General features: G+C 56.8%; 55 protein-coding genes and 2 pseudogenes (1 of these 57 running past the window's edge). 21 read left to right on the forward strand and 36 right to left on the reverse strand.

Annotation, left to right across the window (positions count from 1 at the left end):
• Positions 1-48 precede the first annotated feature (48 nt).
• Positions 49-750 (forward strand): PAS domain S-box protein, encoded by a 702-nt coding sequence (locus GXX95_03600; GenBank protein NLT37230.1) that lies wholly within the window; start codon positions 49-51, stop codon positions 748-750.
• A 315-nt stretch (positions 751-1065) separates the two neighbouring features.
• Here GXX95_03600 and GXX95_03605 read toward each other — a convergent pair whose 3' ends face one another.
• Entirely contained in the window at positions 1066-1353 is a 288-nt protein-coding gene (locus GXX95_03605; protein ID NLT37231.1) for a hypothetical protein, read from the reverse strand.
• 516 nt (positions 1354-1869) lie between these two features.
• Here GXX95_03605 and GXX95_03610 point away from each other — a divergent pair.
• Positions 1870-3873: a hydantoinase/oxoprolinase family protein gene (locus GXX95_03610; protein ID NLT37232.1), complete on the forward strand. Its 2004-nt coding sequence runs from the start codon at positions 1870-1872 to the stop codon at positions 3871-3873.
• A 129-nt stretch (positions 3874-4002) separates the two neighbouring features.
• Here the strand turns inward: GXX95_03610 and GXX95_03615 are convergent, their stop codons facing one another.
• From GXX95_03615 to GXX95_03630, 4 genes are all read right to left on the reverse strand, one after another.
• Positions 4003-5124, reverse strand: a complete 1122-nt coding sequence (locus GXX95_03615) for a hypothetical protein (protein NLT37233.1) — start codon at positions 5122-5124, stop codon at positions 4003-4005.
• A 251-nt stretch (positions 5125-5375) separates the two neighbouring features.
• Complete coding sequence (locus GXX95_03620) at positions 5376-6335, reverse strand: hypothetical protein (GenBank protein NLT37234.1); 960 nt, start codon at positions 6333-6335, stop codon at positions 5376-5378.
• Between the two features lie 69 nt (positions 6336-6404).
• Positions 6405-7364, reverse strand: coding sequence for a diphosphomevalonate decarboxylase (gene mvaD / locus GXX95_03625; protein NLT37235.1), 960 nt, complete (start codon positions 7362-7364; stop codon positions 6405-6407).
• Positions 7364-7768, reverse strand: a complete 405-nt coding sequence (locus tag GXX95_03630; protein ID NLT37236.1) for an archease — start codon at positions 7766-7768, stop codon at positions 7364-7366. The genes mvaD and GXX95_03630 overlap by 1 nt, the downstream gene beginning before the upstream one ends.
• A gap of 83 nt (positions 7769-7851) precedes the next feature.
• Here GXX95_03630 and GXX95_03635 point away from each other — a divergent pair, with 83 nt between their 5' ends.
• Positions 7852-8670: an aspartate dehydrogenase gene (locus GXX95_03635; GenBank protein ID NLT37237.1), complete on the forward strand. Its 819-nt coding sequence runs from the start codon at positions 7852-7854 to the stop codon at positions 8668-8670.
• Positions 8671-8700: 30 nt separating this feature from the next.
• Here the strand turns inward: GXX95_03635 and GXX95_03640 are convergent.
• Positions 8701-8793: pseudogene (locus GXX95_03640) on the reverse strand (50S ribosomal protein L21).
• Positions 8794-9186: 393 nt separating this feature from the next.
• On the opposite strand from GXX95_03640, the gene GXX95_03645 reads away from it, so the two are divergent.
• Genes GXX95_03645 through GXX95_03655 form a run of 3 tightly spaced genes read left to right on the forward strand, consistent with a single transcriptional unit; the run spans position 9187 to position 13025 of the window.
• Complete coding sequence (locus GXX95_03645) at positions 9187-10275, forward strand: aminopeptidase P family protein (protein NLT37238.1); 1089 nt, start codon at positions 9187-9189, stop codon at positions 10273-10275.
• Positions 10275-11651 carry a TldD/PmbA family protein gene (locus GXX95_03650; GenBank protein ID NLT37239.1) on the forward strand — a complete coding sequence of 459 codons (1377 nt, stop codon included), beginning with the start codon at positions 10275-10277 and terminating at the stop codon, positions 11649-11651. Before GXX95_03645 ends, GXX95_03650 begins: the two co-directional genes overlap by 1 nt.
• Positions 11652-13025, forward strand: coding sequence for a TldD/PmbA family protein (locus GXX95_03655; protein ID NLT37240.1), 1374 nt, complete (start codon positions 11652-11654; stop codon positions 13023-13025).
• A gap of 200 nt (positions 13026-13225) precedes the next feature.
• Here GXX95_03655 and GXX95_03660 read toward each other — a convergent pair whose 3' ends face one another.
• The 5 genes from GXX95_03660 to ilvB form a co-directional block, all read right to left on the reverse strand.
• The gene (locus GXX95_03660; protein NLT37241.1) at positions 13226-13735 is read right to left on the reverse strand and encodes a hypothetical protein; all 510 of its coding nucleotides are present in this window, start codon (positions 13733-13735) and stop codon (positions 13226-13228) included.
• A gap of 7 nt (positions 13736-13742) precedes the next feature.
• Entirely contained in the window at positions 13743-14114 is a 372-nt protein-coding gene (locus GXX95_03665; protein ID NLT37242.1) for a hypothetical protein, read from the reverse strand.
• A 143-nt stretch (positions 14115-14257) separates the two neighbouring features.
• Complete coding sequence (gene ilvC / locus GXX95_03670) at positions 14258-15250, reverse strand: ketol-acid reductoisomerase (protein NLT37243.1); 993 nt, start codon at positions 15248-15250, stop codon at positions 14258-14260.
• 18 nt (positions 15251-15268) lie between these two features.
• Positions 15269-15634, reverse strand: a complete 366-nt coding sequence (locus GXX95_03675) for a hypothetical protein (GenBank protein NLT37244.1) — start codon at positions 15632-15634, stop codon at positions 15269-15271.
• Entirely contained in the window at positions 15625-17295 is a 1671-nt protein-coding gene (ilvB, locus tag GXX95_03680; GenBank protein NLT37245.1) for a biosynthetic-type acetolactate synthase large subunit, read from the reverse strand. The genes GXX95_03675 and ilvB overlap by 10 nt, the downstream gene beginning before the upstream one ends.
• Positions 17296-17601: 306 nt before the next feature.
• Between ilvB and GXX95_03685 the strand changes: the two genes are divergently transcribed.
• Positions 17602-18618, forward strand: a complete 1017-nt coding sequence (locus GXX95_03685; protein ID NLT37246.1) for a type II glyceraldehyde-3-phosphate dehydrogenase — start codon at positions 17602-17604, stop codon at positions 18616-18618.
• A gap of 60 nt (positions 18619-18678) precedes the next feature.
• On the opposite strand, the gene GXX95_03690 is transcribed toward GXX95_03685, so the two are convergent.
• On the reverse strand, positions 18679-19764 hold the full coding sequence (locus tag GXX95_03690) for a sodium:calcium antiporter (GenBank protein NLT37247.1): 1086 nt from the start codon (positions 19762-19764) through the stop codon (positions 18679-18681).
• 60 nt (positions 19765-19824) lie between these two features.
• Positions 19825-20565: an HNH endonuclease gene (locus GXX95_03695; GenBank protein ID NLT37248.1), complete on the reverse strand. Its 741-nt coding sequence runs from the start codon at positions 20563-20565 to the stop codon at positions 19825-19827.
• Between the two features lie 121 nt (positions 20566-20686).
• On the opposite strand from GXX95_03695, the gene pgk reads away from it, so the two are divergent.
• Positions 20687-21913 (forward strand): phosphoglycerate kinase, encoded by a 1227-nt coding sequence (gene pgk, locus GXX95_03700; protein ID NLT37249.1) that lies wholly within the window; start codon positions 20687-20689, stop codon positions 21911-21913.
• Here the strand turns inward: pgk and GXX95_03705 are convergent.
• The 13 genes from GXX95_03705 to GXX95_03765 all read right to left on the reverse strand — a co-directional run bounded on the left by GXX95_03705 (position 21910) and on the right by GXX95_03765 (position 34069).
• On the reverse strand, positions 21910-23061 hold the full coding sequence (locus GXX95_03705) for an aminotransferase class I/II-fold pyridoxal phosphate-dependent enzyme (protein NLT37250.1): 1152 nt from the start codon (positions 23059-23061) through the stop codon (positions 21910-21912). The two genes, pgk and GXX95_03705, sit on opposite strands and share 4 nt — an antisense overlap.
• Before the next feature lie 12 nt (positions 23062-23073).
• Entirely contained in the window at positions 23074-23904 is an 831-nt protein-coding gene (locus tag GXX95_03710) for a diaminopimelate epimerase (protein ID NLT37251.1), read from the reverse strand.
• A 159-nt stretch (positions 23905-24063) separates the two neighbouring features.
• The gene (lysA, locus tag GXX95_03715; protein ID NLT37252.1) at positions 24064-25323 is read right to left on the reverse strand and encodes a diaminopimelate decarboxylase; all 1260 of its coding nucleotides are present in this window, start codon (positions 25321-25323) and stop codon (positions 24064-24066) included.
• A gap of 1 nt (position 25324) precedes the next feature.
• Positions 25325-26680, reverse strand: coding sequence for an aspartate kinase (locus tag GXX95_03720; GenBank protein NLT37253.1), 1356 nt, complete (start codon positions 26678-26680; stop codon positions 25325-25327).
• Complete coding sequence (locus GXX95_03725; protein NLT37254.1) at positions 26677-27456, reverse strand: 4-hydroxy-tetrahydrodipicolinate reductase; 780 nt, start codon at positions 27454-27456, stop codon at positions 26677-26679. The genes GXX95_03720 and GXX95_03725 overlap by 4 nt, the downstream gene beginning before the upstream one ends.
• An 11-nt stretch (positions 27457-27467) precedes the next feature.
• Positions 27468-28340: a 4-hydroxy-tetrahydrodipicolinate synthase gene (locus GXX95_03730; GenBank protein NLT37255.1), complete on the reverse strand. Its 873-nt coding sequence runs from the start codon at positions 28338-28340 to the stop codon at positions 27468-27470.
• 1 nt (position 28341) lies between these two features.
• Positions 28342-28764 carry an Lrp/AsnC family transcriptional regulator gene (locus GXX95_03735; protein NLT37256.1) on the reverse strand — a complete coding sequence of 141 codons (423 nt, stop codon included), beginning with the start codon at positions 28762-28764 and terminating at the stop codon, positions 28342-28344.
• A 125-nt stretch (positions 28765-28889) separates the two neighbouring features.
• Entirely contained in the window at positions 28890-29339 is a 450-nt protein-coding gene (locus GXX95_03740) for a hypothetical protein (GenBank protein ID NLT37257.1), read from the reverse strand.
• 1 nt (position 29340) lies between these two features.
• Complete coding sequence (locus tag GXX95_03745) at positions 29341-29982, reverse strand: orotate phosphoribosyltransferase-like protein (protein NLT37258.1); 642 nt, start codon at positions 29980-29982, stop codon at positions 29341-29343.
• 46 nt (positions 29983-30028) lie between these two features.
• Positions 30029-30916, reverse strand: a complete 888-nt coding sequence (locus tag GXX95_03750) for a 2-dehydropantoate 2-reductase (protein NLT37259.1) — start codon at positions 30914-30916, stop codon at positions 30029-30031.
• Positions 30913-31884, reverse strand: coding sequence for a methylated-DNA--[protein]-cysteine S-methyltransferase (locus GXX95_03755; GenBank protein ID NLT37260.1), 972 nt, complete (start codon positions 31882-31884; stop codon positions 30913-30915). Before GXX95_03755 ends, GXX95_03750 begins: the two co-directional genes overlap by 4 nt.
• Before the next feature lie 69 nt (positions 31885-31953).
• Complete coding sequence (locus GXX95_03760; GenBank protein NLT37261.1) at positions 31954-32451, reverse strand: nitroreductase; 498 nt, start codon at positions 32449-32451, stop codon at positions 31954-31956.
• An 82-nt stretch (positions 32452-32533) separates the two neighbouring features.
• Positions 32534-34069: a mechanosensitive ion channel family protein gene (locus GXX95_03765; GenBank protein ID NLT37262.1), complete on the reverse strand. Its 1536-nt coding sequence runs from the start codon at positions 34067-34069 to the stop codon at positions 32534-32536.
• An 87-nt stretch (positions 34070-34156) separates the two neighbouring features.
• On the opposite strand from GXX95_03765, the gene GXX95_03770 reads away from it, so the two are divergent.
• Complete coding sequence (locus tag GXX95_03770) at positions 34157-35041, forward strand: hypothetical protein (protein NLT37263.1); 885 nt, start codon at positions 34157-34159, stop codon at positions 35039-35041.
• A 153-nt stretch (positions 35042-35194) separates the two neighbouring features.
• On the opposite strand, the gene amrS is transcribed toward GXX95_03770, so the two are convergent.
• Both amrS and thiL read right to left on the reverse strand, forming a co-directional pair.
• Positions 35195-36208 (reverse strand): AmmeMemoRadiSam system radical SAM enzyme, encoded by a 1014-nt coding sequence (amrS, locus tag GXX95_03775; GenBank protein NLT37264.1) that lies wholly within the window; start codon positions 36206-36208, stop codon positions 35195-35197.
• Positions 36209-36210: 2 nt separating this feature from the next.
• Positions 36211-37170, reverse strand: a complete 960-nt coding sequence (thiL, locus tag GXX95_03780) for a thiamine-phosphate kinase (protein ID NLT37265.1) — start codon at positions 37168-37170, stop codon at positions 36211-36213.
• A 163-nt stretch (positions 37171-37333) separates the two neighbouring features.
• On the opposite strand from thiL, the gene larA reads away from it, so the two are divergent.
• From larA to folP, 3 genes are all read left to right on the forward strand, one after another.
• Entirely contained in the window at positions 37334-38575 is a 1242-nt protein-coding gene (gene larA / locus GXX95_03785) for a nickel-dependent lactate racemase (protein NLT37266.1), read from the forward strand.
• Between the two features lies 1 nt (position 38576).
• Complete coding sequence (locus tag GXX95_03790) at positions 38577-39680, forward strand: (Fe-S)-binding protein (GenBank protein NLT37267.1); 1104 nt, start codon at positions 38577-38579, stop codon at positions 39678-39680.
• Positions 39681-39834: 154 nt separating this feature from the next.
• Positions 39835-40836 (forward strand): dihydropteroate synthase, encoded by a 1002-nt coding sequence (gene folP / locus GXX95_03795; protein ID NLT37268.1) that lies wholly within the window; start codon positions 39835-39837, stop codon positions 40834-40836.
• Here the strand turns inward: folP and GXX95_03800 are convergent.
• The gene (locus GXX95_03800) at positions 40826-41026 is read right to left on the reverse strand and encodes a DUF2116 family Zn-ribbon domain-containing protein (protein NLT37269.1); all 201 of its coding nucleotides are present in this window, start codon (positions 41024-41026) and stop codon (positions 40826-40828) included. The genes folP and GXX95_03800 overlap by 11 nt on opposite strands.
• A gap of 87 nt (positions 41027-41113) precedes the next feature.
• Positions 41114-42031: a cysteine synthase A gene (gene cysK / locus GXX95_03805; protein NLT37270.1), complete on the reverse strand. Its 918-nt coding sequence runs from the start codon at positions 42029-42031 to the stop codon at positions 41114-41116.
• Between the two features lie 173 nt (positions 42032-42204).
• Between cysK and GXX95_03810 the strand changes: the two genes are divergently transcribed.
• Positions 42205-42603 (forward strand): hypothetical protein, encoded by a 399-nt coding sequence (locus GXX95_03810; protein ID NLT37271.1) that lies wholly within the window; start codon positions 42205-42207, stop codon positions 42601-42603.
• Positions 42604-42606: 3 nt separating this feature from the next.
• Here the strand turns inward: GXX95_03810 and trpD are convergent, their stop codons facing one another.
• The 3 genes from trpD to GXX95_03825 form a co-directional block, all read right to left on the reverse strand.
• Positions 42607-43725, reverse strand: coding sequence for an anthranilate phosphoribosyltransferase (gene trpD / locus GXX95_03815; GenBank protein ID NLT37272.1), 1119 nt, complete (start codon positions 43723-43725; stop codon positions 42607-42609).
• A 4-nt stretch (positions 43726-43729) separates the two neighbouring features.
• Entirely contained in the window at positions 43730-44737 is a 1008-nt protein-coding gene (locus GXX95_03820; protein NLT37273.1) for an alcohol dehydrogenase catalytic domain-containing protein, read from the reverse strand.
• Between the two features lie 164 nt (positions 44738-44901).
• Positions 44902-45600 (reverse strand): 4Fe-4S binding protein, encoded by a 699-nt coding sequence (locus GXX95_03825; protein NLT37274.1) that lies wholly within the window; start codon positions 45598-45600, stop codon positions 44902-44904.
• Between the two features lie 165 nt (positions 45601-45765).
• On the opposite strand from GXX95_03825, the gene GXX95_03830 reads away from it, so the two are divergent.
• The 5 genes and pseudogenes from GXX95_03830 to GXX95_03850 all read left to right on the forward strand — a co-directional run bounded on the left by GXX95_03830 (position 45766) and on the right by GXX95_03850 (position 50483).
• Positions 45766-46011, forward strand: coding sequence for a SemiSWEET transporter (locus GXX95_03830; GenBank protein NLT37275.1), 246 nt, complete (start codon positions 45766-45768; stop codon positions 46009-46011).
• 183 nt (positions 46012-46194) lie between these two features.
• On the forward strand, positions 46195-47046 hold the full coding sequence (locus tag GXX95_03835; protein NLT37276.1) for an SDR family NAD(P)-dependent oxidoreductase: 852 nt from the start codon (positions 46195-46197) through the stop codon (positions 47044-47046).
• Positions 47047-47107: 61 nt separating this feature from the next.
• A complete protein-coding gene (locus GXX95_03840; GenBank protein ID NLT37277.1) occupies positions 47108-47476 on the forward strand; it encodes a hypothetical protein in 369 nt (122 codons plus the stop codon).
• Between the two features lie 1586 nt (positions 47477-49062).
• A pseudogene (locus tag GXX95_03845) lies at positions 49063-49137 on the forward strand (streptolysin S family bacteriocin).
• Entirely contained in the window at positions 49137-50483 is a 1347-nt protein-coding gene (locus GXX95_03850) for a radical SAM protein (protein ID NLT37278.1), read from the forward strand. The pseudogene GXX95_03845 and the gene GXX95_03850 overlap by 1 nt, the downstream one beginning before the upstream one ends.
• 3 nt (positions 50484-50486) lie before the next feature.
• Here the strand turns inward: GXX95_03850 and GXX95_03855 are convergent, their stop codons facing one another.
• Positions 50487-51152: a class I SAM-dependent methyltransferase gene (locus tag GXX95_03855; GenBank protein ID NLT37279.1), complete on the reverse strand. Its 666-nt coding sequence runs from the start codon at positions 51150-51152 to the stop codon at positions 50487-50489.
• A gap of 266 nt (positions 51153-51418) precedes the next feature.
• Here GXX95_03855 and GXX95_03860 point away from each other — a divergent pair, with 266 nt between their 5' ends.
• Both GXX95_03860 and GXX95_03865 read left to right on the forward strand, forming a co-directional pair.
• Positions 51419-52672: a hypothetical protein gene (locus GXX95_03860; protein NLT37280.1), complete on the forward strand. Its 1254-nt coding sequence runs from the start codon at positions 51419-51421 to the stop codon at positions 52670-52672.
• A gap of 75 nt (positions 52673-52747) precedes the next feature.
• Positions 52748-54175 (forward strand): flippase, encoded by a 1428-nt coding sequence (locus GXX95_03865; protein NLT37281.1) that lies wholly within the window; start codon positions 52748-52750, stop codon positions 54173-54175.
• Between the two features lie 184 nt (positions 54176-54359).
• Here the strand turns inward: GXX95_03865 and GXX95_03870 are convergent, their stop codons facing one another.
• Both GXX95_03870 and trkA read right to left on the reverse strand, forming a co-directional pair.
• The gene (locus tag GXX95_03870; GenBank protein NLT37282.1) at positions 54360-55913 is read right to left on the reverse strand and encodes a TrkH family potassium uptake protein; all 1554 of its coding nucleotides are present in this window, start codon (positions 55911-55913) and stop codon (positions 54360-54362) included.
• A gap of 12 nt (positions 55914-55925) precedes the next feature.
• A complete protein-coding gene (trkA, locus tag GXX95_03875; protein ID NLT37283.1) occupies positions 55926-57272 on the reverse strand; it encodes a Trk system potassium transporter TrkA in 1347 nt (448 codons plus the stop codon).
• 167 nt (positions 57273-57439) lie between these two features.
• Between trkA and GXX95_03880 the strand changes: the two genes are divergently transcribed.
• On the forward strand, positions 57440-57671 hold the 5' portion of the coding sequence (locus tag GXX95_03880) for a cupin domain-containing protein (protein ID NLT37284.1). The gene runs 179 nt beyond the window's last position; the window shows 232 of its 411 coding nt (coding positions 1-232); its start codon is at positions 57440-57442; the stop codon falls past the right edge of the window.

A 57671-nucleotide genomic window follows, 5' to 3' on the forward strand; every position in this document is an offset into this window, starting at 1 on the left:
ACCGGCGAACTATACAAGTCGACAGACTGGGGACTAGCTCGAGCTGTATTGCATGGTGAGGTAACTATTGATGAGGAGGTAGATATCTTAAAGGCAGATGGGTCAATTGGAACGTTCTTGATATCTGCATCTCCTATTAAAAATAATAAAGGAGAAATAATAGGGTCGATGGAGATCGATAATGACATCACCTCATTAAAGAAAATGGAGAGGGAGTTGACTACTACTAAAGCATCATTGGAGGCAATAATAAATCAGATGCCAGTATGTGTTGCGATAGCGGAGGCTACCACTGGAAATATCGTTATGTCGAACCAAGCCCATAATGATCTATTCACTGATCCGGATCCGGCAAGAACTATCTTCAGTAACGACGGTGATGTAAAATTCCTCAATCCAGATATGACTCCAATGGTCTGGGAGGAATATCCCCTGACGAAAGCAGTAATGTCCGGAAGTACTAGCATAGGTAGTGAAGCATTCCTAAAATACAGGGATGGAAAAGTAAAACCGATTCTAACTTGTGCCGCTCCAGTGAAAGATAATAATGGGCATATACGGGCAGGAGTATCGATCATTGTCGATATTACGGAGATAAAAAATCACGAGAGAAAGATGCAAGAAAAAATTCAAGAACTCACGCATCTTAACTCTGAACTGCATAAATATGCTTATGTCACCTCTCAGGATCTGAGGGAGTCCATGAAAATGATATCCACATACCTCCAGTTCATTGAGAAGAGTAGCTAACAATACGAAAAAGGTCATCATCGGAACAAAAAATATTGACATTAAAAAATTTATCTAACTTAACGAGTTGGCTCATCTAAACACTTTACTTTCATTTCTTCTCTGAATAATATTGTTAGTACTTCTTGCTTCTCAATGAGATGTCATATCAATCACTTACACCTTTTTTGATAGCAACCGGTCTCCTAAATGTGGGCAGTAAAATATTCCCTGGTTTGTTTATCTTCGAAGGTCAATGTGTTTCAAACCAATTTCAACTAGCGCTGAATAATTTGTTCGATAGTAATGATGGTTATTGCATCTAGGGTAAACTGATTATTTCAACCTTCTCAGGTTTTGAATGTGCTTTTCTACCGACATGTCTCCATGAGCAACGTGAGGAAAACGACCTTCCTTTATATCATTACAAAATCGAGGGAGCTCCGTTTCAACAAATAACTGACATCTTTTGTAGATAAGATCAGCATCTATGTCGTTGACACTACGAGGGATTTTTACAATAAATTCTATATCTGTCCCTCGCCTCAATATATCAAGTTCGTCCAAGCCTTCGACTATGCTAGTGTTCTCTCCACCTTTTTTCCTCATGATGTCATCAACCAAGAAAACTCAACTCGATAATCACATTTATTGTATTTAATCCTCTTTCAAGTTAGGTAAAAATAATATACTCATGTATCTTTATTGTAATCATATTATTGCATAAGGAGTACCAACTGAATATGTGCCTTTGTCAAGACATCGTATTGTGTATGGGCAGTCAGGGCGAAATTGGTATTTTTTCCTCTGCATCATTCTACATAAAAACAAATGTGGTTTCATCCTTCCGTGAAAGGCCTCAAACCACCCTAAGCCTAAATGAGAATGTCATGGGTTTTGGAATATAGGCTGTATGTTTCAGTTTCTGGACAACACTGACAACTATCGAACCTAGTGTCTTCATGGAGCAAGTTAATCCATGCTTTGAAGGTAACTTAGAATCGTTTAGGCACCAAGTTTTAGATATTGCCACTTCGTACTTTCAATTCAAGAATTCAGCAGAAAAAATGGATGATTTTGGTATGTTTCCCATGAACCCCTTCACACAGGAGCGTTTATAGTATGAATTTCGAAAATAGAATTGATCTAGGCCTGGGAATTGACACCGGGGGCACATACACGGATGCGGTCATAGTCGATATGAAGGATGGAAGGGTGCTATGTAAAGCAAAGGCCCTAACAACGCATCACGATCTTGCTCAAGGAATCGAAATGGCAATTGAAAAGCTAGATCATATGCATTTTTTACATGTAGGCCTCATGGCCATTTCATCCACCTTAGCCACTAATGCCGTAGTAGAGGGAAAGGGTTGCAGAGTCGGCCTAATTGTCATCGGACATGAGATTGGAAGTAACATCCCCGTGGACGAGATTGTGGAGATACAAGGGGGTCATAATCTCCATGGCGTTCCGCAATCTTGGCTGGGTATTGACCAAGCAAAGGAATTCGTAACAAGAGTAAAGAATAGGGTGGACGCCTTTGCTGTTTCAAGCTACCTGAGTATCAGAAATCCAGAACATGAGAATATAATAAAAAATATGATTCATTCGATTTCATCCAGCCCAGTAGTATGCGGCCATGAGCTTTCATCTGCCCTGGGTTTTCATGAGAGAACAATAACCGCTGTGCTAAATGCTCGCCTTATCCCAATTGTCTCAGACCTGATTCAGTCCATCAAAAAAGTGCAGGAACGGATGAACTTAAATGTCCCGCTTATGATCGTGAGAGGGGATGGAGCCCTTATGAGTGAGACGATGGCTAGAGAGAGGCCTGTGGAAACGATATTATCTGGTCCAGCCGCCTCTGTCATCGGAGCTAAAACGACAACTGGCCATCAAGATGCGGTAATTGTTGATGTAGGTGGGACCACCACTGATATTGGTATTCTGAGAAGTGGACAGCCGCGTTTGGATGCTGAAGGAGCAATGATCGGAGGAAGGAGAACAAGGGTTCGAGCCATCGACGTTTTCACATCAGGCATTGGTGGTGATTCTAGGATTGTAGTCGCGGGCGGCAAGATCTCTCTGTGTGCTAATCGGGCGGTGCCATTGTGTATAGGGGCAAGCTCCAATAAAATAATCTTGGAGAAATTAAGAGTCCTACTAACTGCTCATATAAGGCCAGTGTCATTGCTTTCCGACCTAGATAATGTTCCTCAAGCGACCGAATTCTTTGTTTTTTCAAAAGATCTGCCTGATGTGGACCTGGCACCAGAACATCGTAAGCTCTTGGATATGATGAGAATAGAACCACGCTCGTTCTACGAGCTAGCAGGCATGGCAAATGTGCATCTGACAACAATAAACCTAAAAAAGTTGGAGGCTCTTGGCATGATTTATCGTGTTGGCCTAACGCCAACAGATATCCTTCATGCAGATGGATCCTACATCGAGTATGATGCGGTAGCATCTAAAATCGCTGTGGGGGTGCAAGCTTGTCAAGCCGATATGAAGATAGATGATTTCATTCGAGCGGTGATGACCTTAGTAGAAGAGAAAATCGCCATCGATGTGGTGAAAAAACTCATTTATGAAGAAATAGGGGAAGTACCTTATGACGGCGTCGGAGCTTTTCTGATTGAAAACATGATTCGTGGCACTGGCCGACAAGACTTGACTTGCAGGCCATTGTTGAACAAACCGATTATTGGAATAGGGGCTCCAGTAAAAGCATACCTTCCTGGTGTGGCAGATCGTCTGAACACAAAACTGGTCCTGCCGGAACACTCCGAGGTTGGTAATGCCATAGGGGCGATATCAGGCAATGTAGTTGAATCAATTGAGATGCTGATACGTCCGTTAAAAGGTTTGAGCATGGTAGATAATCCCCCATGTACATTGTTCTGGTTGCAAGAGAGGAAGGACTTCGAGAGCACGGATGCAGCTATCAACTATGCCAAGGAGGTCGGCTCCAATCTGGTTCAGAAAAGGGCGATCGAATCTGGTGTTGATTCAATAGAAATTATAATTGAGAACAAACGAAATGAAGCTCGTATAAACAAGAGTCAAAGGTCCAGTCTCCTACTCGACATAACTCTTGTTATTACGGCCATTGGTAAGCCGCAACTCTTCTTCGAGAGCTAAGAGCGCTTCAGTTGAAGTGAGCATAGAACATCTTCCGCGGCATTTCCTATTGGAGGTCGAGAACCGAAAGATAGGAATCCGTTCGATCCATCTTAATGTGAATGAAGGCCGACGTGGAGGCTGACCGGATTATCCCAGTCCGCCAATGATCTCGCCCCTCACCAAACGGCGTTCGGCGAGGCTCTGGCGGGTGAGCGCCTTGATGTTCTTAGGGGTGACCCGCGCCAAGGTGGGCAGTTGATCGGGGAACACCTTCACCAGCTCCCGCAACAAGTACTCGTTGATAAGTCCCGTGGACCTGATCCCCTCGACGGTCCAATCATCCACCAGGGCGTTGGTGCCCTCGACCCCGGCCTTATGGAACGCCTCCGCCAGGATGGAGGTGACAATGGTATTGTCGGCTATGACCGCTATCTCCGCCTCCCTCAGGGCATACTCGTTCCCGTTGAAGGAAATGGAAAGCCCCCCTCCTTCCCTCACCAGCTGGAAGGCCTGTACGTCGGTAATGGAATCACCGATGTACATGGTGTCCTCCAGACCGATCCCCGTCCTCCTCCTTATGTCCATCACCGCCGACGCCTTCTCCTCGCCACCGACCGGATTGATGTCCATGAGCAGCTGGTTGACCGACATCTCCATCAGGTCCTCCATGAAGATCTCATCGAGCCTGTGGATGGTCGCTCGGTCCTGGAACCGCAGGTCCTCGATGCTCCGGGCGTTCTCAGGCAACCGCATCTCTTCCATCCTGGCGATCTCCTGAGCGATGGCCTTGATCCGGTCACCCTCACAGGGGTCGGTCTTGATGACATCCATGTCGAGAGCGGTGCTGTAGGTGTTCTCGAGAGGGAACCCGATGGCGTCGCACAAGGCACTGATGAAGTGCTCGTAGGACGTGGCCACGATGAAGGGGGTCATGAACTCCTGCACGAAGCGCATGGTCTTCTTCGCGCCGGGTATCGTCATGATGTTCTTGCGGGAGTACTCTAGAATTGAGGAGTCGGTGGCACCGTAGGCCTTCAGGAAGGGAAGGATCAGCTTGAGGGTGTCGCCCGCCTTGTAGTTGGGACGCTGGATTAGATTGGATAATATGTCATCGTACTGGCTGACGGTACGGAATAGTTCTGCACCGTTCTCTATCATATCGCGGCATAGTTCGAAAGCGTTGTCGTTCTTGGTGATGGGGCCCTCGCTGTCACTGATGAACTGCCTCCATCCCCCAGTCATGGTCTCCTCAAGTCCGTCAAAGTCCATGCTATTACCCCTCGGCCTCCTCTTACGCCGACGATGGCCCTACGCCAACTCCGTGGCAGATCCGTTCAGGTACGATTTCGAACCTGATGAGATTCTTATCTTTTATGTGTATTTTTCCATAGGCCGCATAGGCGGCCTGGGGATCGGCATTATCTCTAACATCGTAGCCATCCATCAATGCGGCTTTAGCTGCAGATATCATGGCATCTCGATTGATCATATCATCGGGCCTCGGAGAAGCGGCCGGCATCCTAGTCCAGCTCCTTGGCGAACCTTCGCAGGAACCTCTCATCAGGATAGGCCTCTCGGCCGTATGAGGATACGCTTAAGGCCGAGGCCGAGGCCCCGATGCGCCCGCATACCTCCAATGTCGCCCCGTCCAGGTAGCCGGCCAGAAAACCTGCGGCATATACATCGCCCGCTCCCGTGGTGTCCACAACGACGGCCTTTCTTGCCGGGACCTTTATCGACGAGTTGTAAGTGGTTATCAACGACCCCTCGCGTCCCAGCGTGCAGACCACGACCTTAGCGCCCATGTCAAGGAGGGTCCTGCTGCCTTCCTGTGGGCCCGAGCCAGTGAGCATCCTCATCTCCCTATCATTGAGGAACACTATTCGGCTCCTCCCCACAATATCCCCTATCTGCCTCAATCCTCTTCGGGCATATTTCTCTCCGGGTGCGAAGGAGATGTAGACGTTATCGTCCAACAGATCCAGCAGCTGCTTCTGGAGAAGGAGCGCGGAATCGCTCGAGAATGAGCTGAGGTGCACGAACTTGGAGGCGTTGAGGTAGCTGATATCGTCGGCCATGAAGGAGAAGAAATCGTTGGAGTTGGGCATGGCCAGGAGGGACCGTTCACCATCTTTCAAAAGGGAGATGCACACACCCGCCCTCTTGTACATCTTCACATGGTCGACATCGACACCTTCCATGGAGCGAAGGAGGAACTTGGAACTGTCGTCCTTACCTGTCACTCCCAGGAATCCGGTGGAATAGCCCATGCGGGAGAGGGCGAACACTGTGTTGGCCGCCGATCCTCCCCCGCTGCGGGCGATGGGCTCCTGCGTCGCTAGCTCCTGAGAGACCTTCACGAACAGATCCTCATCCCCCACTATCTCCTCACCCGGCTCGAAGGTATGACCAGCCAGGGTGAGAGACGGAACCTTGTAGAAGAGGTCCACGTTCAGCGCTCCGACCCCGATAACATCCATTGGGACGGCCTAGATATGTTCAGGATATAATACCTTATCACCACGGCCTGTGGTTATCATCACAATTCTTCAGAACAGGTGATCGTCCACGACTCGGGACTCCCTCCCCACGGTGCAGAGCATGGTCTGCAGGCCCAGGGCAGCGATCCGTTCCCTTACCTTGGTCGCGCTCCTGCCAACGGTATTGATGTACACCGTGGCCCCGGTATCCATAGAGAAGTAGCAGGGAATGCCCTCCCGCCTCATGGACCGCACCTCGAGGATGACCCTCAAGGTATCCGGCCTCCACAATATCAGCCCCTGCTCCCCGGTCATGGTGACGGCGTGAAGCTGCAGCGTGTCCACCTCGGCGAGCCGTCCGACCTCTTCGGCGTCTCCCGCACGAACAGCCCTCTCCATATTGTCCAATGCTGTGGACACATGCTCCAGCCGTGACCTGAAAAAGGGAGAGGTGATCACGTCCCGGTGGGCCTCATCGGTCAGCTTGTACGCGGGCACGACGGCCACCACCATCGCCAGGTCGATGTCCGCAGGGTATGGTAAGGGCCGGGATACGGAGGTGAGATCGTCGCCGCCGTGCCACCGCGAGAACCCCCCGGTCACCGCACGGGAGGCAGAACCAGCCCCTCGTCGGGCAAAGCGTGACAGCTCCACCAGACCCATCTCCAGGCCCAGCGAGCGGGCGGCCGCGAGGGCGAGCGCGGCGAACCCTGAGGCCGAGGCGCCCAATCCCACGTTGGAGGGAAAATCGTTCCTCGACTCCATGCGAAATCCGGAGGTGACGCCCGCTTCTGCGCGCAGGAGGTCGATGACAGCGAGCACCCTTGTCAGCTCCCTCCCCGACAATGTCCTCCCGTCTATCACCGCTGCATCATGGGGCATGCCGAACTGCACGGTGGTGTGCGTGCGCAGGGGGGCGGTGCACACGGAGATCGAATCATGAAATGGTAGGCGGAGGGACTCATCCCTCAGACCATGGTATTTCACAAGTCCCTGGATGGGATGAGCGATGGCCGACGCTTTTGTCATCATACATCGAAAAGCACGGTTATGGACGGCTCCTCCTCGTTCACCTGCAGCAAGTGATAGGTAACCGCCTTGATCTCCTGCCGAGGAGAGTGCTTCGTGGCATCGAACCTCTCTCCTTTAGCTCTGCACTTCAGCATCCCCTCGCCGAATGTCACGTCAAACTCGTTGAGGAGCAACCCCTTGGCGTCGAAGATGAACAGCACCTCGGATAGGAAGTTGTAAAGAAGATCGTCCAGCGTGGAGCCCTCCGCCGTTATATGCTCCTCCACCAGGGCCTCGGCGCTGCTGGCGTCGACGATCTGGTCCATCATCCCGAAGGCGGCGTTCTGGAAGCACTCCTCCAGGGTCTCACCGTGCGCCTTGATCATAACGTCGGCAGTGTGCTCGAGGACCTCGTACCTCATCGCTCAGGGATGGGCCCAACGTGGATAAAAGGATTGTTCGGCGTTGGGACAGATTCTTATGCAGGTCCGTCATTGGACCTTTCGTGCGAATACTGATCATAGGTTGTGGCTCTATCGGATCTGTGCTGGCTAAGGCCGTGCACGATATGCCAGAGGTCGATCGCATCTATGTGACGGATCAGAGCAAGGACTACGCCCTCCACCTCATCGAGAGCCTGGAGAAGGCCCGTTACATCGACAACGTCAACGACAATATCGTGAAGGTGCTGGGAGAGGTCGACCTGGCAGTGGAGGCGGCTAGCCAGGAGGCTGCCCGCAAGTTCATCCCCTTCGTGCTGGAGAACGGGGCGGACGTGATGGTGATGAGCGTGGGCGTTTTCGCCGATGATGCCTTTCGTGAGAAGTGCTTCACCCTGGCAAAGAAACACCGTTCCCGCCTGTACGTGCCCTCCGGGGCCATATGTGGTACGGACGGTCTGCACTCCGCCTCCGCCGCTCACATCCAGGAGGTGCACCTGATCACAAGGAAGGGTCCGCGGGGCCTCAGAGGGGCGCCCGGACTGACGATGAAAGGCATTGATGTCGACACCCTTACCGAGCCTACGGTGGTCTTCGAGGGCAATGCCAGGGATGCGTCCAAACAGTATCCGAAGAACCTTAACGTGGCGGCAACGGTCTCGCTCCTCGGAATGGGCTTTGAGAACACCCATGTGACCATCATCTGCGATCCCACGACGGAGCGGAACGCGCACACCCTGGTGGTCAAGGGGGATTTCGGCGAGCTGCGATGCGAGACCCAGAACGTCCCATCTCCCATGACGCCCTCCACCAGCTATCTGGCCGCTCTGTCAGCGGTAGCAGCGATAAAACGGATACTTGGCAACGTATGGATAGGGGTTTGAAAAAGGGAAGTGTGGCCGTTAGGCCCTTGATCACTTCTTCTTGGGAGCAGCCTTCTTCGTGGCCGCGGGCTTCTTGGGAGCAGCCTTCTTGGGGGCAGGCTTCTTAGGCGCCTTTGCCTTGGGCTCCTCCTCGACCTCTTCGACCACCTCGACCTCATCCTCTACTTCCTCATAGTCGAGGAAGTCGAGCATCGCATCCTCCAGGTCAGCCAGCACTTGCATGGCCTCCTCCTTCTTGTCCTTGTCCATAAGGTCAAGGGCCTCAGCGACCATATCCAGCATGCTCTCCAACTCGTTGTCGAGATCCTCAAAAGCGGTACCAAGAGTGACCATGTGATTCACCTTGGTTCAGTTACATATTATCTACATATTTCAACCTATGGCATTATGCCCATGGTGAGAGCAACCGATCGTGCGCTCATCTGGATGGCCGGTGTCGACCACATGCGGAGGCATTGATGCGAGACCAATCAGCAGGTTTATTGGGCAGGGCACCTTTGTTGTACTGGTCAGTCAATGAAAGATCGAGCTATCCGCATTTTCTCAAAGCTGCTCGAGCCCGTGGACGCGATCCTCCTGGTAAATGAGGAGGACCCCATGAGCGATGCATCGTTCTTCTATGCCACCGGGGCCGTGTCCGGCCTCTTCGAGCACTGCCCTGCCATCCTATTTCCTGACGGCAACGTCCGCATCATAACCTCCGCCCTGGAGGAAACGTCGGCGCGTACCACTTCCGCAGAGGTCGTACCGTACTCCAATCCCCATGAGCGAAGAGAGCTGCTGCGCTCATCTCTCAAGGGGGCGAAGCGCGTGGGGATCAACGGACCAGGGATCACCTACCACTGGTGCAAGGAGGTCCAGGCCGCCCTTCCCGGGGTGGAGCTGGTCGACGTGTCCGATGCGGTCTCATCCGCTCGAAGGGTCAAGGACGGCAAGGAGATCGACGCCATCCGGGATGCCTGCAGGATAGCCTCCAATGTGGCGGACGCCATACCTGATCTCATCTCTGTGGGGATGAAGGAGAGCGAGGCGGGAGCGGAGATATCGTATCGCATGCAGAGGGCAGGGGCAAGCTCAGTGTCCTTCGAGACCATCGCCGCCTTCGGCCCGGCCTCGGCGGAGCCGCACTACTCGCCCCAGAGCAGAAAGCTGATGGACGGAATGCCAGCGCTCTTCGACTTCGGATGCAAGGTCCGCCGCTACTGCTCGGATATTTCGCGCACTTTCATCGCCGGTCGCGTTGATGAGCGTTTCCGCCGCATGTACGAGGTCGTGGCCGAGGCCCAGCGAAGGGCTATCGCCGTCATTCGGCCTGGCGTCAACGGGATGACGGTGGACGCGGCTGCCCGCTCATACATCGACTCTACAGAGTTCCAGGGAAGGTTCATCCACTCCACCGGACACGGCCTGGGACTGAATGTGCACGACGGAGGTCGCTTCGCCCCCAACGTCGACCTGATTCTGGAGGAGAACATGGTCATGACCGTGGAGCCAGGAGTATATCTGCCCGGCATGGGAGGGGTCAGGATCGAGGATGATGTCGTCATCACCAGGAACGGTTGCGAACTGCTTACGACCGCTAAGAAGGAACTGAAGGTGATCTAATGGAGGACGCTCTCAACAAGGCCATCCGCACGATGCAGGAGGAAGGGGCGGAGTTCTGCGATGCCCGCTACGAGGACCGATGGGGTCTGATAATCTCCGTATCCAACAGGGAGCTGAGGAACCTCTCCACGAACCGCATCGCCGGGGTCGGCCTCAGGGCACGCATCGGAGGCTCCTGGGGCTCCTCCTCCGGAGGCCGTTTCGATCCCGAGAGCCTGAGGGAGATGGCCCGAAAGGCCGTACGGGCCGCCAAGTTGGGAGATAGCCCGGGGGCGCCGATACCGGAGCAGCCCGCCTACACAGGTAAATTCCAGATGAAGATGAGGGTGCCTCCCGCCAATGTGCCCGTGGAGGAGAAGCTGGCCATGGTGAAGGACCTGGACGAGGCACAGCACATCTCCGACAGGATCGTTAACACCAACGCCATATATTCCGAGGGCAAGAGGACCACGGTGCTGGTGAACTCCTTCGGTTCAAGGCTTCGATGGGAGGACGGGCGACTTCGTATGAACGCCATCGCCGTGGCCAGGGAGAACGGGAGAATGGAGTCGTATCGCGAGGGTATCGCCGGCTCCAAGGGCATGGAGCTTATCCAGCAACGGGACCTCAGTGAGATGGGGGTGTCCGCGGCCCGGGAGGCCATCGTCCAGCTGGGGGCCGTAAAGCCCCCTTCGGGGCGGATAACCTGCATCACCGATCCCGAGATAAGTGGCCTGCTGGCGCACGAGGTCATGGGCCATGCATCGGAAGCGGACGAGGTCGTCAAGAGGCGGTCGTTCCTCACCGACAAGATAGGCCAGGTGGTAGCGGATGAGCAGATCACCATGGTGGACGACGGGACCCTGGAGGGCGGTTATGGCACTTTACTGTTCGACGATGAGGGCACTCCCGCGTCCCGGACGGTGGTCATCAAGAACGGAGTGTACAACAGCTACCTCCATGATCTGGAGACAGGAGCGTCCATGGGCGTTCCGTCCACTGGCAATGGCCGACACGAGGATTTCGGGCGCCGGGTGTGGGTGCGCATGACCAACACCTTCTTCGAGGCCGGCGACTGGAAGTTGGAGGAGATGCTGGAGGATGTCAAGTTCGGCGTGCTTACGGACAAGTTCGTAAATGGAATGGAGGACCCCGTGGGGGGGAGCTTCGAGGCCAAGGCCCACCGCGGATTCCTCATCGAGAACGGGAAGATAACAAAACCGCTGCGCGCCATGACACTGACCGGCAAGGCACTGGACATTCTGCATACGACCGACGCCGTGGGCGATAAGGTATCCATGGACCCTGGTACCTGCGGTAAGGGGACGGAGGACCATGTACCCGTCTCCTCAGGAGGGCCTTACTGCCGCTCCCAGATAATCATAGGGGGCGATTGAATGGAAGAAGTGAAGCTGGACGTGGTAACCCTCGCTCGAATGGCCCTGGATGCGGCCGGAAAGGCCGGAGCGACCCAGGCCGAGGCCTTCGCCGTGAGATCCGTCACCAAGAGCGTGTACGTTGACGATACCCGGATAAAGATATGCGAGGAGAAGGAGGACCAGGGCATCGCCATGCGGGCGATGAAGGGTAAGCGGTTGGCGCAGGTGTCATCGACCGCGGTCTTCGAGAACGATGCAGTGGCCTGTGCCAAGGTGGCGACCTTGCTGGCCGAGCGATCGCCTTCATCGAGGACTTATGATCACTTCCCCATGCCGTCCCCGGCCACGCTACCGCCGGGTCCCTGGGACGCTCGCATCGAGTCTGCGGAGGCCTTGGACCTCATAGATCTGGTAAAGGCCACGATCGGTGCCGCGGCGGACCGCGGGGTCAAGGTACCTCGAGGCGTCCTGCGTGTCGCTACCATCGAGTCCAACATCTTCAACACCAACGGTGTGGACGTGTCCCAAAGGAGCACCCTCATGTATGCCAACTATGATGCCATGGCCGAGGGAGCCTCTCCGGGGGAGGGCGTGATATCATCCAACTCCCCTTGGCTCAAGGACTACGCTCCCGAGACCTTAGGGGAAAGGTTAGCGGAACAGGCTCTATCTGCCAGGGATGCCAAGTCGCTCGACGCCCCCATGAGAGGCACGGTCATGATCTCCCCCTGGGAGATGGGCCAGATGCTGGCAACCTCCATCATGCCTGCGGTGAGCGCTGAGAGCGTCCATAAGAAGCGCAGTCCGTGGGCAGGGATGGAAGGGGGGCAGGTGGCATCCGAGAAGCTCACCATCGTGGACGATCCCTCTGACAGCCGGGGTCTCCTCTCAGCCGCCTACGACGATGAGGGCGTTCCCACCACTGTCAAGAGCGTGATCGATAAAGGGGTCCTGAGCTCATACCTTTACGACAGCTACAACTCCAGCGTCGAGAGGAAGGCACCTTCCGGCAATGGCATGAGGCGCCGCCCACAGGACGCCCAGTATCTCTTTAAAAGCTCCTTGGCATGCGCCCCCGTGAACATGGTGGTAAGCCCGGGAAGGCGCTCTCCCGAGGACATCATTTCCTCCATGGAAGAGGGCGTGGTGGTGGAGAGGTTCGCCTTCCCCACGGTCAGCCCTTACACTGGAGCTTTTTCGCTGGAGGTGCGCTCGGCCTACATCGTAAGGAACGGCTCACCCGCCGGGCAGATAAAGCACGCCCTGATAACGGGGAACTTGTTCGATGGGCTGAAGAGCATCGTGGAGGTGGGGAACGATGCCACCATCACCGGGGACGTGATCCTTCCTAGCATCGCCTTTGACGGTTTCGAGGTGGTAGGGAGCAGGTAAAAAGATGGTTCGGCCGGGCGTGGCTTAAGACCTCAGCGGTCGTCCGTCAACCTTCGGTGGCACTCGCCGGCAGAGATTGTTAAAAAAATATGGTGTCGTGATCATGCACCATAAAGTGTCTCAAGAGGCGTTTTTCGTCTAACTAACGAGCTTGAGCGAACGCTTGAAAAGGCTATCTACAGTGCCATTTGGCACCGACATCATTCGTTGCCCTTTACCCAATCCAAGCTCGTGTCGATCATGGCAAAGATCACGTCCCCGCTCTTGCCCGACAAACGCGCCCCGAACGGCAGGTGGTGGACGGGATCGACGAACTGCTCGCTATATAGCGTGCCTTTATCCAGGTCTTCCTCGCACATGTAATGCTCCACCTCCTTGTCCCCGAAGGGAGTGGTCATGACGGTCTTGCCGACCATCTCCCCGTCATGCAGCACGGACCAGCCGGCCACCACCCCTCCCAGGTCTGAGAGGTCCTTTCCATCCCAGGGGAAGGTGAGGCGGGCCCTCTTCATGGAGGGGACCTTCTTTGGCAGGACGTCCACCAGGAACTTGTCCTCCTTGACCATCACCACCTTTATTCCCAGCGCTCCCTCCACCTTATCGTCCCCTACGTTGCCGGTGACAGAGTACACGATATGGTCGTTCTTGGCCAGTAGACCCTCTTTCCGGGACGGCAGGAGGGCGAGCACGCTGAACGCGTGATCCATCATGACACGATCACCCCCGACGGACCATGACCTTCATCCTGTCGCCCACCGCCTCGAACTGCCGAGGATCTCCCGTAAGTCTCCCCACGGGGGAAACCTCGGATATGGACTCGGGGTCCAGCCCCTTGCTCACGGGCGTGGGGCCATAGAAGATGCACAGCGCTCTACCCTCCGGCCAGAATGCCACTTCCCCCGCTTTCAGGACCTTACGCCCGTTCTCCAGCCCGCATTTCACGGGCACCTCGAAGTAGATCTCGTCCCCCCAGGCGTTGGTGTAGGCTTCAAATGGTGCGGCCAGCCACAGGGCGTTAGCGGTATCGCTCTCGTTTAGCTCGATATCAAAATCATTGTTACCGATGAGGAGCATCAGATGATTTGCCATATTGTCACCTCAATTAATGTCCCGCCCGTAGTTATGGTTTTCCTACGTCAAGGGGACGACGGTCCGAAATGAAGTGTGCAAACGCAGTTCCAAAAAGGTTGAGAAAAAATGGGAAGATGGTCAGGCAATGATCTGCCTGATGATCAGTTCTTGCGCTCGAACAGGCGGCGGATCTCCTTGCCCACCAGCTCGATGTCCTTCTCCGATTCCTCGGCCTCGAGCCTCTTCATGTTCTCCAGGTCGACCGTCCACTCCTTAGTCCACTCCTCGGCGAAGCGCCCGGAGTTGATATCGTCCAGGATCTTACTCATGGCCTTCTTGGACTCATCGTTGATGACCTTGTCCCTTCGGGTGAGGCCACCGTACTCAGCGGTGTTGGAGACGGAGTCCCACATGTGCATCATGCCGCCTGCCTGGATCAGGTCAACGATGAGCTTCAGCTCATGGAGGACCTCAAAGTAGGCGATCTCAGGCTTGTAACCCGCTTTTATTAAGGTCTCGAAGCCGGCCTCTATCAGGGCGGTGACGCCGCCGCACAGCACGGCCTGCTCGCCGAAGAGGTCGGATGTGGCTTCCTCGCGGAAGTCGGTCTCCAGCACCCCAGCCTTTGTGGACCCGAGGCACTTGGCGAGAGCCAAAGCGGTCATCTTGGCCTTGCCAGAGGCATCCTGTTCCACCGCTATCAGTGACGGTACCCCGAACCCTTCCAGGAAGGTCTGCCTGACCATCCTTCCGGGGGACTTGGGAGCCACCATGATGACGTCACAGTTCTTGGGAGGGGCGATGAGCTTGAAAGTGATGGCGAACCCATGGGCGAACTCCAGGGATGCGCCGTCCTTGAGGTTGGGTGCGATCTGCTCCTTGTATACTCGGGGCTGTACCTCGTCCGGCAGCAATATCATCACGATGTCCGCGCCCTTTACCGCGGAAGGTATGTCCGCGACCTTCAGACCATCGGCCTGGGCCAGGTCCCAGGACTCTCCGCCCTTACGAGCTCCCACGGTGACGTTCATCCCCGAATCATGGATGCACAATGCCTGAGCTCGGCCCTGGTTCCCGTAGCCGATTACGGCGATCTTCTTTCCGCTCAATACCTCTAGGTCAGCATCGGAATCGTGGTAGATCTTGGTAGCCATCAGAGCACCATGTCCTTACTAATTTTTCCCGCAGTTATCTATGCCCCTGTATAAGCAATGTTCGGCAGTCCGTCTCATCTCACCAGCATCCTTGTCCTCGCTGCAGGCGATGATGTAATCGGAGCCCTTGCTGGGTGATGATTCCCAGAAGCAGAAGTAGTCCTCGTTGAGATACTCCGCGGAATTGACGTCATGAAGAGCCATGAGCGCATGGAGCAGCCGACCGTTCATTCCGCCGGTCTCCGCTTCCACTATCATGGTTATCTGTCCCTTGCTGCGGGCCATGAACGCCTTTTCCACGTTTATCTTTCTTCTACCAAGCTCCACCAGGACCCTTTGGAACAGCCCTTGGGAGTCGACGCCAACTATCTTGATCACTTCCATCTGCACCTACCTCTTATCACTGAATCTGCCTTACCGCCCGGGGGGATCATCGGGAGGACGTCCTCCTCGGGGTCCATATGAATGTCGATGAGGTACGGGACCCCGGCCTGCAGCCCTGTCCTCAGCGCTTCTTTGAGCTCGGACGGACGCTCCACATGGGCACCATCGGCACCATATGCCTGGGCCAGCTTCACGAAGTCAGGATTGTTCTTCAGTTCCGTTCCGCTGTACCTCCTCTCGGCGAACAGCTTCTGCCATTGCTTGACCATTCCCAGCCACCCGTTGTTGAACACGCAGACCACCACCGGCAGGTTCTCGGACACCGCTGTGGCGAACTCGTGAGAGACCATCTGGATGCTCCCATCGCCCGCGATGTCGATGACCGCTCGGTCAGGGAACGCGACCTTGGCCCCCAGGGATGCAGGGAACCCGAAGCCCATGGTCCCGAAGCCACCGGAGGTGATGAACTGCCGAGGGTAGCGGGCCTTGAAGAAATGGGCCGCCCACATCTGGTTCTGTCCCACCTCCGTGCACACGATGGCGTCATGAGGAAGGGAGCGGTTGAGCTCATGAATGGCGAACTGGGGGAGGATGGGGGTCGATTCGATGTTGATGTTGCAGTTGCAGTTGTCCAGCAGCTCCTTGATGCGGAGGGTCCATGCTGTCTCTCCCTTCGACGTGTTAAGGCCTTTAATTATCAGCTGGAGCGCCTTCTTGGCATCGCCGACCATGCGCACCTGGGTGCGAGCGGACTTGCCAGCTTCGCCGGGATCGATGTCAACATGAATGATCTTCGTGGATATGGGCAGCTCTGACTGGGCGCCGGAGCTGCGGTCCGAGAACCTGGTTCCGACCGCAAGGATGACGTCCGCTTCCAGGAACGCTTTGCGGGCCACCTCTCTGCCGTGCATGCCGATGATACCTAGTGAAAGGGGATGCTCTTCGGGTATGACGCCCTTGGCCATGATGGTGGTGGCGACCGGCGCCATGAGCATCTCCGCCAGTCGAACGACCTCCCCGCTGGCGTTGGACCAGATGATGCCTCCGCCCACGAGTAGCAGGGGCCTCTCCGCGCTCTTCAGGATCTTGAGGGCCTCAGGGAGGTCAGCGAAGTCCTCGAGGGGGGGCGAGTCCGGGAACTCCTTAGTCATCTCCTGGTCAGGGACCTCTCCCTTCTGAACGTCCGAGGGCAGGTCGATGTGCACTGGCCCCTTCCGTCCCTCGTTGGCTATGGCCACACCCCTCTTGATGGCCTCGGGAATCTCCGAGGGAGTGAGGATGCGGAAGTTATGCTTGGTTATGGGCATCATCAGGGAGAAGGAGTCAGCTTCCTGGAAGGCCTGGTTCCCTATGGCGGAGGTGGTGACCTGACCGGTGAGAACGAGCATGGGTGATGAGTCCACATAGGCGGTGGCCACTCCGGTGACCAGGTTGGTCGAGCCCGGGCCGGAGGTCGAGGTGCAAACCCCGATCTTGCCGGTTGCCCTTGCGTACCCATCAGCCATATGGGCCGCGCATTGTTCATGTCGGACCAGCACGTGTCGTATGTTCGAGGTCAGGATGTCATCGTAAAGGGTGAGGGTGGAACCCCCAGGGTACCCGAACATGACTTCGACCCCTTCTTTTTCTAGCAGTGTGAGAACGGCCTTAGATCCTCTCAAAAGATCACCTTTTCATGAAATGTGCGAGGACACCCATCAATCTGGATGCCTCTACCTAATCAAAACTACCACTACGCCCAGCAAAGAAGAAACTATTGAAGTGGGTGTGGTAATGCCTTGCATTGATTCCCAAATATGAGCAATCGTATTTAACCCCTTGCCAACCATTGGCCTGAACGATCATTGATGCTGGAGCGGGCCCGCACCCGCCATTAAAAACAACCAGGATTGTTGCCAAGGCATCGATATGATACCAAAACTCAAATAAAGACCACTGTATTTGACTCGTCTGACGGAGACCAAATCATGAAGGTAAGGGTCGGCATCAACGGTTACGGTACCATCGGTAAGCGAGTGGCCAGTGCGGTCAAGGCCCAGGACGACATGGAGATCGTGGGGGTCAGCAAGACCAGGCCGTCGTACGAGGCGAGGCTGGCAGGAATGGAAGGTTTCCCCCTGTATACGGCCACCAATGAACAGGTAGCGGCCTTCGAGAAGGACGGGATAAAGGTCGAGGGGACCATCGATGACCTTCTGAAGAAGGTGGACATAATCGTGGATGCCACGCCTGGAGGTGTGGCTGAGAACTACAAGGCCATGTACGAGAAGGCGGGGGTCAAGGCTATCTTCCAGGGAGGGGAGGACCACGGCCTCACCGGGATATCGTTCAACGCCTTCGCCAACTACAATGAGGCCTGGGGGGCGCAGTTCGCGCGCGTGGTGTCATGCAACACCACCGGCCTGGTGCGGACACTATACCCCCTGGACAAGGTCTTCGGTATCGAGAAGATATCGGCCACCATGGTCAGGAGGGGCGCCGACCCCGCTGATATCAAGGGCTCCGCCCTCAACTCCCTGGAGCCCACCCTCAAGCTTCCGACCCACCATGGTCCCGACGTGCAGACGATCATGCCGTGGCTGAACATCACCACCATGGTGGTAAAGGCCCCCACGACCTTGATGCACGTCCACTGCATAGTGGCCGATCTCCGCAAGAAGGCCAAGGACCAGGACATCCTGGCAGTGTGGGACAATGTCCCCCGCGTCAAGTTCGTGAGCGGCAAGGACGGGATCAAGAGCACCGCCCAGATCATGGAGCTGGGGAAGGACCTGATGCGGGAGCGCGGCGACTTCATGGAGATCGTGGTATGGCAGGATGGCGTCAAAGTCATCGGGAACACGCTGTACTACTATCAGGCGGTCCACCAGGAAAGCGATGTGGTCCCGGAGAACATCGATTGCATACGCTCGATAATGAAGCTAGAGCCCGATGGCATGCGGTCCATAAAGAAGACCGACAAGAGCCTGGGCATCGGGAAGTAAACCCTTACAATCCCTTATTTCTATTTTTATAAATAGTTGATGTGCGAGAGAAAAGGAAGCTCACACCGAGAAAAGGACCAGGGCTACGAACAGGACATACAGCACACCGCCCAGGAACAGACCGCTCTTCTTGATCTCCCTATGGCTGGATTCCAGGTAAAGGACCACGCCGGAGAACAGGGCGATGACGATGCTAATCGCCTGCAGCATCTCCGTAGTGTTGGCCAGGTTCAGATGCCAGTTGGTGAATAGTATGCCGATGGTGACCGGGATGCAGGACTGGAATACCATGGCCCCAGTGATGTTCCCAATGGCGAAAGTGTCCTTGCTGTTACGAATCCACATGAAGGAGTTGAACTTCTCCGGCAGCTCCGTGGCGATGGGGGTTATGATTAGTGCCAGGATGACCGTGCTTATCCCCAGCTCGACCGCGATAGCCTCGATCTGTTCAACGAACATGTTAGCCCCGATTATGATAAGGCCTAGAGCGGCAGCGACCTGCAGGAAGATCAGGGGTGTGGAAGGCTCGTTCTCCCGAATGAGGTCCAACGATCCCGCTATGGGGTCCTCGAAGCCGGTCTCCGGCCGCTTCTTAACCCTGTCCACCATCTTCTTGGTGTACAGCTGCTTCACATCGTCCTCGGCGCATGCCCCCATCCCATGGGTGTACGTGTACCAGATATACACTCCGTACAGGGGGATGAGGCCAAAGCCGAGGATCCACTTGAACCAGTCGAACTCAGGAGGGGCCAGAGCCGCGACGATGGCCAGGGTGTATGCTATGAGGAAGAACTTCAGGTCCCTTCGAATGCACTGACCGTTCACATGGAGGGTGGTGGTCTGCCTCCTCTTGGCGAACAGGAAGACGGAGACACCACATACGAACAGCGCCAGGGTGGCGAGCATAAAGGGCGCACCCAATATAGCCCCGGTGCCGATCTCATGACCGGACTCCCCGCCCACGAAAAGGATGGCGATTATCGGTATCAGAGTCTCCGGAAGGGCCGTCCCCACCGCTGCCAGGAGGCTCCCCACGCAGCCCTCGGAGAGCTTGAACCTCTTGCCGATCCACTCCACGCCGTTCGTGAAAAGCTCGCACCCTAGTAGGATGACAACAAAGCTCAAAAAGAACATCAGGATGTCCATATCGTTCCTTTCACCTAACAAAGAACCTTTAGATATAAATTTTGAGCCATGGGGAAGTGGTTATAACGCATCCCAGGGGTCCTCCACGAAATCCTCGTCCTGATCTTGAAGCTCCCACATGAGATCACGTCGCTCCCTGCGCCTCACCACCAGGTCGACAGTAAGATCGTGGGTGTACACTTGATGACATGCAGGGCAGAGGGTCTTGAGGTTGCCGGGGTGGTCCGAACCTCCGAGCACCCTGGGCACGATGTGGTGGACCTCCAGCGATTCCCAGCGATACCCTCCGCGGCCACCCCTCTCATGGGGATCGTACACCTTACGGCGCCGTCCGTTGAAGCTTGCACCGCAGTCCTGGCACCTGTAGCGGTCCCTCCTTAGCACTGCGGCCTTAAGGCGCTGCCACACCAGCCTTCTTATCAGGGCGGTGGTGTGCTCGTCGTACGGTGGCCGGGAAGTGCCCTCATCATAGTAGCGGTGCCCTTCAGGGGTCTCTCTGCGGATACGAGCCAGTTCCACTTTGAAGGAGCTCCAAGCCTCACAGAGCATCTGGGAATTGGAGCCCTCGCGGTGACGGCGGTGGCAATAGGGACAGTCAACCATCCTCGCCTTTTCCGCCCTATCGCTCCACTCACGAAAGGGGCAGGCGGCCGCCAGGGATCGGTCACAGCGCACCGGGCCTCTGCCATCCCTCGCCTGGAACATTAGCGCCATGCCGTCTTCGGCCAACCGGGTCGTTTCCCGCCAACAGTAGCTCTCCCTTTCGGGCAACAGCCGGTGGCGACAAGGCAGGATGCTCATATCTTCATAATGCCTCCTCTGACCCATAAACATGGCGAGCCTAGGTGAACTGGAGCAGAAAGGTTAATTCGGGAATGCCGCATGGAGGTAGCATGGCCCTACCCGGAGGCCGGCGATCTTCATGAAAGAGTTCAATACCCTCGATGATTTTCAGTTCGAGAACAGGACCGTCATACTGCGAGTAGACATCAACTGCCCTCTGATCAAGGAGACCCTGGAGGTCGAGGATGACAACCGTATCCGGCAGATCATACCCACGGTCCGCGAGCTGTTGGACAAGGGTTCTAAAGTGGTGTTGTTAGCTCATCAGGGCCGTCCCGGGGACTGGGACTTTGTCCGCCTGGACAGGCACGCCGTTATTCTATCGAGATACCTTGGCAAGCAGGTGAAGTACGTGGACGACATCGTGGGTCCCACCGCCCAGGCGGAGATAAAGGGCCTAACTCCGGGGAACGCCATCCTGCTCAAGAACGTGAGAGACCTTCCGTATGAGCAGGAAAAGAAGAGTCCCGAGGACCACGCCAGGTGCGAGCTGGTGACCGCCCTCGCCCCCCTGGCGGACTACTTTGTCAATGATGCCTTCGCCACCGCCCATCGCTCCCAGTGCTCCCTGGTGGGCTTCCCAGAGGTCCTCCCTTCGGCGGTAGGCCGGCTTATGGAGAAGGAGCTGACCGCCCTGCAGTCGGTGTTCGATGACCCTCAGCATCCCTGCGTCTTCATCCTCGGAGGGGCTAAGTTCGGGGACTCCATCAAGGTCATCGAAAGGGTCCTCAGCAACGGTACCGCCGATTGGGTCATCCTCGTGGGACTGAGCGCCAACGCCTTCCTCACCGCGCGCGGTGTGGAGCTGGGAGAACCCTCGAAGAAGATATTGAAAAGCGAGCTGACCCCGGAAACCTTGGAGGCGGCGAAGGAGCTCTTCAAGGCGCATGGCCCTAGGATACTTCTCCCCTTTGACGTGGCGGTGGAGATCAGTGGCCAAAGAAGGGACATGATGGTGGGGGACCTACCCATAGACGTCCCCATATTCGACATCGGAAGGTTCTCCACCGATAAGTTCACCAAGGTGCTGTCCCAGGCCCATACGATATTCATGTCCGGCCCCGCAGGGCTCATCGAGAAGGAGCAGTTCTGCCTGGGAACGAAGGAGCTGATGACCGCCATGGTGCACTCCAAGGCCTACACCCTGATAGGAGGAGGACACACCGTGGGGGCGGCCGAGCGCTTCGGGCTCGCCGAGAAGTTCACATATGTGTCCACTGCCGGCGGGGCCCTGGAGACCTTCATCCTGGGCAAGCCCTTGCCTGCGGTGGAGGCGTTGAAGAAATCCAGATGCGCGAAGGCCTAGAGGGCCTTCCTCATCCGTTCCAGCGCTTCCTCTATCCTGTCAGTGGGCTGGGTCAGGGCCATGCGCACGAACCCCTCCCCGTTCTGGCCAAAGCCTACTCCGGGGGTCACTACCACGCCCTGGTCCAGCATGCGATTGGCGAAATCCATGGAGTCGCGCTCCACGTTGAAGAAGAGATAGAACGTCCCCTTGGGCATCTTGACATTGAAGCCCAGCTTCCTGAGCCCGTTCACCATGACGTCCCTCCTCTTCTGGTAAACGTCGACATTGTCCTGAACGATCTTCGGACGGCGACCGTCGTGGTATTCGCGGAGCGCGGCCACCGCGGCCTTCTGGATGAACTTGGGCGCTCCTGAGTCTATCTGGGATTTCACCTTCTTCAGGCCCGCGATTAGCTTGGCATCTCCCACCGCGTAGCCCAGGCGGTACCCTGTCATGTTGAAGGTCTTTGATAGCGAGCCGAACTCGATGGCCTGGCGGCCATACTGCAGGATGGAGGGGGCGACGAAGTCATCGTAGGTCATCTCCGAGTAAGCGTTGTCGTAGCAAAGGATGGTGTCGGTGTCGTTGCACCACCTCAGCGCCCTCATGAGGTAGGCTCCGTCGGCCACGGCACCGGTGGGGTTGTTGGGATAGTTGAGGTAGAGCATCCGGGCATCGTTCGGGCACTCATCGAAGTTGAGCAGAAAATCGTCATTGTCGTACAGGGGCACCTTCACCGGGTGAGCATCGCAGAGCAGGGCGGCACCCTGAGAGTACACTGGATATGCGGGGTCCGGGCTCAGCACCATGTCACCTGGGTTCACGAAAGCCCTGGCAACGTTGGCTAGCCCCTCCTTGCTCCCCAGCAGGATGACCACCTCGCGGTCGGGATTGAGTTCCACCCCGAAGCGGTTAAGGTACCACTCAGCGATGGCGATGCGTGTGTCCCGCTCGCCCGCGGAAGTGGGATAGCGGTGGTTCTCGGGATCGTCCAGCTGCTTCTTTATCTCATTAACGATGGGCGACGGCGTCGGCAGGTCGGGGTCGCCTATCCCGAAATCGATGATGTCCACACCCTGATCGATCTTCTTGCTGACCTTCTCCTCGATCTCCGCGAACAGATATGGAGGGATGCTTTTCAAACGCTCCGCGAACTCTATTGCCATTATATCACCTGTTCATAGCTCCATCTCGCCCTGGAATACTCTGACGGCAGGGCCGGTCATCCGGACCATGGAGAGATCCTTCTTAACGTTGATGGTAAGGTCCCCTCCTGGCAGGCGGACGATGACGTTCTTCCCCAGAGGGACGATCCCTTGGAGGCCGGCGGCCACGGCGGTCGCGCAAGCCCCTGTCCCGCAGGCCTGGGTCCACCCTGCCCCGCGCTCGTAAACAGTAACGTCCAGCCTATTATCTCGAGACTGGACGAACTCCACGTTGGTCTTCTTGGGGAACATGGGGTGGGCGTGCACCACCGGTCCGAGCTCCTGGACCTCCATGTCGGCCATCTTCTGAAAGATCACGAAGTGAGGATTGCCCATGCTCACCGCGGTGCCTTTTATCTTCATGCCGTTGACCTCGATGGTCCCGTCGACGAAGCGCCCCTCACAGTCCATAGGCACATCCCTGCAATCCAACATGGGCGCTCCCATGTCCACGGAAACCTCGGTGACCTCTCCCTCGGATATGGTCACGGTCACCTCCTTCATCCCCCCCAGAGTGTTGATCCGCATGTGCTCCATGGGAGCAATGGCGAAATCGTAGAGGTGCTTGGCCACGCAGCGGATCCCGTTGCCACACATCTCCGCCTCGCTTCCGTCGGAGTTCATGATCTTCATGAAAGCATCCCCCTCCTCATCCGGGCGGATGTACAGGATGCCGTCACCCCCTATCCCGGTCCTCCGGTCGCAGAGCCTCCTCACGACCTGGGGATCTGTCGGGGCCTGCATCTCCAGGTCCTCGAAGAGGATGAAATCATTGCCCAGTCCGTGGTACTTCCAGAAGATCATAGCAACCTACCTGATTGATCCTTCAGCTATGAATCTATTGTCAAATACCCACGTGGCAAATAACAATGGGGCCAGACTACCTGGGCTAGCACCATATCGTCCGCTCATTTCATCCACTAGAGATTGGAATGACATTCCCTCACACAGCGTGTAGGATGCTTACAGCATCAGCCTTGAGGGCAGTCGCTGATGCCTCAGCAGCTCGTCGACGCTCTCCCGCTCCCGGATCAAGTTGACCTCGCCCTTGTTCACCAGCACCTCACGCGGTAGAGGCCGCATGTTGTAGTTGGAGCTCATGGAGAAGCCGTAGGCGCCCGCATCATATACGCAGATGACGTCCCCCTCCTCTACCTTCGGCAGGAGACGCTCACGGGCCAGGTGATCGCCGGTTTCGCACAGGGGTCCCACGACATCGTACGTGATCTCCCCAGGACGATCGAACTTGTTGGCCACCGCTACATGGTGGTAAGAGCCGTAGAAGGCAGGCCTTACCAGGGTGTTGAAGCCAGCGTCCACGCCCGCGAACATCTTGTCTGGCGTTTCCTTGACGTCGACCACTGTGGTCAGAAGGACGGTGCTGTCAGCAACTATGGAACGGCCAGGTTCCAGCACTATCTGCTGTGCCGAGGTACCGTTCTTGATGCGGGAGGTCACTTCCTCGGCCAGACGGTCCAGGTCCATGGGTGCTTCTTCCGGATGATAAGGTATGGGGATACCGCCCCCGATGTCGATGAACTTCATTCCCAGGCCCAGCTCGGCCTCCAGTCTCTGAGATATGGAGACAAGCACGTCGGTCCCTTTCAGGAAGGGCTCGATGTCCTGCCCTCCAGAGCCCAGGTGGAAGTGCAATCCCACGGGACGGAACCCCAGCTGTAACGCCTCCGAGTAGGCCTCCATGATGCTGTTGAGCGGTATCCCGAACTTCGTCGACCGGGAGCCCGTCACCACTTTCTCATGGTGTCCCGAACCTATCTCCGGGTTAACCCTGAAGGAAATGGGTACGTCAGTGGATATGGTCGCCAGACGCCTAAGCTCTGAGAAGGAGTCGACGTTAATGGGCACCCTCCTCCCGACGATCCCCTTCAGCTCCTGGGTGGAGACGTTGACCCCTGTGTACAGGATGCGGTCAGGAGAATAGCCAGCCCTGAGGCAGGTCTCGACCTCGCCGATGGAGACCGCGTCGATGCAGCTCCCCTCTTGTTCCAGGATGCGGAGTATGGCCAGGTTGCTGTTGGCCTTGCAGGCGTAGTTGATCCTGGTGGGCATATGCTTGGCGAACGCGCTATGCACCCTCCGATAGTTGTTGCGAACCGCTTCCTCGTCGGTAACGTATACCGGGGAGCCATACTTGCTGACGATATCGGTGGCCTTGACGCCTCCGATGATCATCTGACCATCCCTGCTCTCGAACTGTCTCATCTCAACCACCAATGAACGCATTATGTATGGCGCGGACGACGTCCTGCGCCTTCTCGCTCGGGACCATGAAGTTAAGGGCCACGTCGGACGCGCCTTCAGATATGAGCTCGATGTTGGCGTCCACCTCGGCCACTTTCGCGAACACCCTCGCCGACACCCCCGGCGTGTTCAGGAGGTTGTCCCCGACGCAGCAGATGAGCGAGATCTTGCTCTTCACACTGACCTTCTCCACCTGGGGTTCGTTCAAAGCGTCGATCCTTCTCTTGACCTCCTCCGCCGCGGTGCTGGGTATGACCATCGCCAGGGTGGAGAGGGATGTGGACACGGCGTAGCTGTTGACCGCAGCGTCGGAGATGACCCCCACCAATCGGGAGATGAGGCCCGGCTGATACACGATCTCGGACGAATAGACCTTTACTATGGACAGATCGGACTTCACCGCTACCGATCTCAAGGTGACCCCACCGTTGATCCTCTGCCCGCGGATGATGGTACCTCGGGCATCGGGGTCAAAGCTGTTCTTGACCACCAGGGGGATCCCCTTGCGCCGAACGGGCTCGATGGTTCGGGGGTGCAGCACCTTGGCGCCGAAGTACGCCAGTTCCGCGGCCTCGTTATAGTCCATCTCCTCGATGCTCTTGGCCGACGGGACCGCCCGCGGATCGGCGGTCATGAAGCCGTTGACATCGGTCCATATCTCGCAGCAATTAGCGTCTATGCCGTAGGCGATCACGCTGCTGGAGTAGTCAGAGCCGCCCCTTCCGAAGGTCAGGGGACGACCCTCGACATCACAACCGTAATATCCTGTTACGATCGGCGTGATGCCCTGTTGAAGCAAGGGTACGACCGTCTGCTGGAGATTTCTATGCGTTTCTTTAAGGTTGGCCGAACCGTTCCCTGGCTGACCTTCGGCCACAATGCCCGCCCTCTCTGAGGACAGGGGCACGCTCTCGATCTCGCGGGCACGGAGAACATGGGCCATCGTCAAGGAGGACAACCGCTCCCCCCAGGAGGAGATGGTGTCGTCGAGGACATGGTCGATCTCGAACTCATACCTCGCCTCCATCGCCCGCCGCAGATCATCAAGGCTGAGGTTCAGCTCCTGTCCGTACTGGTCCAATGGATCCGTTCCTAAGATGGAATTGGCGCAGGTGAGATACCTCTCCCTGAGGTCGCCTATGATGTCACTGATCGGCCTTCGTTCACGCAATCCATTGATCAGAGAATTGGTAACCCCGGACATGGCCGAGACCACCACGACCTTCTTAGCGCTCTCCCTGCTGATGATTGAGGCGGTCCGCTCGATGGCCTCTACGCCACCTAAGCTGGTCCCCCCGAACTTCATGACCTTGATCATAGACCCAACACCTCTTCCATAGAATGGACCATCCCATCTTTCCTTCCGGCCACCCAACGAACGGCCAACAAGCAACCTTCGGCGAACGCCTCCCGGGAGTGGGCCCGGTGGGTCAGCTCGATCCTTTCCTTCTTTCCAGCAAATATGACAGTGTGCTCACCAACGACATCCCCCGCTCTCACTGAATGGATGCCGATCTCCCTTCCCCTCGCTCCGACCATGCCCTCTCTTCCGTAGATGATCTGCCCTACGTCAGTGGCCTCACAGATTATATCCGCGGCCCGGCGCGCTGTACCCGAGGGGGCGTCCTTCTTTTGGGAGTGATGTACCTCTACGATCTCCACATCATAGTCCTTGAGTGAGCGGGCCAGCATGTCGCATGTCTTGAAGAAGACGTTCACGCCCACTGAGAAATTTGGGGCCACCACGGCCGAGGAGCCATGCTTCTGAACATGGGAACGCAGTTCGGCCATGACCTCGGCAGGTATGCCCGTCGTTCCGATGACGTAGTTCAGACCAGGACGCATTATGGACGGCAGGTTCATACCGATGGCCGTGGGAGAGGTGAGATCGACATATACGTCCGCGTTCGAGAGCACCTCATCCCGGCTCCCCATCTCCCTAGCTTGCACCCCTGGAGCTATCTCTCGCCCAGCACTTTCGCTGCCTGCAGATACCAGGCCGCCCACCAGGCGCATATCGTCCCGCATTTTTATGAGGGAGCACACCAAGCTTCCCAGCTTGCCCGTGGCCCCTCCCACGACTACACTGATCAAATCGGCCACCCTTAGATCAGCTTGCGTTCTGCGAGCACCGACCTCAGTGCCTCCAGGTTCTTCTGGCTCATATCACACAGGGGAAGTCGGAACGTTCCCGCGGGCCTTCCCATGAGGCGCAGCGCGGTCTTGACGGGGATGGGGTTGGTCTCCAGGAACAGGGCGGTGAATATCGGCAGCAGATTTTCGTTGATGCTCCTCGCCTCGGTCATGTTCCCGTCCAATATCGCTCGGACCAGGGACAGCATGGCCTCAGGCAGTATGTTGGAGGTGACCGATATGACTCCCTTGGCCCCCAATGCCATGGCCGGCAATACCATGGTGTCATCGCCCGATAGCACGGTAAAGTCCTTGGGTGCACCTGCCAGGATCCTCGCGATCTGATTGATGTCCCCCGATGCCTCCTTTACCCCGACCATACTGGGTATCTCCGCCAGCTTGAGCATGGTGGCGGCGGTGATATTGGAACCGGTGCGGGAGGGAATGTTGTATATTATCGTAGGAACGTCCACCGCGGCGTCGATGGCCTCGAAGTGCTTGATTATCCCTGCCTGTGTGGGCCTGTTGTAGTAAGGGGACACGGACAGAACGCCGTCCACCCCCAGGTCCTTGGCGCCCTTGCTTAGATGTATGGCCTCGCTGGTGGCGTTGGAACCTGTCCCAGCGATGACCTTGGACTTTTTAGCCTCATCCCGTACGATCTTTATGACCTGCAAGTGCTCCTCGTGATTGAGCGTTGCGGATTCGCCAGTGGAGCCGCAGGGCACTAAGATGCGAATCCCCCTTTCCTCCTGGAATCTGACCAGCTCCCTAAGGCCATCCTCGTCGATGTCCCCCGTACGGGTCATGGGAGTAATGATGGCAGTAGCGCATCCAGAGAACATCTCATGCGCCCCCGAAATGCTCTTTGAGGATCAGCCGGGTCCGGGTGGATTGGACGTTGTCGAACCTTCTGATCCTCTCTATGATCTCGTTAAGCTGAGGTGAGGAGGTGACATCGATGATGGCGACCACATCCTCCTCGCCCGTGACCTCGAAGACCTCGGAGACGCCCTCGAACTTGGAGATCTTACCGGAGACGTCGGACGTGTTTACGTTCACATTGATCTTTATTTCGATTATAGCCTTGACGTTCTTGCTGCTGGTCTTGATGGTGAAGCACTGGATGACATTGTCATCCACCAATTTACGGACCCTGCTTCGGATGGTCCCCTCTGATACCTTCAGCTGGTTGGCGATGTCCACGAAGGGTCGCCGGGAGTCCTTCTTGAGGATCTCGATGATCTTCTCGTCCAGGTAATCTATCACGTTTTCCACCTCATTGAATTGAATATTACGAATTCCTCAATACTTTTTGATGATAATGGAGGTATGTTATTTAATTATTCTGAATTTTGCTAGATATGCTTCTGGAAAAATAGAATGAAATTACGTTATCGGACCTCTTTCAGGAACTCTTGCCATCTCTTCGCATCTTCGACCTTCCCCATTAGCTCACGGTACTTTATCTGGTCATCCTTCTCGGAGGTGCTGCGGAGCTCGTCGACCGCCCTCATCAATGAGCGGGCCTCGTTCATTAGCCCACAGGCCTTGGCTCGGGTCACGTCCCCATGCTTGATCTCCCTCTCCATCTCTTTTATCTTATCGTCCAGCAGGCGGGCCAGTGTCTCCGCCTCGCGGCGCTCCTCCTCGGTATGACTGTCGCGAACGATATAGTCGAACACGATGTCCCGTAGGTTGACCTTACGATCACCTACGACGATATCCTGGGGTATGACCTCGCCTACCCAGAAGAGGAGAGAGTGGATCCGCGACACGATCTTGTCGCGGTCTTCCCGGGAAAGGCGGGGCGGCCCTTGGCAGACGTCCTTAACATCAGGCATGTCAGTGATAGGGGAAGGAGTGCAGGGGACCTCCTCCTAGGATGGTCCCCCCCATCGATCGTGCCCTGATCAGGCCACGAAGGGGCACCCCTCCGATCTCATTGAGGCTGCTCTTGTTCACGATGACCACTATCAGAACGGGCTCGCCCCCGGCCTCCCGAACGTCCTTAATGGCCTCTTCCGCGGTGGCGCCCGTGGTTATGACGTCGTCGATGATGACCGTTCTCTTGCCACCTATGGACGCATAGTTGGCAGAGATGGCGCCCCCCGTTTCTCCCCTCTTCGCGGGGGGCTTGTACACTGCAAGGTCCAGGCCGAGGTTCTCCGATATATACGTCGCGAAGGGGACACCGTTGAGGGCGATCCCCAGGACCGTATCCACTTCCAACTTCTGCTTGTCCAGTTCCTCCTCGATGATGTCTGCAAGGATATCGCTCATCAACGCCATGCGGGTGCCGCTGACCCCCAGGCTCCTCCACCCGATCTTAACATCGCTGGGAGGGAGACCGCCATCCTCGCCTTGTTCCACCAGATAGCGGACGGTGTCTACTGACAGATGGAGCTCGTCTGCCACCTCTCTGTCGCTTAGCCCCTTTTCGTTCAGCACCCGTGCCCTCTTGGTCAGCTCTTTGACGTCCACCATGGTCTCGCCTGATAATGGCCCGAACGCGCTATTAATTGCTTTGGAACTAAAGCGATCGGACCAGGGACCACAAGGCACGGTTGACAGGCATGCTCACACCATAGCATTCGCCCGCTTCGGCCAGGGCCCCGTTTATGGAGTCGATCTCGGTCCTCTTCCCCCGTTCCACGTCCTGAAGCATGCTGGAGCGGTTACGGGCGGTCATCCTCGCGACCTCCAAGACCTTCTCGAAAAGGTCTCCCCGTCCCAGCGCGATCCCGTTGGCCTCTGCGGCCTTAGCACACTCCTGGCATGCCGCCCTGCTCAGCTCCTGCAGCTCCCTCTGCTGGCTGATGCATCCGTTCTCCTTCCTTACCAGAGCGGTTATGGGATTGATGGACGCGTTGATTATGGCCTTCATCCAGATCTCAGGGCCGATGTTCGCGGAGACCCGCGTGGGCAGCCCCACGGACGACAGCGTCTCGCCCACCCTGATCGCCAGGCCATGCTGCCCCGAGGGCGATCCCAATACGGTCTCCCCCAGGCCGGCCAGGCATATGTATCCAGGTCGGGAGAAGGTGACCCCCATAAAGGGGACCCCCATGATGACCCGCGAGCCGAAAGCTCTTCCCAAGGTCTCAGAGTTTCCAAGACCGTTCTGCAACGAGACCACGGCCGTCTCCTTGCCCACCATGGTCTCCACCTCTCGAACTGCCACGCGAGTATCGTAGGCCTTGACCGTCACCAGCACCATGTCCTGTATGCCCAGGCCCTCAGCGACGGTCGTAGCCTTGGGGTGGTGGACCCCTTCCAACATCCCGCCGATTTGAAGCCCGTTCGTGTTCACGGCGTCGATGTGCTCCTGGCGTCCCACCAATGTGACATCATGGTCCTCTGACAGGAGCCCTCCGTAGAGGCTTCCCAACGCTCCCGCCCCGAACACCGCGATCCTCATCGGTGCGATCTCCTGAACTCGTTAGCGAGCTCGTGCGCTCGTCGAAGAGGAGAAGGGATGCCGTTCCTGATCAGAGGTTCGCATACCGCCACGGCCGTGGCCAGGGACACTCGGTGACCCACTGATACATAGGTGGACCTCTTCCCCGTGCCTAGACGGTATCCCTTCAGCTCACCGTCAAGGAAGATCGACGCCTTCCCATCCCGGGCCTCACCTACCTTTCCAACGAGATGCCTCTTGGCCGCGCCTATTGTAGGCACCTCTAGCATCAGACCTAGCTGAGAAGCGATCCCCGCCCCCCGCGGGTGAAGTACTCCATGCCCGTCCACGAGGTACACGATACCCTCACGACGATCGATCAGCGGCCGCAGGACCGGAAGCTCCCGGTAGGCCAGGTACGTGGGTATGTACGGAAACCTCACGGTGGTGTGCTCCGTCCTCTCCTCCACCAACTTCCCCGAGTTGAGATCGCATATCACTATGGCCCCGTACGCGTTAGGACCATCGTACGAGACATCAAGGCCCGCGACCAGGTGTGGCCTCTCGCCTTCGTCCTTCTCCACCACCATGGTACCGAGCCGGGTCTGCTCCTCATGCAGTTCCCTGAGGACCGGTCGTGAACGGAAGCCGGTAAACCTTATGGTCTTCAGGTCATGGACCGTGCCCTCGACCACCTTTACTCCCTCATCCCCCAGCAATCTTTCCTTCTCCGCTGCCCCTTTACCATGACCTCCATACCATCCAGCCCTTCCCGTGGAGTATACGACCCGGTGGCAGGGGACGACTATGGGAGTAGGATTCTTCGACAACACCTCACCGACCATCCTGGCGGCCACGGGATCTCCCATGGCAGCAGCGATGTCGCCATAGGTGGACACCATACCCTTAGGTATCTGGCTCGTCAGCTCATAGACCAATGAGATGAGGTCAGGTTCTTTCCTTGCAGGAGGGGCTCGCGTTCCGGTCATAAATTCCGGGCCTCAGCCACGTTGATCGGATCGAAGGGGGATAGGACCTGACGGCCACCAGTCGATCTTCTAGTGGGCGCCATATCTGTTTTCGAAGACAAGCTCATCCATAGATTTCCGTGGGCGGGCCTCCGGTGATTCGTCAGGGTAGCCCAAGGTAAGGCAAACGGTTACCGTGCGGTTCCCCGGCACACCCAGGACCTCTCCCACCTTTTCCTTGTCGAACGCACCGATCCAGCACGTACCCAGCCCCTTCTCGTGAGCGGCCAGGGTGATGTGGTCCATCATGATGGTCACGTCCACGCGGCTCCACTTCTGCTGAGGGTCCTCCACGGCTACCAAAAATACCGAGCACTCCTCCACGAACTTCTGGTTCTTGCAGATGGGGACAAGCCCTGCCTTAAGTACGGGGTCCTTGACCACAATGAGCTCCCATGCCTGCCTATTGGCCGCTGAGGGCGCCAAGCGTGCCGCTTCCAATACTTCCTTGAGAACATTGTCCGGGATATCCTTCCTCTTATACCTGCGAACGCTCCTGCGTGTCCGAATGGCCGTGGTCACATCCATGATCTTCCGTCCTCTTCAACTGATTAGCGAATGTACCGACACCTTAGAAATATATTGTTAAAAGGGAAGTTCTTGTCCCTCCCTAGGGTCCTTTTCTATCGCTCTTCAACGTCACCACGTTCTGGGGGAAGGGGATCTCGATGCCCTCGGCCATGAAGCGGTCGTATATGGCTTGGCGCACCTCTGATGCCACCCGCCACATCTTCTTTATCTCCACCCAGTACCACAGCTTGAAGTCTACGGAGGAATCTCCGAACTTGGCCAAGCGGACATACGGCATCTGCCCATCCTGCCTTATGATATCAGGATGGTCGGAGGCGATCTTCAGTAGGACCTCCTTCACTTTGTTCAGGTCGGTACCGTAGGCCACGCCCACCTCCGCGCTCATGGAGCGGTGCATGTCCGGCCGGGAGTAGTTTATCACCTTCTTGTTGACAACATCGTTGTTGGGAACCACGATGATCTCATGGTCCGCGGTGTTGTACATGGTGGTGGACCGCAGACCTATCTTCTTTACCTCGCAGATCTCCCCGGTATCGATCTCTACGAGGTCCCCCACATTGAAGGGACGGTCCAGAAGTAGCTGCATACCTGCGAACACGTTGCTCAGGGTCTCCTGCACGGCAAAGGCGATGACTATTCCTATGACCCCAAAGCCAGCGACCAGAAGGGTGAGGTCGATCCCGAAGAGGCTAAGCACCGCTCCCAGGGCGAACGTGGGTATGAGGATGAGGCCAGCCTTGTGAAAAAGGGGTACCAGAACATCATCGACCTCGGTATCGGTCACCTTGGACCACTTCTGAGCATAATGGATTATCACCCTGTCGAAGATGAGATAGGCCACATAGGCTAAGACCAGGATGAGAAGGATCTGGTACAGCAGGATTATGTTGACATGCCACTCCTGAGGTATGTCTATTATGGATAGGGAGTCCACCAGGCCAAAGATCACGATCAGTAGGAATATCGGTACCCGGGTGACCTCCAGAATGCGATCGTCCAGATCGGTCTTGGTCTTTCTTGTCAGCATGTGGATGAAGGGGTCCACGATGAAGTAGATGAAGGCGGCTATTGCCAGCCAGAATATGACCGTGAATATGAAGGACCATATCAAGGTGTTGAAGGGGGAGGGGAAATTGTTGTCCCAGATCCCAAAGATCTTGTTCCCTGTGGACTCGAAGAGCGCTTCCACATGGACCATCGCCGACTTGGTCACCAAGTACACCTGATCAGGGTCGCTCATCTTGGTGAAGGTCATGTTGACATGGATAGGAAAGTCCATAGACTCCACTGCCTGAGTGGAGGACAACACAATGACTATCTCCCGGCTGGTCCCAGGCTCGAAAGCAGAATAATCTTGGCCGATCCCCAGGTCTACGTTTGAGGGCAGCCTGCCCTCATCGTTCGGACCTAAGGTCCCCACAACCTCCAGGAGGTAAGGTGAGGTATCATTGTTGTACGCTACCCAGGTGAAGGTAATGGACTCGGTTGCCTCATCGATCTTCTCATAGCCTTCCTGTACCTCCAGGACATTGATACCATCCCCACTTACCGTTGGGGAAAGTAGGGCGATGGTCAGGATCAGCAGGACGGAAGATATCGCAAAGCTCCATCTCATCGTCTGCCAGGATAAAATACTCACTAATTAATTTTCCTCGATAGCCATGTAGAAAGTGTTTTTAGCAACCAGCGTTTGGCCAGTCGCATGGACTGGATATCTGTCCTCAAGGTTGCCATTGCGTTCATCGTGCTAGCCATCGCCGCCCGGGCTGATTGGAAGACCAGAGAGGCATCGGACGTGTACTGGATGGTGATCGGTGGGGCGGGCCTGGCATTCCTCGCGGCGCAGATACTCTTCGATGGAGCTAACATCGCATATCTAGCCATATTGGCCCCAATCGCATGGTTCTTCGTGGACATCTTCTGGGACCGGAAAGGGATGTTCGAGGACGGGATAAGCCCAATTCCCATGGGATTGTATGCCATGTCCTTCGGACTTCTTGCCGTGATGATCTACCAGTACAACGCTGACATCTACTTCTGGAAGCTGATGATAGTCCCTATCATGTTCCTTATCTTCATTCTCCTCTATCAGTTTGATATCATCAAGGGAGGTGCAGACGCGAAGGCCTTGATCGCCCTCTCCATCATGTTCCCGCTCTATCCCATCATTGAACCGTTCCCATTGATCGCCCTTCCCTATGACGCGGCCCAGTTCGTGCTGCCGTTCCCCCTCCTGATCCTGTTCAACGCAGCCATTATCACCGTTATCGTTCCCGTTCTCCTACTCTTCTACAACCTTTCCAAGAAGCAGGTCCGGTTCCCTGCCATGCTGCTCGGTTACAGGATGCCCATTGAAGAGGCCAAAGGTAAGTTCGTGTGGCCCATGGAGCGTGTAGAAGAGGGGACAGTGAAGTTCAGCGTGTTCCCTCCGGCCTCAGAGACGGTCGAAGAGGACCTGGATAAGCTCAGCGCCGCCGGGCAAAATGAGGTATGGGTCACCCCCAAGGTCCCTTTCCTCATTCCTATCGCCGCATCATTGCTGTTCTCGGTCGTCATCGGCAACCTCCTGTTCCTGTTCATCCGCTGAAATACTCTCGGATCTCATGAGATAGGCGGACGCGAGTTCAGCAGGGACGGCCCTCTTAACGGAGCTGCATACGGTGGAGGTGAAAGGATGAGGCCTCAGCGGAGGCAAGCGCCATTGACCCTCTCCTCTCTCACCTGCAAGGAGTTCGATCGTTCACCGTTCCTTCTTCGAGCAGACCATGTTAAGGTCCCGGCCGCACACCGTGCACCGCCCCTCACGAACATTCAATAGCAGGACCTGGTAACCACGCCTTTCCACGACCTTCGTATGACACTGAGGACATGTGGTATCCCCTCCTCCAGGGATGTTGATGTTCCCGAGGTAAACGAAGTTCAGCCCCGCCTTGACCCCCATCTCTCTGGCGATCTCCATCGTGGACCGTGGTGTGGGAGCCCGGTCGGACATCTGGTAATCAGGATGGAATCTCGTAAAGTGCACAGGAATGTCGGGGTCGATGTTCGCTACCCAAGCAGAGAACTCGGATATTTCTTCGCGACCATCGTTCTCTCCCGGGATGATGAGGTATGTGAGCTCCACATGGATACCCAGCTCATGGGCCAGAGCCACGGTGTGCAAAACCGGCTCCAGGGAGGCCCGACAGACCTCGGAGTAGAACCTGCCGGTGAACCCCTTGACATCGATGTTCATCGCGCCAAGTTGTTCAGACAGCTCCCGGAGGGGAGCCTCTTGGATGAAACCGTTGGTAACATATACTGTGAACAATCCCCTGTCCCTGGCGACCTTCATGGCATCATAGGTGAACTCATGCCAGATGGTGGGTTCGTTATAAGTGAAGGCCACTCCGCGACAACCTTGGGCCATGGCCATCTCGCTCACCTCTTGGGGTGCCATATCTCTCAGGGGCAGGTCCCCCATCGCAGCCTGGGAGATGAGGTAGTTTTGGCAGTTCAAGCACCTAAGATTGCATCCAAAGCTCCCCAGGGAGAAAATGGCTTCACCAGGATGAAAGTGGTACAAGGGCTTCTTCTCAATGGGATCGACGTTCATGGAGGATACCTTACCGTAGTTTATACTGTACAGGGTGCCTTCGCGGTTCTCGCGTACTCCACATATCCCCCTCTTCCTCGACGCGATGAGACAGGAATGCGGGCACAGGTGGCAGCGCACCCTCTCCCCTTCTCCGGTCCAGAATCTCGCTTCCTGCATGGTCACCTCCTGAAATGCTCGTAGCCCCTGGTGTCCAGGGGCGTTGCTTTTTCACCGACGATCAGTTGGTTCTCTCTTCCCTTGACCTGACCGATGATATGCATGCGTCCTCCCAGCGCATTTTGCAGTGGTTGTGAGGCCTGGGGGGAGAAGGTGAACAGAAGCTCATAATCTCCGCCAAAGTGAAGCACCAGGTCCTCCAACGGGACGCCGCTCTTCCGGGCCACCTCCGCGACCCCATCGCCCACAGGTATGCTCTCCCAGACAACCTCGAAACCCGTTCCGCTCTGCCTCGACAGCTCCCCGATGGAGTAGGCCAGTCCGTCGGTGATGTCCATGCACGAGGTTACCTTTCCAGAGGAGGAAAGGACCATGCCCTCGGCCGTCCGGGGCTGAGGTTCCAGGAGAGCCTTCACGGCAAGAGGGGCATCAATGTCGTTCCTGATGGCGGCATACCCCGCCGCGGACAGCCCCAGCGGCCCGGTGACAGCGATCATATCCCCCTCCCTCGCGCCCCTCCGCAGCAAGATCCTATCCTTATCCACCAGGCCTAGTGCGGTGCCTGCCAATACTATTCCCGTACCTTCCTTGGTATCGCCGCCCAGGAGGTCGGCGCCCACAGCCTGGCAGCAGTCGTTGACCCCCTGTGAGATGCTCTCCAGCCTGGTGAACGGCATATCCCGGGGGAGGGTGTAGGCCATCACCAGCCCTAAGGGCCGTGCGCCCATGGCCGCGATGTCGCTGAAGTTCACGGCGGCGGCGAACCATCCCACCTGCCAATCGGTCATTCCGTCGGGGATGTGGGAGGTGCGGGTGATGACATCGGTGGACACCACCAGGTAGCGATCCCCCAGGTCGATGGCCGCGGCATCATCTCCTGGCCCCACGGCCACCGTGGTCCTGACCCCTTGGAGCAGCAAGGTCACGATCTCCTTCTCCCCGAGGTCTGCTAGGGTCTTCATGACCTTACTAAGGAGCGTGGGGGCCTAATATCCTTTTTTCCGGTGGGATGCGTTATTCCCTGGCGACGGTTCCAGTAGGTCGCCTCTCACAATTCGCAGAGATAGATGTTAGAAATTATCAAACGATTAAATATCGGCTCCATTATTCCAAATTGATTGAGGTATGAGGCTCACTATCCCGTATGGAAAGGACGAGAAACAGTTTGTTCATCTGCCAGAGGAGAACTTTGCTGGTACCATCTACCCTAAGGACGTTCATGTGGGGGACGAACGTTCAGAGGTCAGACGGGCATTGGAAGCCCCGGTCGCCGGTCCATCTCTGGAGAAATTCCTGGAAGGGGGAAAGGACATCGTTTTCATCGTCAACGACGGTACACGACCGACGCCGACCTGCAAGGTCCTGGATGCCTTGAGCGAGAGAATGGATCTCACCAAGGCGAGGTACCTCATCGCCACCGGCGACCACCGGGCGCCCACCGAGGACGAGTACCGTTTCATATTCGGGAAGCACCTCGATAAGCTGCGGTCGAACATCCATTGCCATGACTCCAAGAAAGACAACTGTTTGTTCCTAGGCACGTCCAAGAACGGGACCGAGATGCTCGTGAACGAGATGGCTGTCAACGCCGACCGGCTGGTCATCATCACCTCGGTGGAGCCTCACTATTTCGCAGGCTACACTGGAGGGCGCAAATCCTTCCTCCCCGGGGTGGCCGCTCGCAAGACCATCGAGCAGAACCACAAGCTGGCCATGAAGCAGGAGGCTCAGGCGCTGGTTCTGGAGGGCAACCCTGTGCACGAGGACATGATGGATGCGCTTAAGGTAGTGAAGGATAAGCCCATATTCGCTATCCAGATAGTCCTGGACCGCCACCAGAGCATCTACAAGGTGGAGGCCGGGGACCTGCATGCCTCTTTCGCCCATGCAGTAAAGTGGGCCAACGAGGTCTTCTCCGTGGGGATCGAAGAGAAGGCCGATGTCGTCGTGTCCATAGCCCCCTACCCCATGGACGTGGACCTATACCAATCGCAGAAAGCACTGGACAACGGCAAGTGGGCCCTCAAGGAGGGCGGAACGATAATCATGGTGTCGAAGTGCCGGCAAGGCATCGGCCATGATACCTTCCTGCAGCAGCTATCGCTGTCCCAGGACCCCCGCGAGGTCCTTGTGAACCTGGCGCGGGAGTACAAACTGGGATATCATAAGGCGGCCAAGATGGCGGAGATCGCCGTGTGGGCCAATGTCTGGGCCGTTACCGACCTGGACCCTCAACTTCTGCAGAAGGCCAATATCCGGCCGTTCGCGACCGTACAGGAGGCCGTCGACGCCGCACTGGCCAGCAACAAGGATGCCAAGGTCCTTTTCAATATGGATGGGAGCATTACCGTGCCGAGGGTGATATGAGATGGCCGATACTATCGACGCAAAGAACCTGGAAGAAGTAAAGAAGGAGATGATGACCTGCACCATGTGCGGGTTTTGCAAGAGCGTTTGCCCTGCGTTCGAAGATATCGGCTGGGACATAGGTGTGGCCAGGGGAAGGGTGATCCTGGCATACGGGCTCATGCAGAAGGAGATACCGGCGGACCCCTCGGTGGTGGAGGCCTTGTACCAATGCACCACCTGCAAGGACTGCGAGAGGCGATGCCCATCGAAGGTTAAGGTCGTCGAGGTAGTGGAGAGGGCCAGGAAGGACCTGGTAAATTCCGGCATCTCGTTACCTGCCCACCGCAAGGTGGTGGAGAGCATCAAGAAATATGGAAACCCGTACGGCGACGAGCGTCCCGTGGCGGAGGTCTTCGGGGAGAAGCCTCATAAGGCAAGATTGGGCTACTTTGTCGGCTGCACCTCCGCTTACCGCAACCAGTCCACTGCCAAGGCCACGATATCCATACTGAAGAAGCTAGGTGAGGACTACACCCTGCTGGACGAGTCCTGCTGCGGGAGCGTTATGGGCAGGGTAGGCTGGTCCGATAAGGACGTGGAAGCACAGATGGAGAGGAACGTTCGCTCCATAGCCGATCAGGGCGTGGAAGAGGTGATATTTTCCTGCGCGGGCTGCTACCGCATGTTCAAGGAGGAGTACCCCAAGCATGTGGACGTTCCATTCAAGGTCCGTCATGTCTCCGAGTTCTTGGCGGACAGGGACATCAAGCTATCAAGCTTGGACAAGAAGATCACATACCATGACCCCTGCCACCTGGGACGCCACTCCCTGGTCTACAAGGCCCCCCGGGAGGTGCTTTCCAGAGTACCGGGTGCATCCTTCAAGGAGATGCCCCGCAACTCCGCGGAGGCCCGTTGCTGTGGTGGCGGCGGAGGTGTCCGTTCAGCCTACCCCGATCTGTCGGAGCAGATAGCTGCCAAGCGGGTGCAGGAGGCCGATTTCGCAGACGTTCTGGTCACCACCTGCCCGTTCTGCGTCAACAACCTCAAGGTCGGGAAGGACCGCTCTCAGTCCAAGGTCGAGATCAAGGACCTGGTGGAGCTGATCGATACCCTGATGTGACATGATATTCAGGGCAAGGACCTACCCTTCAGGGACCGCCGTAAAAAATGACCTACGTAGGTTAGGGTTCGATTACCCAGAGGTCTTCCCTTCCGAGCTGATGGCAGCGCTGTTCGTCGAGGGTAACGGCCCTGAGGTTCGGTCCTTCTGCGACATGCTGCGCGAGAAGGGCACGCGGTGCCTATGTCGGAGAACGGGCCTACAGTACTGGGCCTGCGTGCTGGCAGGGGACCTTCGTTCCCTGGATACCTTGGTCGGGGAGGACGAGGATGCCTTTTCGGCACTTCAGGCGTACTGCTCTCAGGGCGCGCCCTCCATGACCCTTCCCCGAGGTAGTCTGGACTTCAGCAGACCCCTGGTCATGGGGATAGTCAACGCCACGCCTGATTCATTTTCCGAGGGCAGGGGCGAAGTGGACGTCGGTGAATGCGTCCAGCGTGCCCTGCGGATGGTGGCCGAGGGAGCGGACATCATCGACGTGGGCGGTGAGTCCACCCGTCCCGGGGCGCTTCCAGTAGATACCCGGGAAGAGCTGGGGAGGGTGGTCCCGATCATCAGCTTCCTGTCCGAGCGAACCACGCTCCCCATATCCGTGGACACCCGCAAACCGGAGGTGGCCATGGCGGCCATTGAGGCCGGGGCGAGCATAATCAATGACGTGTCCGGTCTGGAGGACCCGGCCATGGTCGAGGTCGCCTCCCAAAGTAATGTATCGGTCATCCTCATGCATATGCTGGGCGATCCCATGACCATGCAGGAGAAGGTGGACGCGACCACGTACGAGGATGTGGTCGCCGACATCATGCGGTTCTGGGAGGAGCGGATGGACCTCGCCGAGGAGCGTGGGTTGGGCCGCGACCGGATCATCCTAGACCCCGGAATAGGCTTCGGAAAGCTCCTGGAGCATAATCTGGAGATCCTCGATCGCCTCCGGGAGATGCGCTGTTCCGGCCGACCCCTCCTGATAGGGGCGTCCCGGAAGGGTTTCATCGGCCGGATCACCGGGGAGCCCCCGGAACAGAGATTGGGAGGAAGTCTGGCCGCGGCTGCCCTGGCCGCACTGAACGGGGCCAATATCATCCGGGTGCACGACGTAAGGGAGACCGTGGGCCTGCTGCGGACTTTGAACGCAATTACGAACGGGTCTAGAACTTGACGAAAGAGAACACCCACAGCAAAAGCAGGACGATGGCAGCGGCAACATAGAACAACGTCATCTTGCGGCTACCCTGCTTCTTCTTGAGCCCATGCTCAACCATGCATTCCTCGGAGCAGTAGTCCTTGTTCTCCGGGATGGGGTCCTCGCAGTTCAGGCAGTGCTTGTGAGGAGGCAAGCGGACGGGCATAACATCGCCACTATGCGCGTCAGGGGCTTAACCTTATCCGTCGACGAAGAGGAAGACCGGGACCGTTGTGTAGCGGACCTCGGTCGCTCAGAACAGGGCGGTTGAGAAGTACCGGGTGCAGGAATCCGGGGCCAGGGTGACCACTTTCCTTCCAGGCCCCAGGTCCTCGGCGACCCTTATGGCCGCGGCCACATTGGCCCCCGTGGAGATGCCCCCCATGATCCCTTCCTCTCTCATGAGCATGAGGGACATCTGAATGGCCTCGTCCGAGGCGATGACCTCCACCCTGTCCACCACATCCATCTTGACCAAGGGTGGGATGAAGCCATCGCCGATGCCCTCGATCTGGTGGCAACCCTTCTCACCGCCGGACATGACGGCGGACTCGGCCGGTTCCACTGCCACTATCTCGGCATCGATATGCTCCTTCTGAAAGTACCGGGCCACTCCCATGAGGGTTCCGCCCGTGCCCACTCCCGCGACGAAGGCGCTGATATCCCGGCCTACGCCCCTCACCAGCTCCGGGGCGGTGGTAGCCTCATGGGCCCGGGAGTTGTCCTCGGAGGAGAACTGGTCGGGGACCCACACCTTGGGGTCGTTCGCCTTGATCTCGTTGACCTTGGCCAAGGCCAGGCCCACGTCGCTGCCGCAGCCGGGGGTGCATACGATGTCCGCCCCCAAGGCCTCGATCAGGGCTTTCCTCTCCTTGCTCATCTGTTCCGGCATGACGATGGTCACCTTGTAGCCTTTGACGGCCCCTATCATAGCGAAGGCGATCCCTGTGTTGCCGGAGGTGGCTTCCACAATGCGGTCCCCCGGATGCAGGTCCCCGCGTTCCTCGGCCCTCTCCACCATGTACTTAGCGATGCGGTCCTTAACGCTTCCCGAGGGATTGAGGTAATCAAGAAGAACGTGCACCTCAGCGCATCTCTCAGGGACGATGTTAGTGAGCTTGACGACGGGATTATTACCTATGGAGCTTAACAATCGTGGCACGGGGCGCATCTTTTCCCGTATAGACATATTTCGATATAACGTTCCTTCGGTCACGGGTTATTAAATTGGGTATTTTTAATATTTATAGTTGATAGATAAACCGACAACTCATCCGACCTTGCGATGTCCCCTCCCATAATCTTTCCTAGCATTTATCTAGGGAAATGAGCTACCGGACGAGCATGTGGAAAGTACTCGGGGTAGAGACCATACTGCTCAATGCCGATGCGGTGTGGGTGGAACGGTTGACATCACTATCGCAGCGGAGGAAGGATGCTCCGCGCTTCCGTGAGCTCCTCGGCCAGGCCGATATCCGGTATTATTTCGATACCATCCGAGAGGTCCACATGTTCCGCCTGCAATTGCCGCCAGAGGTCACGCTGGAGGAGCTGGAGTTTATGAAGGAGTTCATCCAGAGGCTGTACAAGGCGGCCAAGGTGCCGGTCGTAGAGTTCGATGGCCAGGCACAGCTTTCTTCGGTCGTCCTGTCCTCGGATGAGGAAGAGGATGTCCACAGCTCTAAGAAAGCTAAGAAAGCTCCCCGGATTCGAAAGAAGGACGAGGAGCGTCAGGCCATCTGATGTTCAGGCCAGTATGTCAGCCCGGGCGACGAGGTCATTGAACCTCCCCTCGCCCAGGGAGGGATCGGAGTTCTGTACCCTGATCCATTCCTGCAACTTCTTAATGGCCGCACCGCTGTCGAGTATCGACCGCGCTCTCTCCACCCCGTCCTCGATGGATGACGCCTTCCCCATCATGTAGAATATTGGCGCGGTGTTAAGACACACGATGTCCTGGCGGGAGCCGTTCTCCTCGCCGCTGAGCAGCCTCATTATTTGGACGGCCTCCTGCTCCCGGTTCCCTGTCGTCAGGAGGTCCTTCTCTACACCGGGCTTGATCCCCATCTCCTGGGCATCGACGGTGTAGGTCAGTATGGAACCGTCCTTGCGGAGTTCCATGACCTTGGTGGGTCCGAGGGTGGACATCTCATCCATGCCCTTGCTCCCCGATGCGTTGAGGCCATGGAATACGATGGCCTGATGATATCCCATCTCCTTCATCGTTTCCAGAGTGGGCTTGATCATGCTCTCCGAGTACACTCCCCTGACCCCGTAGCGAGGAAGGGCGGGATTGGCCAGGGAGCCGGCGATGTTAAGGATGGTGCCGAATCTTATTTGAGAGAGGATCCTTCCCAGAGCTGTCGGGTGGACCTTGGGCGACATGCCGTTGAAGATGCCTATGCTAGCCTTCTCGATGCTCCTCTTGACGATGGATACATCGCACTCCACATCTACGCCCAGCGTCTCCACGATGTCCACGGTCCCGCACCGGGAGGTTATGGCCCTGGCCCCATGCTTGGCCATGACCACGCCATCAGTGGCGGCAATGATGGAGGCAGCGGTGGAGATGTTGAAGGTCTTGAGAGTGTCCATGCCCGTCCCGCAGTTATCGACCAAAGGGGCGTTGACATTGGGCGTGACCTTGATGGTATCGATCTCATAGATGGCCTCCCAGCTTGCTGCGATCTCCTGGGGGGTGGCCCCCTTGGCAGTGATGGCCGCGAGGTACGCGCCCTGCTGTAGGTCGGGTTGCTCGTTCAACAGTATCTGGCGGAACATCTCCTTCGCCTGAGCACGGGTCAGGTCCCCGCCTCCGATGAGATGGTTCACGTTAGCGCCGAATGTCCTAAGCCTCTCTTCCATAATGTCACCTTTCAAGATCATCAATAACGCACTTTAACGCCCTGCGGCCCTCTATGGCCCTGAAAGCCTCCTCGATCGAGGACAGAGGCAAGCGTTGCGATATCAGGGATTGCAGGTCCACCTCCCCGCGGGCTATGATGCCGAAGGCCTCGGTATCGCTTGCACTGGTGCATCCGTAGGCCCCCACCAGGAGAAGTTCCCGGTAGTGCAGCTGATTTATATCCACGTCCGTTCGGGGATCGTTCTTGGGCAGTCCGGAGAAGACACAGACCCGTCCCCGAGGTGCCATGAGCCTCAACAGGTCGTCGTCCACCTTGACCTTGGGGGTGGCCAGTATGGCCACGTCGGCCCCCTGGCCGTTCGTCCATTCGTTCACCGATGTGGACAGCGCTCCAGATGTGGGATCGATCCCAGCGTCTGCCCCCATGTGGACGGCCAGCTCCCTGCGTTCCGGGTCTGGCTCTACGGCCAGGACCCGTGCCCCCTTCCTGCGTGCCAACGCTGCGTGCATCAAGCCCATGGGGCCGGCTCCGAAGATCACCACGCGGTCGCTGGTGGACACGGACGCGGCGTTCTGACCATGCACACAGCAGGCCAGTGGTTCGGTTAATGTCGCGAGCACCGGGTCCGCACCAGAGGGCAGGATGTTGACCCCTCCCCCGGCCACCGTGGGAGCGGGAACGGCCATGAGTTCGGCGAAGCCACCATCGTGGTTGAAGCCGATGATGCCCTGGTGTGCGCACATGTTGTCCAGCCCCTTTATGCATGAGGGGCACTGGCCGCAGGCCACGCCGGGCCAGACCTGGACGGTGTCCCCGATCGACAGGGGCCCCGTTCCGCTGACCTGCTCCACAACCCCCACCACCTCGTGGCCGAGTATGCGAGGATATGACAGATCCCTTTGGCCCACTCGGGCCATCTTGATGTCTGTGGGGCAGACGGCGCAGGCGGTCACCCTCAGGACCGCTCCTCCAGGTGGGCATTGGGGCTCCTTCACCTCACCCACCGACATATTGCCTGGATTCCAAAGCGTGGCCGCCTTCATAGACCTCAAAGCCTATTGGACTATACATCCAATTGACATCGTCGAGGCGGGTCGGCCTATATATGGTTTATTAGGTGAAAAAAGTAGTTGGATTATACATCCAACTAATGCTGGCTATTGGCTATTTTTCATCAATCCTTGACCAGCGCCCCGGTCCGGCCAATGGTGTAACTGGAGATATCCGCATTGCTCCCCGCCTTCGTCATCGCCTCTTTCACCAGGCGACGAAGCTGCCCACAGCAAGACACCTCCATGTGCAAGATGGTGATATCCTTGATGTCGTTGGCGCTGAGGATAGCACTCAATTTCTCCACATACTCGCGGTTATCGTCAAGCTTTGGACATCCTATGACCGTGGTGCGCCCCCGAATGAAGCTGGGATGCATGGAGGCGAAGGCGAATGCTGTACAGTCCCCAGCAAGCAGCAGGCGGGCCCCTCTGAAGTAAGGAGCGTTGGGAGATACCAGGTTCATCTGAATAGGCCAGTTGCCCAGCTCCGACCCACCCTCGGTCGGTGTTGATGCAACTCCTTGAGGACGCAGGAGCATAGGAACTGCCGAAGGACAGCCGCATGAGGCGGGAGCGCGGCTATCTTCCACATGCCTTTTAGCCGCTTCCTCATCGAAGGGGTCAGCCTCTCTTTCCTCGATGGTCAGTGCACCCTGGGGACACTCGCCCAAGCAGGCTCCGAAGCCGTCACAGAACATGTCCTTGACGATCCTGGCCTTGCCGTCCCTGATCTCGATTGCTCCCTCAGCGCAAGCGTCCACGCACTTACCACAACCATTGCATTTGCTCTCATCGATTCTTATGATCTTCCGGACCGCCATAGGATCGCCGGTGAAAAGATGTGCTATCCATACATTAAGCAATCCCCTCATTCGGATGCAGGATCATCATGTCCTCCGTACGAATTGTAGGAGGGAACCTGGAAAGTACATAGACATGGGTTACATTCACCTTTTTTAATGGAAACTTGGCTCATGCTCGGGCTGATGGCAGGCCTAATGACCACGGTCGGTTTCGTGCCTCAGATAATCAAGAGCTTGCGCGAGAGGAAGATGGGCGAGGTATCTCTCCTCATGCCCACGCTTCTAAGCGTGGGGATGTTCCTATGGCTGCTCTACGGTCTTCTGACCGATGACCTCCCCATAGTTATATGGAACGCCATCGCCCTGGCCCTGAACTTATGCCTAGTGGGCCTGAAGTTACATTTTGGCAGGATTGAGAAAAGTTCCTGACTTGAGGACCTCTTAGTTGAAGCACCAAGTGCAGAACCGCTCATTCTGGATGAATGTACTGGGATGAACCTTACATGTCGACATATCATCTTCGTCATGAACCAGTCGCCATCTAGTTGTTGAGGAACATCATTTCAGTGATATGCTCGATCACTTCGGGTTGTGGTCATGAGGGCGGTAAGCATGTTCATAAGTGACAAGGTCGCGCTCATCACGGGGGCCACCACAGAACTGGGCAAAGCGACGGCCGTAGGGCTGGCCAAGATGGGAGCTACACTGGTCCTTGTAGGCGGGGACAGGGGACGACTGTCATCCGTTGCCAAGGTGATAATCCGGGAAGCCCCCCATACTGTTCTCAGGACCCTTCTGGCAGACCTCTCCTCGATGGCGGAGGTGAGGAGATCAGTATCGGAAATAATGATCGAGGAACGTCGCATCGACGTCCTCATCAACAACGTGGGCGTAGTGGCTCGGGAGCGGGAAGTGACCGTGGACGGGTACGAACGCACCTTTGCCCTAGACCATCTCGCCCCTTTCCTTCTGACCAATCTTTTGATGACCGACCTTTTGTTCTCTGCTCCTTCCAGAATAATCACTGTCTCCTCAACGCCCTATCCAGCGGGCCCCCTAAAACTGAACGATCTGATGCTGGATAGAGGGTACTCGCCGTCCCTAGCATGCGGTCAGGCTAAGCTCGCGAACATCCTCTTCACCTACGAGCTTGCCCATCGTTTGCGGGGGACAGGAGTGACCGCCAATTTTGTTGAACACAGGACGAGGCGAACAAGGTTTGGGATCGAGGCCGGAGGGATGACGCGTCTGGACATGGTGGCCGTGCGCCCCTTTGAGCTGAGCCGGAGGTCGGGAGTTAAAACAATCATCCATCTAGCGGCCTCACCTGAGGTCGTGGGATTGACCGGTCAGTGCTTTATCAGCTCGAGGTCGAGAAGGCCTGCCCCCATATCGAGTGATATTGAGGAGGCCAGGATGCTGTGGGAAGTGAGCGAGAGGCTTACCGGTCTGAGACCGAGATAGTCAACCAGGTTCAGCATCCCTTTATTATCAGGATATATGTTTCTCATATCCAGGAGCTTGCATGAACAAGATACTGAGCGGCGTGCTGATATTTGTGGCCATATTCCTCATACTGTTGGGCGGCATATTCATCATCGCCTGGGGCACCATCAATCTGATCACCGGGGCTATCATGCTGGTGATGGCGGGGGCGCTCCTCTTCTTCGTGTATCGGAGCGACAAGATAGAGGCGGCCCAGCCCAAGCTCATCAACCAGACATTCAACGTTCAGATGAGCGGTTCAGGTTCACTGGAGCAGAAACAGATGACCTGCCGCTCGTGCGGTGCACCGCTCTCAGACAAGGACCTCAGCATCGTCAAAGGAGGCATTGTGGTGAAGTGTCCTTACTGCGGCAGCGTATACGCCATGGAGGAGGCCCCCAAATGGTAGGTCATCGGCCGTACCCTCTCCCGCGAGCGGTCTTGGCCGTCATCTTCACCCTCGCCCTGGCAGCATCCGTCGTTTCGTTCGCCGATCCTGTGGGCCAGGCGTCGGCAGCGGACTACTCCTTCTCCTTGGCGGAGGAGAGAGTGAACGTCACGTTGCTGCAGGACGGCAGCGTGGACATCGATTACCTCTTTCATTTCACCGATGTCGGTTATCTGGACGGAGTGGACATCGGCATGCCCAATTCACTGTACGACCTGTCCACGGCGACCGCCAAGGTGATCGTCGATGGAACGGAGCAGGGGACCCGCACGCCTTACACCTCCCCGTGGATAGATATTGGAGTGGCAGTGGACCTCTTGCCGAGCACCATCAGCGCCATCCAGGGCGGAGGCTCGTTCACGCTATTATTCCATATCAACAATCCCCACATGATCTACTCCAACCCTGATCAAGAAGGACAGGCAGGGGTCAAGTTCACTCCCACGTGGTTCAACCCTGAATACCAGAACGGGAACACCGGCCTCCTGAACGCCTCGGTCATCCTGCCCGAGAGTCTGACCGAGGCATCGGAGGTGACATGGTTGACCAACCAGCCATTCGACGGCCTGTTCATGGATAATGAGATAGGGAGGATGGTGGCCACCTGGGAGGCCACTGAGGTAGATCCCAGCTCCCAGTCCGTGGGGGCCTACGATGTGGGGGCGGGATTCCCCACACGTCATGTGGCTGTGTACTTCGACCCCTCCACCAATCCTGACCTCAATGGGGGCGGTGGAGACCTCTTTGAGGACCTGGGCATTCTCTTCGCCCTTCTGTTCCCCATCATTTTCGTGGCCATGTTCATATCCATCTTCGTCGCAGCCCTCCGTGGGGCTTCCAAGCGCCGCATGGACTATTTCGAGCCCAAACTGAGCGTAGTGGGGGCGGGACCCCGCCGGGACCTCACCGCCGTGGAGGCCGCGGTCGTTCTTGAGCGTCCCCTGGAGAACGTCGCCACCATGATCCTGTTTGGGCTGCTCAGGAAGAAGATGGTCAGGGTGGTCGACGAGAGCTACCCCATGCAGCTGCAAAAGCTCGCCGAAGCGGGAGAGCATACGTACGAAACGGATTATTTGAAGGCCATCGGAAAGGATGGAAAGGTGGCCCGCAACGCCCTAAGGGACTGCCTCGTAGGACTCATTAAAATGACCACGAAGAAGCTGGAAGGATTCGATATCAATGTCACCAAGACATACTACAGCTCCATCGTTGACCAGGCGTGGAAGCAGGTGACCGATGCCCAGACGCCGGAGGAGTTCGCCTCGGTGCTGCAGCAGAGCAATGAGTGGATGATGCTCGACAAGAACTATGAAGGGAGGATGAGGAGGACGGTCTTCCCACTCCCAGTAAATATCCCTACGACCGGACGTACGGTCAACGGGTACCCACTCGCAGGTCTTTCCTCGGGAAAGAACCTGGCCCAGGACTATGTGGACAAGGTTAGAGACGCGGGCAAGAACGTCGTCAATGACATGAGGGGGCTAACTGGGCAGGTGGTTTCACGCACCAACCCCATCCCCATCACTTCAGCGTCCAGCAGCGGGTACCGTGGCGGGGGCGGGGGCCACAGTTGTGCCTGCGCCTGTGCCTGCGCCTGCGCCTGTGCCGGAGGTGGCCGCTGATGAGACTCTCCCAACGCTGGTCTGAGCTCATGGGTCGGGGGCTCCATCAGGGCGTCTTCCGTTATGATGGCATGGGAACACTTGCACATCACCGGTTCCACCTGAGGGTGGACTCCAAGCAGAGGGGGATCCTGATTATCGACGCCTCGCAGCTGGTGGAGCTGAACGGTACGGCGCTGGATTACGTGAGGTGCCTCCTGGAGGGCCGGACCGAGGAGGACATGTTCCGCTACATGAGCCACCGCTACCAGGGTCTGGACCGTTCCACCGCCTCGGAGCACTACTCCCGCATCTCCGATCAACTGGTGCGCTTCATGAACGGTGAGACCGATATTCTGGAGATAATCGGCACGGAACGACCTACCATAGGCGCGGACGACTTCCCCGCCCCCTACCGCATGGACCTGGCCCTCACCTACCACTGCCAGAACGTCTGCGCCCACTGCTACAACGAGCCTCGGGATCTGAAAGAGCTTGATGAGGACAGGTGGATGAAGGTCATCGCCCGGACATGGCAGCTCGGCATTCCCCACGTGGTGTTCACTGGGGGAGAGCCAACGCTCATACCTTACTTGGACCGGCTGATAGCCCGCTCTGAGAGCTATGGACAGGTGACCGGCCTCGTCACGAACGGCCGTAAGCTCAGTACCCCGGGATACCTCAAGGACCTGGTGGGCAAGGGCCTGGACCATGTCCAGATCACGGTCATATCCCACCGTGAGGATGTGCACGACCGTCTATCGGGAGCCCTGGGGGCCTGGAAGGAGACGATCGAGGGCCTGAGAGCAGCGTTGAAGGAGGACCTGTATGTCAGCACGAACACCACCATCATGGCTTCGAACAAGGATGATGTCCTGGACACAATGAGGTTCCTGATCTCCCTGGGCGTGAAGAACATCGCTTTCAACAGCATCATCCGCTCCGGCAAGGGAAAGGAGACCGAGGGCGTGGCCTATCCAGTCCTACAGGACATTCTCACAAAGCTCAACCTGCTGGCCGAGGAGGCCGGGGTGCGTATGGTGTGGTACACCCCCACGCCGTACTGTGAGCTTAACCCCATCAACCTCGGCTTGGGCATAAAGCAGTGCACGGCCTGCTCCATCAATATGGCGGTAGAGCCGGATGGTACGGTCCTTCCATGCCAGAGCTACTACTGTCCCCTGGGCAACATACTGCAGGACCCTTGGGAGTACATCTGGAACCATGATCTGTGCAAGGAGATCAGGGGCAGGAGGTACGTGGAGGAGAAGTGCACGGACTGCGCCCTACTGGACACCTGCGGCGGAGGTTGCCCTCTCGCCCGGAAGATGGGTAGCCTGGCATGCTGGGACCACGGGCCCTCCTGACCGTCAGCGCTCCTTCTTGGATAGGGCATAGAACACCGGATTATGCTGAACGAGCGTCCCCTCCGTCACCGCTTGGTCCCACGCCCGCCTCACCACGGCCATCTTGTCCTGCCCCAAGATGCCTGATGTCATGTGGACGATCTCCTCCCACTCTCGGTCCGCCTCCTCCTTCGTCCATCCCGCCATCCGCATGCCCGAGAACGTTCCCGTGGCGGGAACCAGGCCGCACTGGGAGATGATGCCCGGTATCTTCCGCCCCATTTCCGGATCCGCACCTTGCCCCCTCAGCCCCCTGACCATAGCATCGTCGATCACCGAGACCTCAGGCGGGTAGCTTATGCGACCGCAGTAATCAGGCTCTGCAAAGCACAGGACCCATGTCCTTGCCACCCTGGCCATCTCCCTCACTGCCGCCGCCGCATCCTCGACCCAGAGAAGAAGGTACGAGCAGTACACGATATCGAACGAGGCATCATCGAAAGGCAGATCCTCGGCCCTTGCCTGCACCGCCTTCTGGTCCCTGGACCTGCAGGCGTATACGGCCTCAGCATCGATGTCCACGCCTTGCACATCCAGATAAGGGGACAGCAATTCCATCACCAGACCGGGACCGCAACCAACGTCCAGCGCTGTAGGCCTCCCTGTGCCCATCGACATGCCTGGGAGCACAATGGTCCTCAGCAACCATATCCATGAATCTCCAAGCCATCTGCATTGGCGGGCCAGCTGCTCTTCGGGGATACGTCCTGGAGGCATCGGGAGAGTGAGGGGCTGTGCATGAATAAGCATTTTGCAGATATCAATGCGGGAACGGTCGTTATTCCTCGGCCATTGATTCCCTGGTCGCAGGGTATAAAAAGTGGAGAAGGTGGTATCCACGCGAGGAGTGCCAGACCATCACCGAGGACCACCTGCCGACAGCCTATGTCATCAACATGGGCGCTAATGGGCTCGCCGTCGCCCGGACCCTGGGCCGCGAGGGCGTTCCAGTTGTAGGCATCGACAGCCGGCCCGACGCTCCAGGTTTCGCCTCCAAGTTCGTGAGGAAATTGGTCGTCAAAGACATCAAGGATGATCCTGAGGCGCTCCTTCAGGCACTCCTACGGGCAGGGGAGGGACAGGATGAGAAGGGGCTCATCTTCCCCGCGTCCGATGCTGCGGTCCTTTTCCTCTCCAAGAACGAGAAGGCCCTTTCTGAGCAATTCATCTTCCTCACCCCACCGGAGAAGGTCCGGGAGGCCATGATCAACAAGCGTCTCCAGCATGATGAGGCCATACGATTGGGCATACCCGTCCCGGTGACGCACTTTCCCGTTGGGCCGGCCGACCTGGAAGAGGTGGAAAGCACCGTCAGCTACCCTGCCTTCATAAAGCCGTTGTACTCCCACAGATGGTGCACCACCTTTGCCAACAAGGGGTTCATCGTAACCACCACTGCAGAGTTACGAGAGAGGATGGCCACCGTTTTCGCCTCGGGGCATGAGGTGATGGTCCAGTCCATAATCTGGCCGCCTGGGAAGGACCTCTACAGCGTGGGGGCGTTCTTCGATGAGAATGGCAAAGAATCCCCGACCTTCTGCTGGCATAAGTTACGGCAATATCCACCGAGCTTTGGCGTCGGCTCCCTGGTAGAGAGTGCTCATCAGCCCGAGGTTACCGAGCTCGGCCTCAGGTACATGAAAGGCATCGGCTACCGAGGCATCGGTTATGTGGAGTTCAAGAAGGACCAGAAGGACGGGGAGTGGAAGATGGTGGAGATGAACGCACGCACCGGGCAGACCAATGCCCTGCAGGCGAAGGCGGGGAGGCCTCTCGTACTATACCAATACTGCCATCTCACCGGGAGGCCATATCTACCGAGATCGGGAGACTACCCTGATGGGGTCCGGTGGTGGGACAGCCTCAATGACATCGATTCCTTCTGGCGTCTCCGACGACGAGGTGAGATAACCACGTTCCAGTGGATAAGGTCCTGCTTACAAGTGGACGTCAACGCCTACTTCGACCTCAACGACCCTGTCCCCTTATTCGTGCGATATGGCTATGGGTCCAAGCTCGCCAAGCTGACGAACGACCTTCTTAAGATGAAGGTCGATGAGGACCAGGTACTCTCGTCGGACGATCCTGTTGCGACGGTGCGGAAGATCAATGCTCATGGTCCAGACTCGACGAGGACCAACCTCAGATGAGAATATATTTAAAACGTCATTACTTTGAGCCCGTCGCGGCGGCGTGACGGTGATCCAACGGGCCTGGTAAGAGGTGTGGCCAAGAACTCCTTGGCCATGGCATTGGTGCAGTTGATCAGCCAGGTCTCCACATTGATATTATCGATAATCCTGAACGCATATCTGATGGAGGACTACAACACCTACACCTCCGCGTTCTCCGTTGCCAACGTTCTCTTCCTGATAGCCGATCTCGGACTGGGCCTCAAACTCGTGGTCGATGTCGCCCCCAACAAGTCAATTGCCCCCCAGAAGCTCAACACCATCCTCCTCCTGCGAGGGGTGATGGGCGGGCTCGCCATCCTCATGACCTTGGCCTTGGTGCTGCTGCAGGAAATGCCATCCAAGGTAGCCCTTGCGTACATGGTCATCGCTCTGTCCACGGCCCTCAGCTGGATCGCCCAGACCTTCTCGGCCATGTTCACAGCTTACGAGAGGATGTACTACGTTCTGATGACCTCCTTGGTGGAGCGGGCCTTCACCGTGTCCCTGGCCATCGTGCTGGTGCTGACCGGCTTCGGATTGGAAACAGTGGTGATGGTCGTCCTCAGCGGGAGCGTGCTCTACGTCTTCCTATCCTATGCGGTATGCAGCAAGTTCATCGTTAAGCCATCGAGGGGCGTGAACTTCAAGCTGGCAAAGCAGGAACTGAAAGAGGCCGCCCCCTTCGCCATCAATGTGGGCTTGGTGAGCACGTTCTATGCTCTGAACGGTTTTCTCCTTCTGTCCATCATCTGGGGCATGAACGGTCGGGAGGCAGGGGAGCTGGCCAATACGCTGTTCTATATCGCGTTCAACCTCGTGGCGGCCCTCATCAACGTCCCTACTGTCTTCAAGCAGGCGCTCCTCCCGGTCATAGCCCGTCTGTACAGCTCCTCCCCGGAGATGACCGGGTTGGCGCAACAAAAGCTGATGAAATACATGTACAGCATGGGGCTGCCGCTCACCCTGGGAGGCATGATCCTGGCGGACGACATCATGGGCTTGCTGTATGTGGACCGCGCGGGCTCGGTCATCGTCCTGCAGGTCCTGCTTCCCGTTCTCGCCATTTCGTACTTCGGCACCGGTCAGGGCAGCCTCCTGGCTGCTGCGAAGATGATGCACCTCAGCACCATCTCCTCATCTGCGGGGGCCGCCCTGAACTTTGTAGTGTGCATCGTGTCCATACCATTGCTAGGTCCGGTAGGTGCCGCCCTCGCGTTCACCCTGGCGACGCTGGTAACTAACGCCATACAGTATTACTTCGTCTACACCCGGGTGGTCAAGCTGAATATCATCAAGATCATCGGCAGACCGACGCTCGCTGGTATCGGCATGGCCGTCGTGCTGTTGCTCCTGCCCGATCTAAACCTGTTCCTGGCAGTGGGATTGGGCTTCCTGGTCTACGTCGCCCTTCTTTTCCTCCTCAAGGCCATCGACGATGAGGACAAGGACATAATGAGAAGAGTGTTCAAGAGGGATTAGTCCCGGGACCGTGCCCCGTCCCTAGGTCAATTGATGCATTGCTGGAAGGGCTTTTATCGCAGTGTACGACCCATGATGACCGTTAGACTTTGCTTTCTATCCCTGTTCGATCTATATTTATCAACGGTCCACACGTTTTCTATTCTGTCTGAGCGGAGGCATGCTACCGCACTACTTGGCCGCCTCACTCATGGTATCTCAGAAGCTCCTTCCAGAAGACCGGCATGAGAACGACCAGAACCGTCAGGAACTCCAACCTCCCTGCCCACATCGTAAACGTGAGGATGATCTTGCCTGCATCCGGAAGGTATGCGAAGCTCTCCGTGGGACCGAACGCACCGATCCCTGGCCCACAGTTCGATAGGGTCGCCAGCGCCCCGCTGAACGAGGTGATAGGATCGACGCCCATGAAGGTGAGGGCCGCGGTCGTGAAGATCGCGGTCATGATGTAGCAGATGATCACGGCCATCAGGGAGGTGAGAGCATCCTCTCCCAGGGGCCGGCCGTCGAAACGGGTATGGAACAAGGCCCGGGGGTGGACCATCTTATATAAGCTGGCATAGACGAACTTGCGGGCCAGGATTATCCTGGCCACTTTTAAGCCTCCAGCGCTCGAACCGGTGCTCCCTCCGATGATCATGATGATCAACAATACAAGTATCGCGCCGCTCTCCCAGGCAGCGAAATCCGCTGTGCTGAACCCCGTGGAGGAGGAGATGGACACTACCTGGAAGAGCGAGGTACGGACCGTTCGTTCCAGATCATTGATGTCGCCTCCCCATAACATGGCGATAATGGCGAGCGTTGCCACGGCGATTATGATGATATAGCTCCTGAACTCCGAGCTTTCCCAATAGCTTCTCAGCCGGCGGTTGGCTAAGGTGTGATAATGCAGGTAGAAGTTGACCGATGTCAAGAACATGAACACGATCACGTTCCACTCCACCAACGAGTTGTTGTAGAAGGCGATGCTCGTGGAGTGAGGGGACAGGCCTCCGCTGGACATGGTGGAGAACATGACCAAAAAGGAATCGTAGACACCGATGCCTGTCAGCATCAACAGACCAAGCTGCAGTCCGGAGAAGCCTATGTAGATGTAGTGGAACTTCCTGGACTCCTCCCTGATACGTAGCGAGAAGTTTTGGACGTTAAGACCGGGAAACTCGTTCTTGAACAAGGACCGGCCTCCGACCCCCAGCATGGGGAGGATGGTCACGAATATCATGATGATACCCGCCCCACCAAGCCACTGGCTGAAGCTTCTCCAGAAGAGCAGGCTCCTCGACCAGGACTCGATGTCGGTCATAATGGTCGACCCGGTGGTGGTGAACCCGCTCATCATCTCGAACACGGCGTCCACGGGGGACATCCCGGCTAGGATGAAGGGCACAGCCCCGAGCACAACGATCACGAACCAGCCGGTGGAAACAGCGAACAAGGCCTGCGTTGGTCTGGTCATATCGGGGGACCGATATCGTAGGACCAGCATGCCGCCTAGTATGGTCGAGAGCATTATGGGATAGATCCAAATGCGGATATCCTCTCCATAGAAAATTGAGGTGAGGAGAGGGAACAGCATGGCAATGGCGATGTACAGCATGAGGAGGCCGAAGATGTGAGGTATGGCCGCGCCCTTCCTCCTTACTCTCTGGAGCAGAGAATAGCGATTGATGCCGAGTCTCTTCGAGATGGTCCTGATGCCGTTCCTCCAAGCTCTGCGCCAGCGGTCCAGATTCATGGTGTTCTGTCCTCAAGGGCCCAATGGTATCTTTGTTTTGAACATGTGCTCCAGCTCCGGCACGTCCCTGCGAGATGCATAGATCAAAAGAAGGTCCCCCCCGCTCAGAATAAGATCTGAGGTGGGGGGAATAGGCCTCTCGTTCCGGATCACCATACCCAGGACGGAGCGATCAGGAAGCTGCAGCTCTGAGACCGGACACCCCATGTAGATGCACTTTTCAGCTATCGGCACTCCGATGAGCGCTTCATCGAACCCTGCCATGAGGACCAGCACCTCCAGGTCGGGGACGGTCTGCCTCACCAGCTCGTTGGCTACCACGTGGTATGTGCCTATGGCCGCGTCCACCCCGCTCATATCAAAGACCATCTCGTAGTCCCGACGGGAGAACTTGGTGATGGTCTTGGTAACGCCCAGATGCTTACCGATTAAGCATGAGAGAAGGTTCTCCTCCTCATTGTCGGTGGTGCAGATCAGGGCATCGGCCATGTTCACGTTCTCATCCCTGAGCACAGAGGGATCGGTGCCATTGTCATTGATGATGACAGCATTACTGAACTTGCGTGACAACCACTTGCAGCGGGCCTCATCCTTCTCTATGAGCTTGATGGAGCATTTGGTGTCCTTCAGTATATCCAGAAGCTGTTCGGCGACGATGTCGCCCCCCACCACCACAAAGTCATGAGGGTCGTGCACCTTTCCCAGCAAGGCATTGAACTCCTTTATGGCCCCAGGCGGTCCCAGGATTGTGACATCGTCACCTACTTGAAGGTTCTCTGTTCTGCTGGGTAGTAAGAGCTCGCCCCTACGATGAATGACCAGGATGCTGCTACCTGGAGGCATCTCCATGAACTTCAGGGGTTTGAACAGTCCCGCATCGTGCCTGTCCGTTACTCTGAACACTGCAACCGCCAGACCAAAGCCGGGAACTCTCTCGTAATCGATGAGGTCCTCCACCATCGCCAATTTCTTCATCTTACTCGCAGTGAGGCGCTCGGGAGAGAAGGTACGGTCCACACCAAAGGATTCCCATTGAATATCGCCTACCATATACTCCGGATTCCTCACTCGGGCGATCGTGCCAACCTCCGGGCGGAGCTTCTTGGCAACCTGGCATGCGAAGATGTTGAACTCATCCTTCTCTGTGACCGCCAGGAACAGTCCTGTCTTCTCTGTTAGAAGGTCCTTAAGGACCGCTGGACTACCTCCGTTGGCGTTCACCGCCCCAATGTCCAGGCTGTCCAGTATCCTTCTATATCTCTTTTCATCCTGTTCCACCATCATCACGGTGTACTTCCTTGACATCGTACGTGCTAAGGTGTAGCCGACATTTCCCGCTCCCACGATGACGACCTGCATGGAACTCCCACTGATTGGCAGGCAGTAAGGGAAGGGACATCAAAATGATTATGGTCCCAGATGTGCAAAAGGCATACCAACGAGAAATCTTCTTGGAGGCCATATTGATAATTCTCCCTCTTAGGACAGGCGAAATATTGAGGTATAGAACGTCACATTATATTCGCATGAACAAAAGTGAGAAGAAAGGCTTCTGCATCGATATTGAAGATGCTACCAAGGAGAATAAGTGCTTCCGCAAGGTTCTGTATACTGGTGAATATAGCCAGGTTGTGCTCATGACCCTTAAGAAGGGCGACGAGATCGGCATGGAGGTCCATGACGACAGGGATCAGTTCTTCCGTTTCGAGGAGGGTGAGGGCGAGGTCATCATTAACGATAACGTATACAAAGTAAAGG

The sequence above is a fragment of the Methanomassiliicoccus sp. genome (genome assembly GCA_012719175.1).
Lineage (GTDB): Archaea > Thermoplasmatota > Thermoplasmata > Methanomassiliicoccales > Methanomassiliicoccaceae > UBA6.

Coding starts and splice junctions, on each gene's coding strand:
- GXX95_03840 (NLT37277.1), top strand. CDS start 47,108: ATGAACAAGATACTGAGCGGCGTGCTGATATTTGTGGCCATATTCCTC.
- GXX95_03705 (NLT37250.1), bottom strand. CDS start 23,061: ATGGCAATAGAGTTCGCGGAGCGTTTGAAAAGCATCCCTCCATATCTG.
- GXX95_03690 (NLT37247.1), bottom strand. CDS start 19,764: ATGGACATCCTGATGTTCTTTTTGAGCTTTGTTGTCATCCTACTAGGG.
- larA (NLT37266.1), top strand. CDS start 37,334: ATGAGGCTCACTATCCCGTATGGAAAGGACGAGAAACAGTTTGTTCAT.
- GXX95_03850 (NLT37278.1), top strand. CDS start 49,137: ATGAGACTCTCCCAACGCTGGTCTGAGCTCATGGGTCGGGGGCTCCAT.
- GXX95_03835 (NLT37276.1), top strand. CDS start 46,195: ATGTTCATAAGTGACAAGGTCGCGCTCATCACGGGGGCCACCACAGAA.
- GXX95_03800 (NLT37269.1), bottom strand. CDS start 41,026: ATGCCCGTCCGCTTGCCTCCTCACAAGCACTGCCTGAACTGCGAGGAC.
- GXX95_03745 (NLT37258.1), bottom strand. CDS start 29,982: ATGGTGGACGTCAAAGAGCTGACCAAGAGGGCACGGGTGCTGAACGAA.
- GXX95_03740 (NLT37257.1), bottom strand. CDS start 29,339: ATGCCTGATGTTAAGGACGTCTGCCAAGGGCCGCCCCGCCTTTCCCGG.
- GXX95_03660 (NLT37241.1), bottom strand. CDS start 13,735: ATGATGGATCACGCGTTCAGCGTGCTCGCCCTCCTGCCGTCCCGGAAA.
- GXX95_03695 (NLT37248.1), bottom strand. CDS start 20,565: ATGAGCATCCTGCCTTGTCGCCACCGGCTGTTGCCCGAAAGGGAGAGC.
- GXX95_03765 (NLT37262.1), bottom strand. CDS start 34,069: ATGAGATGGAGCTTTGCGATATCTTCCGTCCTGCTGATCCTGACCATC.
- GXX95_03860 (NLT37280.1), top strand. CDS start 51,419: ATGGGCGCTAATGGGCTCGCCGTCGCCCGGACCCTGGGCCGCGAGGGC.
- pgk (NLT37249.1), top strand. CDS start 20,687: ATGAAAGAGTTCAATACCCTCGATGATTTTCAGTTCGAGAACAGGACC.
- GXX95_03825 (NLT37274.1), bottom strand. CDS start 45,600: ATGGCGGTCCGGAAGATCATAAGAATCGATGAGAGCAAATGCAATGGT.
- cysK (NLT37270.1), bottom strand. CDS start 42,031: ATGCGCCCCGTGCCACGATTGTTAAGCTCCATAGGTAATAATCCCGTC.
- GXX95_03720 (NLT37253.1), bottom strand. CDS start 26,680: ATGATCAAGGTCATGAAGTTCGGGGGGACCAGCTTAGGTGGCGTAGAG.
- GXX95_03620 (NLT37234.1), bottom strand. CDS start 6,335: ATGGATGTTATCGGGGTCGGAGCGCTGAACGTGGACCTCTTCTACAAG.
- GXX95_03820 (NLT37273.1), bottom strand. CDS start 44,737: ATGTCGGTGGGTGAGGTGAAGGAGCCCCAATGCCCACCTGGAGGAGCG.
- thiL (NLT37265.1), bottom strand. CDS start 37,170: ATGAAGACCCTAGCAGACCTCGGGGAGAAGGAGATCGTGACCTTGCTG.
- trpD (NLT37272.1), bottom strand. CDS start 43,725: ATGGAAGAGAGGCTTAGGACATTCGGCGCTAACGTGAACCATCTCATC.
- GXX95_03790 (NLT37267.1), top strand. CDS start 38,577: ATGGCCGATACTATCGACGCAAAGAACCTGGAAGAAGTAAAGAAGGAG.
- GXX95_03665 (NLT37242.1), bottom strand. CDS start 14,114: ATGGCAAATCATCTGATGCTCCTCATCGGTAACAATGATTTTGATATC.
- GXX95_03655 (NLT37240.1), top strand. CDS start 11,652: ATGGAAGAAGTGAAGCTGGACGTGGTAACCCTCGCTCGAATGGCCCTG.
- GXX95_03870 (NLT37282.1), bottom strand. CDS start 55,913: ATGAATCTGGACCGCTGGCGCAGAGCTTGGAGGAACGGCATCAGGACC.
- mvaD (NLT37235.1), bottom strand. CDS start 7,364: ATGACAAAAGCGTCGGCCATCGCTCATCCCATCCAGGGACTTGTGAAA.
- GXX95_03830 (NLT37275.1), top strand. CDS start 45,766: ATGGCAGGCCTAATGACCACGGTCGGTTTCGTGCCTCAGATAATCAAG.
- ilvC (NLT37243.1), bottom strand. CDS start 15,250: ATGGCTACCAAGATCTACCACGATTCCGATGCTGACCTAGAGGTATTG.
- folP (NLT37268.1), top strand. CDS start 39,835: ATGCTGCGCGAGAAGGGCACGCGGTGCCTATGTCGGAGAACGGGCCTA.
- amrS (NLT37264.1), bottom strand. CDS start 36,208: ATGCAGGAAGCGAGATTCTGGACCGGAGAAGGGGAGAGGGTGCGCTGC.
- GXX95_03675 (NLT37244.1), bottom strand. CDS start 15,634: ATGGAAGTGATCAAGATAGTTGGCGTCGACTCCCAAGGGCTGTTCCAA.
- GXX95_03750 (NLT37259.1), bottom strand. CDS start 30,916: ATGAGGATCGCGGTGTTCGGGGCGGGAGCGTTGGGAAGCCTCTACGGA.
- GXX95_03630 (NLT37236.1), bottom strand. CDS start 7,768: ATGAGGTACGAGGTCCTCGAGCACACTGCCGACGTTATGATCAAGGCG.
- GXX95_03770 (NLT37263.1), top strand. CDS start 34,157: ATGGACTGGATATCTGTCCTCAAGGTTGCCATTGCGTTCATCGTGCTA.
- trkA (NLT37283.1), bottom strand. CDS start 57,272: ATGCAGGTCGTCATCGTGGGAGCGGGAAATGTCGGCTACACCTTAGCA.
- GXX95_03645 (NLT37238.1), top strand. CDS start 9,187: ATGAAAGATCGAGCTATCCGCATTTTCTCAAAGCTGCTCGAGCCCGTG.
- GXX95_03685 (NLT37246.1), top strand. CDS start 17,602: ATGAAGGTAAGGGTCGGCATCAACGGTTACGGTACCATCGGTAAGCGA.
- lysA (NLT37252.1), bottom strand. CDS start 25,323: ATGAGACAGTTCGAGAGCAGGGATGGTCAGATGATCATCGGAGGCGTC.
- GXX95_03730 (NLT37255.1), bottom strand. CDS start 28,340: ATGTTCTCTGGATGCGCTACTGCCATCATTACTCCCATGACCCGTACG.
- GXX95_03810 (NLT37271.1), top strand. CDS start 42,205: ATGTGGAAAGTACTCGGGGTAGAGACCATACTGCTCAATGCCGATGCG.
- GXX95_03755 (NLT37260.1), bottom strand. CDS start 31,884: ATGACCGGAACGCGAGCCCCTCCTGCAAGGAAAGAACCTGACCTCATC.
- GXX95_03615 (NLT37233.1), bottom strand. CDS start 5,124: ATGGACTTTGACGGACTTGAGGAGACCATGACTGGGGGATGGAGGCAG.
- GXX95_03710 (NLT37251.1), bottom strand. CDS start 23,904: ATGATCTTCTGGAAGTACCACGGACTGGGCAATGATTTCATCCTCTTC.
- GXX95_03650 (NLT37239.1), top strand. CDS start 10,275: ATGGAGGACGCTCTCAACAAGGCCATCCGCACGATGCAGGAGGAAGGG.
- GXX95_03760 (NLT37261.1), bottom strand. CDS start 32,451: ATGGATGTGACCACGGCCATTCGGACACGCAGGAGCGTTCGCAGGTAT.